Genomic DNA, 56,687 nt, shown 5'->3' with positions numbered 1-56,687 from the left:
GAAGGCCATCACCGTCAAGACGGAGCCCTCCGTCCCGGTCGAGCCGCACTGGTTCGGCAACGACCGCATCGACTTCCGCCCCGAGAAGTACTGGGCCCCGGGCACCAAGGTGACCGTGAAGCTCAACCTCGACGGCGTCGAGGGCCGGCCCGGCGTCTACGGCAAGCAGGTCCGCACGGTGAACTTCACCATCGGCCGCAGCCAGATCTCCACGGTCGACGCGAAGACGCACATGATGACCGTCAAGCGTGACGGCAAGACCATCAAGAAGATCCCGGTCACGACCGGCAAGCCGGGCTACGAGACCTGGAACGGCCAGATGGTCATGACCGAGAAGCTCGCGGTGACCCGGATGAACGGCGAGACGGTCGGCTACGGCGGCGAGTACGACATCAAGGACGTCCCGCACGCCGTCCGCCTGACCACCTCCGGCACCTTCATCCACGGCAACTACTGGGGCGGCGACGCTTTCGGCAACTACAACGCCAGCCACGGCTGCATCGGCCTGCGGGACGTGCGCGGCGGCTACGACAGCAACGTCTCGGCCGCCTGGTTCTTCAACCGGTCGATGATCGGCGACGTGGTCGTGGTGAAGAACACCGGCGACAAGACGGTCGCCCCGGACAACGGGCTCAACGGCTGGAACATGAGCTGGGCGGAGTGGAAGAAGTAGGGGGCACGGCGCCCCTGCGGTGAACGGCCGCTAACCTGCGGCCATGACCGTACACCTGGAAATCGCCGACGGGGTGGGCACCATCCGCCTCGACCGACCGCCGATGAACGCCCTGGACGTCGCCGTCCAGGACCGCATCAAGGAACTGGCAGAAGAGGCGACGGCCCGTACCGAGGTACGGGCCGTCGTCGTCCGCGGCAGCGAGAAGGTCTTCGCGGCCGGTGCGGACATCAAGGAGATGCAGGCCATGGACCACGCGGCCATGGTCGGCCGGGCGCGGGGGCTCCAGGACGCGTTCAGCGCGGTGGCCCGGATCCCCAAGCCCGTCGTCGCCGCCGTCACGGGGTACGCGCTCGGCGGCGGTTGTGAGCTGGCGCTGTGCGCCGACTTCCGCATCGCCGCCGACAACGCCAAGCTCGGCCAGCCCGAGATCCTGCTCGGCCTGATCCCGGGCGCGGGCGGCACCCAGCGCCTGGCCCGCCTGATCGGGCCGTCCAAGGCGAAGGACCTCATCTTCACGGGGCGTCAGGTGAAGGCCGACGAGGCGCTCGCGCTCGGCCTGGTGGACCGGGTCGTCCCGGCCGACGAGGTCTTCTCCGCCGCGCACGACTGGGCGGCGAAGCTCGCCAAGGGCCCGGCGATCGCGCTGCGCGCGGCGAAGGAGTCCATCGACGCGGGTCTGGAGACGGACCTGGAGACCGGGCTCGCCATCGAACGCACCTGGTTCGCAGGTCTGTTCGCCACCGAGGACCGGGCGACGGGGATGCGGAGCTTCGTCGAGGAGGGTCCGGGCAAGGCGAAGTTCGCCTGAGTCAACTCCCGGACGGGTGCGAGGGGTTCGTCCCGTCCCCCGTTGGAGCGCATTATCCACACCTTAAGAGAACCTTAAGCGCACCTCACGCGTGACGATCGAGGACTGCCCGCGCACAAGGAGTCACCGCAGGTCGGAGGGTGTTTCGTACCCCATTAAGTGACTCTGGCATATGCCAGAACGGCCCCCCGGAATGAGGCATTCCGGGGGGCTTATTCAGCCGGAACGGCCCCAAGGCCCCGACTCTGCGGCCATCATGGAGGGCATGGCGGGGCTTGAGGGTGTCGAACATCCGCGGAGGCACGGGGGTGCGACCGCGGCGCGCTGGTCTCCCGCGGTCGAGGACGAACACGCGCTGCGCGCACTGGAGTTGTTCGGCAACCCGACCGAGGCGGAGGTGCCCCTTCCCTCGCGTCCCGAATCGGCGGCGACCGCCCGCCGCCTCGCCCAGGTCGTCGTCCTGCGCCAGTGGGGCCTGTCCCCGAAGATGACCGAGGACGCCGTCCTGCTCGTCTCCGAACTCGTCGGCAACGCCGTGCGCCACACCGGCGCCCGCGTCTTCGGCCTGCGCATGCTGCGCCGCCGCGGCTGGCTCCGCGTGGAGGTCCGCGACCCGTCCCGCGGCCTGCCGTGCCTGATGCCCGTGCAGCCGCTCGACGTCTCCGGGCGCGGCCTCTTCCTCGTCGACAAGCTCTCCGACCGCTGGGGCGTCGACCTGCTGCCGCGCGGCAAGACCACCTGGTTCGAGATGCGGGTCGCCGACCGCTGAGCCGACGGGCCCCGAACGCACGAAAGCCCCCGTTCTCGCCGTTGTACGGCGCCGCGGGGGCTTTCGGTGGTGCGCCGCGAACAGTGGGGGGTGTAGTCCACGGCGTCTGGTGACGACCTGGCCCGGGTCAATGGGGGTCGTGCCACCGATCATGACAGACCGGCCGCCGAGGGCCAAATGAATCGATGGTGATGTGAGCCACCGGCCTCGCAAATGAAGAACAAGTACAGCGGGCATCCAGTAATCGTTAAGGCTGTCGGGTCGGTAAGAGGAATTTGTCCGCTATTCCCCTTAAATGGGCGGGGTGACTCACGGAGAACCGAAGGCGCGGCCACCCGCACGCCGCTCGGCCCTGCGCGGCGGCGCCGGACTCGCGGCCGCCCTGACCACCGGCTGCGCCGCCGAACGGCAGCCGCCCGCGCCCGCCCCGGCCCCCCGCTCCGCAACCCCGCACACCGCGCCCCCGCGCACCACGGCGTCGCGGCCCGCGCGCGCCGCCCCCGCGCCCGCCCCGCGCCGGCTGCCGGGGCTGCCCGCCCAGATCGACCACGGCCCCCGCACCGGTGGCCGCGTCGCCCTCACCTTCCACGGCCAGGGAGACCCGGCCATCGCCCGCGCCGTCCTCGCCGAGGCCGAACGGGCCCGCGCCCGCGTCACCGTCCTCGCCGTCGGCACCTGGCTCGACGAACAGCCCGCCCTCGCCCGGCGCGTCCTCGACGGCGGCCACGACCTCGGCAACCACACCCTCCACCACCGCACCGTCAACGAGATGTCCGAGGCCGACGCCTACGCCGAGATCACCGGGTGCGCCGACCGCCTGCGCCGCCTCACCGGCTCCATCGGCACCTGGTTCCGGCCGTCGCGCGCCCAGCGGGCGACCCCGCTCGTCGTCCGCCTCGCCCAGCGCGCCGGATACCCGCACGTCCTGTCGTACGACGTCGACTCCCTCGACCACACCTCACCCGGCCCCGCCGCCGTCGTCTCCACCGTCTCCTCCGCCGCGCGCGCCGGATCGGTCGTCAGCCTCCACCTCGGCTACCGGGACACCGTCGCCGCCCTGCCGCCCCTCCTCGACCACCTCCACCGTCGCGGCCTGACCGCGGTGACCTGCACGGAGCTGCTCACGTGAACCTCACCCCGACCCCCACCCCGAAGACCGGGCGGCGCACCGGCACGCTCCTCGCCGCCGCGACCGTCGCCCTCGCCGCGCTCGCCGGATGCGGCGGCCAGGACGGCGCGGAGCACACCACGCGCGGGCAGGGCGCCGTCAAGCCCGCCGAACCCCCGGCCCGCCCGGCGAAGCCGACGGCGCCGACGCGGCAGGCCGAGCGCGGGCTGCCCGGGATGCCGCCCGTCCTCGACCCCGACGACGTGTACGCGGCCGACCGGGCAGGCAACCTCTCGCCCGTGGTGAAGGACTTCCCGTCCCGCGTCTACGTGCCGAACACCGAGTCCAACACGGTCACCGTCATCGACCCGAAGACGTACAAGGTCATGCGGACCATCCCGGTCGGGAACCAGCCGCAGCACGTCGTCCCCTCCTGGGATTTGAAGACGCTGTGGGTCAACAACAACCGGGGCCACACGCTCACCCCGATCGACCCGAGGACCGGGAAGGCGGGCAAGCCGGTCGACGTGCACGACCCGTACAACCTGTACTTCACGCCCGACGGCAAGTACGCCGTCGTCATGGCCTCACTCGACCGCCAGCTCGTCTTCCGCGACCCGCACACCATGCGGGTCAAGCACACCGAGCCGGTGAGCTGCTACGGCGTCAACCACGCCGACTTCTCCACCGACGGCCGCTACTTCATCGTGAGCTGCGAGTTCAGCGGCGAACTGCTGAAGGTCGACACGGCCAGGATGAAGGTCGTCGCCCAGCGCAAGCTGCCGTTCAAGGGCGCGATGCCGCAGGACGTCAAGATCTCGCCCGACGGGAAGAAGTTCTACGTCGCCGACATGATGGCCGACGGCGTGTGGATCCTGGACGGGAAGACCTTCCCCGAGCCGAAGCTGCTGAAGACCGGCAAGGGCACGCACGGCCTCTACGTCAGCCGCGACTCCAAGGAGATGTACATCTCCAACCGCGGCGAGGGCACGATCTCCGTCTTCGACTTCGCCCAGGGCCGGGTCACGAAGAAGTGGAGGCTCCCGCAGGGCGGCAGCCCCGACATGGGCGGCGTCTCGGCGGACGGCAACACGCTGTGGCTGTCGGGGCGCTACAACGCCGAGGTCTACGCGATCGACACGCGCACCGGCGCCCAGCTCGCCCGGATCCCGGTCGGCCGGGGCCCGCACGGCCTCGCCGTCTACCCGCAGCCGGGCCGCTACTCCCTCGGCCACACGGGCATCTTCCGCTGAGCCGCGGCCCTACGGCAGCAGCATGAGCGCCTCGGACCCCACCGGGCGGTAGCCCGCCGCCTGGAAGACCCGCACGCTGCGCGCGTTGCCCGGCGACTGCTGCGACCAGACGAACTCGTCGGTGGTCAGATGCCGGGCGGCGACCGCGAGGCGCCGCCCGAGGCCCCGGTGGCGCACGTCCTCCTCGACCTCGATCGCGGCCTCCGTACGGCCGCCGATGCCGCGCCCGAGCACCAGGACCCCGGCGCCGTCCGCCGTCTCCCACACCCGCACCTCGTCGCGGTGCGTGAGGGCGCGCACCACGCGGGGATGCGCGCGGTCGCGGATCTCGCGCAGCTCGCACGGGGGCGGGCCCGGCAGCGCCGACGCCGCCGTCAGCAGGTCGATCGTGTCGTGGGCGCGGCCCGTGCGGTCCATGAACGCGGCGAGGAACCGGGCGTTCATCGGCGCCGCCAGCGGATCGCAGCCCGTCGCGGCCAGCGCCTCGCGCACCCACGCCCCGGGCTCGTCGGTGAAGACGACGGTGTGCGCCGTGAACGCCAGCACCCCCGCGTCCCGCGCGCACATCTGCGGCACGACCGTCACCGAGCCGTCCGGCACGGGGAAGACCCCCTTCGCCGCACCGTCCAGAATCTCCCGCAGCCTCATACGCGCTCTCCCCGCTTGGGTCTCCACCCACTGGAAGGCCCAGACTCCCCGACATGACCGACGACGGCCCGCCGCACCGGCCTCACGGTGCGCACCATCCGCTTCTGGTCCGACGAGGGTGTCCCGCACCCCGCGGCCCGCAGCGACGGCGGCTACCGACTGTACGACGCGGAGTCGCTGTGGTTCATGAGCCGCCTGGTGCAGCTCGCGGCGGAGGCGCTGGAGCGCGGGCTCGAACCGACGCGCAGGCCCGACGTGGAGTTCGCTTGGGTGGTCGCCGCACTGCGGGCGCACCCCGCCGGATAATCTGACCCCCGTCAATACGGCAGTACGCGACAGCGGTACGTGAACGAGGGGTGGTCCGGTGGCGGACATCGAGGAAGCACGCAGGGCGTTCGATCGGTTCGACGCGGACGGTGACGGGTTCATCACCGCGGCCGAGTACAAGAGCGCCATGGCGCAGATGGGGGACTTCCACGTCACCGAGGCGGTGGCCGAGGCCCTCATCGCCCGCCAGGACACCAACGGGGACAAGGTCCTCTCCTTCGACGAGTTCTGGGCCAACCTGAACAAGGCCTGAGCACCGAGGGGCGCGTTTGTGTCACCCCTTCGCGGGAACCCGCCGGGCCGCTGGAATAGGCCCGGCGACGGTGAAGTTGGCACCGTATGTATGCGCATGCATGGAACTCTCGAAGGGTGTGACATGAAGATCGGCATCATCGGCGCGGGCAACATCGGCTCCAACCTGACCCGGCGCCTCACCTCCGTCGGCCACGAGGTCCGCGTGGCCAACTCGCGCGGCCCGCACACGCTGACCGCGCTCGCCGAGGAGACCGGGGCGACGCCCGCGACCATCGAGGACGCGGTGCGCGACGCGGAGGTCGTGGTCGTCACGGTCCCCCTCAAGGCCGTACCGGACCTGCCCGACGGCTTCCTGAAGGGCGCCGCCGACGGCGTCACCGTCATCGACACCGGCAACTACTACCCGCAGCAGCGCGACGGGCGGATCGCCGAGATCGAGGAGGGCCTGACCGAGAGCCGGTGGACGGAGCGGCAGATCGGCCACACGGTCGTCAAGGCGTTCAACGGCACCTACGCGCAGGACATCCTCGACAAGCCGCGCCCGTCCGGCGACCCCCAGCGCGTCGCCCTGCCGATCGCGAGCGACGACAAGGTGGCCAAGCAGGTCGTCACCGCGCTGCTCGACGAGATCGGCTTCGACACCGTGGACGCCGGCGGTCAGGACGAGTCCTGGCGCCAGCAGCCCGGCACCCCGGTCTACGGCCTCGCCGCGGGCGCGATCGCCGTCCGCGAGGCGCTGGCCGCGGCCTCCCCGGAGCGCACCGCGGAGTGGCGCGCCTGAGGCGGCGCGAGGAGCGCGGCCCCCGTCAGAGCGTGGCCCACTCGCGCAGCGCCGTCCTGCTCGCGAAGTCGGCCACGTTCTTGTCGAGGGGGCTGTCGTCGTACTGGTGGAAGCGCCACTTCGCCTGGATGCGCGGCTTCCCCGCCGACACGTAGTCGGCTATCCAGAGGCCGTCGCCCGCGTACGACGTCGTGTCGATGTTCAGCCAGAAGTTCCTGTTGCAGTACAGGACGACCCGGTTGTGCGGGCGCAGCCGCTTCACCTCGCGGATGAACGTGTCCTTCTCCGCGTTGCTCGCGTGTGTGCCGTTGCCGGTCGTCTCCCAGTCGACGGCGAGGATGTCGCCCGCCTTCTCCGGCGCCTTGCTCACGAAGTACGCGGCCTGCGCCGCAAGGTTCCCCGGCCACAGGAAGTGGTAGAAGCCGACGACACAGCCCGCGTCACGGGCCCGCTTCGTGTGCGCCGCGAGGCGCGGGTTGACGTAACTGCGCCCCTCCGTCGCCTTGATGAAGACGAACGAGACGCCGTCCGTGCTGAACGAGGACTGGTGCGAGCTGACGTCGATGCCACGGATCATGGCGAGCCTCCTGCTCGGTGGGGGACGCGGGGTGGGGGCGGCACAGTTGGCATACCCGCCGTTCCCGGGCGGGCACCGTCGCGCCGCCGCCCGTCTCGTCCGGGGCCGTTTGCCGGCTCCCAGTCTTGGAACACGCTTTACACGGGGACGTGCAACTGACAGCGCCGCCTCCGCTGTCTGACAGGGAGGCGAGAAGACAGGGGGCCGGCTCCTCCAGCGGAGAAGACCGGCGACCGAGGAAGTGGGGCAGGTTCGTGGGACGGCGCAAGGGCGGCGGGATAGGCATCGCGCTCATGACGGTGGCGGCACTCGCGGGCGTGAGCGCCTGCGGCGGCAGCGGTGACGAGGCGGGGGGCGGGAACGCGAAGGCGTCGGACAAGCCGAGCGCGAGCGCGAAGCCCTCGCCGACGAAGCCCAAGGGCCCGCCGATGCTCCTGGAGACGATCACACCGCAGACCGGCGCGACGGTCGGCGTGGCCATGCCGGTCTCGGTGGTGTTCACCAACCCGGTGGCCGAGAAGGCGCGCGCCTCCGTCGAGAAGCACATGAAGGTCAGCGCCTCGAAGCCGGTCGAGGGCGCCTGGCACTGGTTCGGCGACAAGCGCGCCGACTGGCGGCCCAAGGAGTACTGGCCCTCGGGGACGACCGTGAAGGTCGAGGCCGACATGAAGGACGTGAGCAACGGCAACGGCCGCTACGGCGTCCGCGCCTACACCCACACCTTCAAGGTCGGCGACGACGTCCGCGCCGACGTCTCCGTGACCGGCCACACCCTCAAGGTCACGAAGAACGGCCAGGCGGTGCGCACCCTGTCGATCAACGCGGGCAGCGCCGAGTACCCGACCTGGAACGGCACGATGGCCGTCATCGACAAGCAGGAGAAGGTCCACATGACCTCCTGCTCCGTCGGCATCAGCTGCAACAAGGGCGACGCCAACTACTACGACCTGACGCTGCCCTGGGACGTCCACCTCACCCAGTCCGGCACCTACGTCCACTACTCCACCGGCGACCCCAACCCGGGCAGCGGCAGCGCCCGCGGCTCGCACGGCTGCGTCCACCTGTCGATGTCCGACGCCAAGTGGTTCTACCAGCAGGTCAAGCAGGGCGACCCGGTCACCATCACCGGCTCCCCGCGCGCCAAGGCCCCGGCCGACAACGGCTACGCGTCGTTCAACCTGAGCTGGGACCAGTGGCTCGCGGGCAGCGGTTCCGGCGCGTCCACCACCGCGAGCCTGTAGCAATCCTGGGAAGCGGCGGGTTCAGCACTCGATGATGTTCACCGCGAGCCCGCCGCGCGCCGTCTCCTTGTACTTGACGCTCATGTCCGCGCCGGTCTCCTTCATGGTCTTGATGACCTTGTCGAGGGAGACCTTGTGCGAGCCGTCGCCGCGCATCGCCATCTTGGCGGCGGTGACGGCCTTCACGGCGGCCATGCCGTTCCGCTCGATGCAGGGGATCTGGACGAGGCCGCCGACCGGGTCGCAGGTCAGGCCCAGGTTGTGCTCCATGCCGATCTCCGCCGCGTTCTCCACCTGCTCCGGGGAGCCGCCGAGGACCTCGGCGAGCGCGCCCGCCGCCATCGAGCAGGCCGAGCCGACCTCGCCCTGGCAGCCGACCTCGGCGCCGGAGATCGAGGCGTTCTCCTTGAACAGCATGCCGATCGCGCCGGCCGACAGCAGGAAGCGGATCACGCCCTCCTCGTCGGCGCCGGGCACGAAGTTCACGTAGTAGTGCAGGACCGCCGGGATGATGCCCGCCGCGCCGTTCGTGGGGGCCGTGACGACCCGGCCGCCGGCCGCGTTCTCCTCGTTCACCGCCATCGCGTACAGGGTGATCCACTCCATGGCGTGGGCCAGCGGCTCGCCCTCGGCGCGCAGCTTGCGGGCCGAGCCCGCCGCCCGGCGCCGGACCTTCAGGCCACCCGGCAGGATGCCCTCGCGGGACATGCCGCGCGCCACGCACGCCTGCATCACCCGCCACAGTTCGAGCAGGCCCGCGCGGATCTCGTCCTCGGTGCGCCACGCCTTCTCGTTCTCCAGCATCAGCGCCGGGATGGACAGGCCCGTCTCGCGGGTGAGGCGCAACAGCTCGTCGCCGGTGCGGAAGGGGTACTTCAGGACGGTGTCGTCCGGCACGACCGGGTTCTCGCCCGCGACTGCGTCCTCGTCGACGACGAAGCCGCCCCCGACCGAGTAGTACGTCTTGGTGAGCAGCTCGGCGCCGTCCGCGGCCGCGTCGTCGTAGGCCCACAGCCGCATGCCGTTGGCGTGGTAGGGCAGGGCCTCGCGGCGGTGCAGGACCAGGTCGTCGTCGAAGGAGAAGGCGATGTCGTGCACGCCGAGCAGATTGATCCGCCCGGAGGTCTTGATCTCCTCCACGCGCTCGTCGGCGTGCTCGACGTCGACCGTGCGGGGCGACTCGCCCTCCAGGCCGAGCAGCACCGCCTTGGGCGTGCCGTGCCCGTGTCCGGTGGCGCCGAGGGAGCCGTACAGCTCCGCGCGTATCGAGGTGGTGTGGGCCAGCAGGCCCTCGTTCTTCAGGCGGCGGGCGAACATCCGCGCCGCGCGCATGGGGCCGACCGTGTGGGAGCTGGACGGGCCGATGCCGATCGAGAACAGGTCGAAGACCGAGATGGCCACGGGGGAACTCCAAAGATGGTTGGTAGACGCCGTTGTCTGCCGGGGGCACGGGCCGGGGCACCGTGCCCACTGAACCTGGTGGGTCCAGTGTGCGCGATGCCCCGTAAGGACGTATGTACGAAAGGGTACGTAAGAGGTTACGTATTCCCGGCGGAACCGTTACAGGCCGGGGTAGAGCGGGTGCTTGTCGGCCAGAGCGGTCACGCGGGCCTTGAGCGCGGCCGCGTCGTAGGAGGGCTTGAGCGCCTCGGCGATCACGTCGGCGACCTCGCGGAAGTCCTCGGCGGTGAAGCCGCGGGTGGCGAGCGCCGGGGTGCCGATGCGCAGGCCCGAGGTGACCATCGGGGGCCGCGGGTCGTTCGGGACCGCGTTGCGGTTGACCGTGATGCCGACCTCGTGGAGGCGGTCCTCGGCCTGCTGCCCGTCCAGCTCGGAGTCGCGCAGGTCGACTAGGACGAGGTGCACGTCCGTGCCGCCGGAGAGCACGTTCACGCCGTGGGCGCGGGCGTCCTCCGAGGTCAGGCGCTCGGCGAGGATCTGGGCGCCCTCGATCGTGCGCTCCTGTCGCTCCTTGAAGTCCTCGCTCGCCGCGACCTTGAAGGACACCGCCTTGGCCGCGATCACGTGCTCCAGGGGGCCGCCCTGGAAGCCCGGGAAGACGGACGAGTTCAGCTTCTTCGCGAAGTCCTGCTTGGCGAGGATGATGCCGCCGCGCGGGCCGCCGAGCGTCTTGTGCGTCGTGGAGGTGACCACGTCGGCGTGCGGCACCGGGTTGGGGTGCAGGCCGGCCGCGACGAGGCCCGCGAAGTGCGCCATGTCGACCCAGAGGTACGCCTCGACCTCGTCGGCGATACGGCGGAACTCGGCGAAGTCCAGCCGGCGCGGGTACGCCGACCAGCCCGCGATGATCACCTTCGGGCGGTGCTCCTTGGCGAGCCGCTCGACCTCGGCCATGTCGACCAGGCCGTTGTCGTCCACGTGGTACGGGACCACGTTGAACTGCTTGCCGGAGAAGTTCAGGCGCATGCCGTGCGTGAGGTGGCCGCCGTGCGCCAGGTCCAGGCCGAGGATCGTGTCGCCGGGCTTGGCGAGCGCGAAGAGGGCCGCCTGGTTCGCGGAGGCGCCCGAGTGCGGCTGCACGTTGGCGTACTCGGCGCCGAACAGCTCCTTGACCCGGTCGATCGCGATCTGCTCGGTGACGTCGACGTGCTCGCAGCCGCCGTAGTAGCGGCGGCCGGGGTAGCCCTCCGCGTACTTGTTGGTGAGGACCGAGCCCTGGGCCTCCATGACGGCGACCGGGGCGAAGTTCTCGGACGCGATCATCTCCAGCGTCGACTGCTGGCGGCGCAGCTCGGCGTCGACGGCCTGCGCGACCTCGGGGTCGAGCGCGTGCAGGGACTCATTGAGTACGGACTTGTCGGTCATAACGGGTCAGCTCCCGGAGAAGTCGGTGTACTCGTCGGCGGTGAGCAGGTCCTTGGGCTCCTCGGAGACGCGGACCTTGAACAGCCAGCCGCCCTCGAAGGGGGCCGAGTTCACCAGGGAGGGGTCGTCGACGACGTCCGGGTTGGTCTCGGTGACCTCGCCGGAGACGGGGGAGTACAGGTCGGAGACCGACTTGGTGGACTCCAGCTCACCGCAGGTCTCGCCCGCGGTGATGGTGTCGCCGACGTCGGGGAGCTGGACGAACACGATGTCACCGAGCGCGTTGGCCGCGTGCTCGGTGATGCCGACCGTGGCGACGCCGTCCTCGGCGGCCGACAGCCACTCGTGCTCCTTGCTGTAACGAAGCTGCTGGGGGTTGCTCATGATGCGAATTCTCCTGTACGCGGGAGGGTGCGGGTGACGGTGGGGAGGGCGGCGCGGCACGAGTGTGGTGCCCGCCACTACACGGGCTCTACTTCCGGCGCCGCCGGCTCACTTCTGGCGCTTGTAGAACGGCAGCGCCACGACCTCGTACGGCTCGTGCGTACCACGGATGTCCACGCCCACGCCCGGCGTGCCCGGCCCGGCGTGCGCGGCGTCCACGTACGCCATGGCGATCGGCTTGCCCAGGGTCGGGGACGGGGCGCCGGAGGTGACCTCGCCGATCACCTGGCCGTCGCGCACGACCTGCATGCCCGCGCGCGGGACGCGGCGGCCCTCGGCGACCAGGCCGACGAGCTTGCGGGGCGGGGCCGTCTCGGCGCGCTCCGCGGCGGCGGCGAGCGCCTCGCGGCCCACGAAGTCGCCCTCCTTCTCGAACTTCACGACCCGGCCGAGCCCCGCGTCGAACGGCGTCAGCCCGGTGGTCAGCTCGTGTCCGTACAGCGGCATGCCCGCCTCCAGGCGCAGCGTGTCGCGGCAGGAGAGGCCGCACGGGATCAGGCCGTACGCGGCGCCCGCCTCGGTCAGCGCCTGCCACAGCTTCTCCGCGTCGGCGGGGGCGACGAACAGCTCGAAGCCGTCCTCGCCGGTGTAGCCGGTGCGGGCGATCAGCGCCTCGACACCGGCGACGGTGCCGGGCAGGCCCGCGTAGTACTTGAGCCCGTCGAGGTCGGCGTCCGTGACGGACTTCACGATGGCGGGGGAGTGCGGGCCCTGCACGGCGAGCAGCGCGTAGGCGTCGCGGTCGTCGCGCACCTCGGCGTCGAACCCCTCGGCGCGCTCGGTGAGGGCGTCGAGGACGATCTGCGCGTTGCCCGCGTTGGCAACGACCATGTACTCGGTCTCGGCGAGGCGGTAGACGATCAGGTCGTCGAGGATGCCGCCGTCGGCCTGGCAGATCATGGTGTAGCGGGCGCGGCCGACGCCGACCGTGGCGATGTTGCCGACGAGCGCGTAGGCGAGCAGCTCGGCCGCCTGCGGGCCTGTCACGGTGATCTCGCCCATGTGGGAGAGGTCGAAGAGCCCGGCCTTCGTGCGCACCGCGTTGTGCTCGTCGCGCTCGCTGCCGTAGCGCAGCGGCATGTCCCAGCCGGCGAAGTCGGTCATGGTGGCGCCCAGCGAACGGTGCAGGGCGTCGAGCGCGGTCGTACGGGGCGTCTGCGGGGTATCGGTCATGGCGTGCTCCCGGGCGTGAACGGCGGTGGCGAGGGGTCCCCCGTGGCGGAGGGTCCTCCCCATCTGTCATCGGAACCTGAGAGGTTCGCCCCGACCCCGCGTACCGGTGGTCATGGCTTGCACCTTGGGTGGGGCCGCCGTACGTCGACGGCGGCCCGCTTTTCAGATGTGCCTCGCCCGCGCGGTACGGGGCCTGAGAGATTCAAGGGAGGAACTTGCTCCTTCGGCGTCCGGGTACCTGTTCTTGACGATGGCCTTCACGGCCTGGTGGTCCCGGAACTCTCCCGCGCGGATTCAAGCGGCCGGTATGCGGTTGTGTGGGTCTGGCGCGCACATCATCGCACGACCCCGGGGCGGGGAAACCCGGCGGCGGGCATTACCTTCTCTTTACACTTGCCGGGCAGGTACGGCGTGACGGGAACGGGGAGGACGATCACGGTGCGGATCCCGCGGCAGCGCACGGTCCGGGACTTACGCGGACGCGGCGGCCGGACACCGCGGCGCATCCGCTACGCCGCCGGTGACCTCGTCGTGCTCTCGGGCCTCCCGGGCAGCGGCAAGTCCACCCTCATGCGCCGGGCCGTCCGGGTCGTGCGCGTCGACTCCCAGGACACCCGGGAGCGCTGGGCCGCCCGCCTGCCGCGCTTCGTCCCCTACGCCCTCTACCGCCCGCTGGTCCGCGTCGCCCACTACCTGGGCCTGCGGCGCGCGATGCGCTCGGGGGCGAGCGTCGTCGTGCACGACTGCGGCACGCAGGCATGGGTGCGGCGCTGGGTCGTCCGGACGGCCAGGCGCCGCGGGGCCGCCGTCCACCTGGTCCTCCTCGACGTCCCGCCCGCCCTCGCGCTCGAAGGCCAGTCGGCGCGCGGCCGAGGCGTCTCCCGCTACGCCTTCGCCCGCCACCGCCGGGCCGTCGGCGCCCTGGTGACCTCCACGGAGCGCGGCGAACTGCCGGCCGGCATCGAGTCGGCGGTCCTGCTCGACCGGGCCGCGACCGACGCCCTCGGCGGGATCACGTTCCGGGGGTAATCCGTACGGGCGCAGGCGTTATCGTCGGCGGCTATGGAACACCCGGCATTTCACGAGGACGCGCGCTTCCACGAGGAGGCGCACCCCCACCCCCAGCCCACCCGGAGCTGGCCGGCGAACGAGCTGGAGGAGGTCCTCGCCGCCGCGCTCGGCGTCGAAGGGGCGGGCGCCCGCATCGTCGAGGTCCTCGGCCGCAGCCCCATCTGGATACCCCTGCCGCAGGGCGGCTCGCGCGAGAGCCGCGACCTCGACCTGCCCACCCTGGAGCTGGGCGGCCAGGCGTACGTGCCGGTCTTCAGCTCCGAGGAACAGTTCATGCAGGTCACCGGCGGGCGCATGAGCTGCACCGTCGCCCCGGCCGTCGAGTTCGCGCGCGGGCTCCCCGCCCAGGTCGGCATCGCCCTGAACCCGGACGGCGCCGTCGGCATCCCCCTGCCGCCGCCCGCCGTCGCCGAACTGGCCCGCAGCGGGCGCACCCCGCTCGACGGCCCCGCCACCGGCGGCCGCGTCGTCCTCTCCGAGCCCGACTGGAAGGACGACCCGGTCGACTTCCTCGCCGCCGTGCGCGAGGAGTTCGACACCGCGGGCGCCGTGCTCAGCGCCCACCGCTGCCTCGCCGTCGTCGAGGACACCCCGCCCTCCCTGTTCATCGGCGTCCAGCTCACCCAGTGGGAGGGCGCCGCCCGCGACCTCCCGCTCGACGCCCTGGGCCGCGCGCTCGGCCGCGCCCCCGCGCCCTGGCCCGTCAACCTCGTCTTCCTGGACGTCACCCAGGACCCGGTCGCCGACTTCCTGCGCACACGCGTACGCCCGTTCTACGAGCGGCACCCGTGACACCGTCCGTCAAGTCGGTGTCAGCTCCGCCGCTTAAGCTGGTTTCATGACCTGACCGGGCGGCGCTGTGCCTTCCGGTCACGGGCGGGACACGGACGTTCACGAAGGGGCGGTTACGGGTGAGTGCGTCGGGCACGGCCGCGGCCGGACAGGTCGAGCACATGCTGCGCCAGGTGACCCCCGGGCGCTACGACGCGTACGAGGCGCTCCTCGCGGCGCTCGCCGCCGGCCAGGTCTGGATGCTGCTCTGGCACGGCCAGGCCGGCTCCCCCGACGCCCAGTACGGGAACATGGACGTGGACGGCTTCAGTTACGCGCCCTGCGTCACCTCCGCCCAGGAACTCTCCGCCTCCGGCTGGTCCCGCGCCTACGAGGTGGTCAGTGGCGTCGACGCGGCCCGCACGCTCTACCCCGACCACTACGGCCTCTGGCTCAACCCGCACGCCCCCGGCGGCGGCGTCGGCGTGCCCTGGCTCGACCTGCGCCGCATCGCGAACGGCCTCGACCGCCAGCCCGCCGGACCCCTGCGCCTGTCCGAGCCCACCCTCGAACTGCCGCAGTTCTACGCGCTGCTCGCGCAGAACGCCCACCGCACCACCGCCGTCCGCTCCCTGCGCCGCGCCTGGGTGCAGCCCGCCATCGGCGCCCCCTACCTGGCGATCGGCCTCGACGTGTACGACACGTCGCCCGCGTCGGTGGACGCGGTGCGCGCGATGATGCAGCAGTCCGTCGCGGCGGTCCCGGACGGCCTGCCGGTCTCCACGGTCGCGATGTCCGACGCCTACGACCCGGTCGCGATGTGGCTGCGGGCGAACGCCCGGCCGTTCTACGACCGCGAGGCGCATGTCGCCCCTGCCGGCCAGGCGGGTGCGGGATACGGGTATCCACCCCCTTATGGGGCGACGTACTGACAGGCGCACGCCTATGGCCAGTTGTGGGCCCAATGTCCGACCTGGCGCCACTTAGACCTCAACTGACCGCTGTTCGCACGCCGTTCACAGGCGTCCGGATAACGGAACACCCCTGACCGCATCACGGTTAGGCATCCTTTCCCCGTCAAGTCTGGCAACAGATCGCACACAGGTTGAAGACTCCCGCAGCAGAGGGTTTCGCCTCTGTGTACGACGGACTGAACCACGCCGCTACAGCGGCAAGTGCGGGCCGGTCACCGCCGGTTGAGAAGGGGTCCTTGCCACGATGACGGCACCATTGCACGACACGACCGCGGAAGCGGAACCGACCGCCCCGGTCGACGCTGCCGCGAGCGCCCCCGGCCGGAAGGTCGAGGGACGGTCGCTGAAGCAGATCGCCTGGAACCGCCTCAAGCGGGACAAGGTCGCCCTCGCCGGTGGCATCGTTGTCGTCTTCCTGATCCTGGTGGCGATCTTCGCCCCGCTCATCGTGAGCCTGCTCGGCCACCCGCCGAACCAGTTCCACCAGGACAAGCTCGACCCGCTGACCAACCTGCCCCAGGGCTCCCTCGGCGGCGTCAGCAGCGACTTCCTCTTCGGCGTCGAGCCGAACAAGGGCCGCGACGTCTTCAGCCGCATCGTCTACGGCGCCCGCATCTCGCTCCTCGTCGCGTTCCTCGCGGCGATCGTCGCGGTGGCGCTCGGCACCCTCTTCGGCATCATCGCGGGCTACTTCGGCGGCTGGGTCGACGCGATCATCAGCCGCGTCATGGACGTGCTGCTCTCCTTCCCGCAGCTGCTCTTCATCATCTCCCTGGTCTCGGTGCTCCCGGACGACCTGCTCGGCCTGACCGGCAGCGGCGTGCGCATCGCCGTCCTCGTCATGGTCATCGGCTTCTTCGGCTGGCCCTACGTCGGCCGCATCGTCCGCGGCCAGACGCTCTCCCTGCGCGAGCGCGAGTACGTGGAGGCGGCCCGCTCGCTCGGCGGCGGCTCGCGCCACATCCTCTTCCGCGAACTGCTGCCCAACCTGGCCGCGCCGATCGTCGTCTACATGACCCTGATGATCCCCACCAACATCCTCACGGAGGCGGCGCTCAGCTTCCTCGGTGCCGGTGTCCGGCCCCCCACCGCGTCCTGGGGCGGCATGCTCCGCGACGCGCTCGAGACGTACGAGCACGACCCGATGTTCATGGTCTTCCCGGGCGTCACGATCTTCATCACCGTCCTCGCGTTCAACCTCTTCGGCGACGGGCTGCGCGACGCGCTCGACCCGAAGGGGACCCGGTAAGACCACAGGCCCGCAGCGGTCTGCAACGAACTGCCCCTGCCGCATCGTCAGGTGGCTCGACTCCCTGGTTCTCCGGCCCCGGCCCGGAACCGCGATCTCGGAGGTTACGAGAAAATGTCCACAAGTTCCTCGAAACGACGGCTCGCCGCCGGCGCCGCCCTCGTCGTCGCGGCGCTCGTGTCGACCACGGCGTGCGGTGGCGGTGACGGCGACTCCAAGGACTCGTCGAAGGGCGCCGGCTACGACGCCGCGTACAACAAGGTCGCCAACGCCTCCACGAAGAAGGGAGGCACGCTGCGCATGGTCGGCAAGCAGGACCTGGACTCCGCGGACCCGCAGCGCGCCTACTACGGCATGTCGTGGGACTTCATGCGGTTCTACACGCGCCAGCTCGTGACCTTCGCGCCGAAGCCGGGCGCCGCCTCCACCGAACTGGTGGGCGACCTCGCGACCTCCACCGCCAAGGTCTCCGACGGCGGCAAGACCTACACGTACACCCTGCGTGACGGCGTGACGTGGGAGGACGGCTCGCCCGTCACCGCGCAGGACGTCAAGTACGGCATCGAGCGCATCTGGGCGACGGACACCATCACCGGCGGTCCGCAGTACCTGAAGCAGACCCTGGACCCCAAGGGCGAGTACAAGGGCCCCTACAAGGACAAGTCCAAGGACAAGCTGGGCCTGAAGTCCATCGAGACGCCGGACGCGAAGACCATCGTCTTCAAGCTCCCGAAGCCCAACGGTGACTTCGAGCAGTTCCTCGCCATGCCCTCCGGCTCCCCGGTGAAGCAGGACAAGGACACCGCGACCAAGTACACCCAGCACCCCTTCTCCAGCGGCCCGTACAAGTTCCAGTCGTACAAGGCCAACAAGAAGATCGTCCTGGTCCGCAACACCAACTGGAAGAAGGCATCGGACCCGGTCCGCGCCGCCCTTCCGGACAAGATCGACGTGACGATCTCCGCCAACCTGGAGGAGAACGACAAGCGCCTGATGGAAGGCGACTACGACGTCGACCTGAACGGCACCGGCATGACCCAGTCGGGCCGCGTCACCGCCGTCCAGGACCACCGCGACAGCGTCGACAACATGCGGACCTCCTTCGTCCGCTACGTCGCCCTGATCCACACCGCCAAGCCGTTCGACAACGTCCACTGCCGCAAGGCCGTGTTCTACGCGACCGACTTCGCGGGCCTCCAGCAGACCCGTGGCGGCGAGCTGGCCGGTGGCGAGATCGCCAACTCCACCCTGCCGGTCTCCATCAAGGGCCACTCGAAGTACGACCCGTACGGTGTCCTCGCCCGCAAGGGCAAGCCGGACGCCGCCAAGGCCAAGGCCGAGCTGAAGGAGTGCGGCAAGCCCGCCGGCTTCTCCACCAAGATCACCGCCCGTAACAACAACCCGGGCGAGGTCGACACCGCCGAGGCGCTCCAGGAGCAGCTCGCCAAGGTCGGCATCAAGGTCGAGGTCGACGCCCTGGACGGCGCCGAGACCTCCGCGATCACCGGTTCGCCGAAGGTCGTCAAGGAGCGCGGCTACGGCATGACGATGAGCGGCTGGGGCCCGGACTTCCCGTCCGGCCAGGGCTTCGGCCAGCCGCTGTGGGACAGCCGGTTCCTGTCGGACACCGGTAACTACAACGAGTCCCAGATCAAGGACCCGAAGGTCGACGCCCTCTTCGACAAGGCGATCGCCGAGACCGACCCGGAGAAGGCCGGCAAGATCTACGAGGAGCTGGACCACCGGATCCTCGACCAGGCCGACTGGATGCCCTTCATCTACGAGAAGAACATCACCTGGCGTGGCCCGCGTCTGACCAACGTCTACATGTCCGACGCCTACAACGGTCGCTACGACTACGTCTCCCTCGGCGTCGTCAAGTAACACCCCTCTGCCGGGCAGCGGAGTCCGTCTCCGCTGCCCGGGCCTCGACCTCCGCCGCCGAAACCCGCCAGTCCGAAGGGCAGGTGATGGCCCCGGGCGCCGAACGGGAACCCCCACAAGGGGTTCCCGGCAGGTGCCGGGCCGCGCACAGTGCTTGCTTATCTCATCCGGCGCCTGTTCGCCGTTGTCATCATGGTGCTCGTCGTGCTGCTCGCGACGTTCACCATCTTCTTCATGCTGCCCAAATGGGCGGGTCAGGACGTGGCCGTCCTCTTCGCCGGCAAGGCAACCGGAGCCGAGCAGCTCGCCGGCATCCGGATCAAGCTGGGCCTGAACGAACCCGTGCTCGTCCAGTTCTGGGACTTCGTCAAGGGCATTCCGATGGGCCGTGACTACGTCAACGGCGCCGACGTGACCCACTGCTCCGCCCCCTGCTTCGGCTACTCCTTCCGTACGGAGGAACCGGTCTGGGACACCCTCAAGGACGCGCTCCCGGTCACCCTGGCGCTCGCCGCCGGCGCCTGCGTCCTGTGGCTGATCGCCGGTGTCGCCACCGGTGTGCTCTCCGCCCTCAAGCGGGGCACAATCTGGGACCGCGCCGCCATGACCGTCGCCCTCGGCGGCGTCTCCCTGCCGGTCTTCTTCACCGGCATGGTCGCGATGGGCATCTTCGTGCACAGCCTCGGCTGGGTGCACATCGCCGACAGCCTCTCCACCGACGACTCCATCGGGGTCTGGTTCGAGACGCTGATCCTGCCGTGGATCGTGCTCGCCTTCCTCAACGCGGCGATGTACGCGCGCCTCACCCGGGCCACCATGCTGGAGATCCTGGGCGAGGACTACATCCGCACCGCCCGCTCCAAGGGCCTCGGCGAGTCCACCGTCATCACCCGGCACGCCCTGCGCTCCGCGATGACCCCGATCCTCACCGTCTTCGGCCTCGACCTCGGCGTCCTCCTCGGCGGCGCCGTGCTCACCGAGTCCACCTTCAACCTGCCGGGCCTCGGTCTCGCGGCGGTCCAGGCCATCAGCAACAAGGACCTGCCCGTGATCCTCGGCGTGACGCTGTTCGCGGCCCTCGCGATCGCCGTCGCCAACCTCGTCGTGGACCTTCTGTACGCCGTCATCGACCCGCGAGTGAGGCTGGGATGACCGACCTGAACAAGACCGGGGCGGCGGTCGGCGAACCCACCGTCGCCTCGGCCGCTCCCAAGGCCTTCCTCGAGGTCCGCGACCTCAAGGTGCACTTCCCGACCGACGACGGCCTGGTCAAGTCCGTCGACGGCCTCTCCTTCACCCTGGAGAAGGGCCGCACGCTCGGCATCGTCGGCGAGTCGGGCTCCGGCAAGTCCGTCACCTCGCTCGGCATCCTCGGTCTGCACACCGCCGGCCAGTACGGCCGCCGCAAGGCGCAGATCAGCGGCGAGATCTGGCTCGACGGCACCGAGCTGCTCTCCGCGGACCCCGACAAGGTCCGCAAGCTGCGCGGCCGCGACATGGCGATGATCTTCCAGGACCCGCTCTCCGCGCTGCACCCGTACTACACGATCGGCAAGCAGATCGTGGAGGCGTATCGGGTCCATCACGACGTCGACAAGAAGGTCGCCCGCAAGCGCGCCATCGAGATGCTCGACCGCGTCGGCATCCCGCAGCCCGACAAGCGCGTGGACGCCTACCCGCACGAGTTCTCCGGCGGCATGCGCCAGCGCGCGATGATCGCCATGGCGCTCGTCAACAACCCCGAACTCCTCATCGCCGACGAGCCGACCACGGCACTCGACGTGACCGTGCAGGCCCAGATCCTCGACCTGATCCGGGACCTGCAGAAGGAGTTCGGCTCCGCCGTCATCATGATCACGCACGACCTCGGCGTCGTCGCGGAGATGGCCGACGAACTCCTCGTCATGTACGGCGGCCGGTGCGTCGAGCGGGGCTCCGCGACCCAGGTCTTCTCCACGCCCCAGCACCCGTACACCTGGGGCCTGCTCGGCTCGATGCCGCGCATCGACCGCGCGCAGACCGACCGGCTCACCCCGGTCAAGGGCTCCCCGCCCAGCCTCATCAACCTGCCGACCGGCTGCGCCTTCAACCCGCGCTGCCCGTACGCGGACATTCCCAAGGACAACATCACCCGTCGCGAGCGCCCCGAACTCCAGCAGATCGACTCCGGTCACTACTCGGCCTGCCACATGTCGGCCGAGCAGCGGGAGCGGATCTGGACCGAAGAGATTGCGCCGAGCCTGTGACGGACGCCAAAGGACCCGAGATGACGATCCCTCAGCAGACGACCGACGCGCCGGCCACCTCGCCGGATCCCGCCAAGGGCGAGCCGCTGCTCAAGGTCGAGGGCCTGGTCAAGCACTTCCCCATCAAGAAGGGCCTGCTCAAGCGGCAGGTCGCGGCCGTGCAGGCGGTCGACGGACTGACCTTCGACGTACGCGCGGGGGAGACCCTCGGCGTCGTCGGCGAGTCCGGCTGCGGCAAGTCGACGATGGGCCGCCTCATCACGCGCCTTCTCGAACCCACCGCCGGACGCGTGGAGTTCGAAGGGAAAGACATCACGCACCTCGGCGTCAGCGGCATGCGCCCGCTCCGCCGCGACGTGCAGATGATCTTCCAGGACCCGTACTCGTCGCTGAACCCGCGCCACAACATCGGCACGATCGTGGGGGCGCCCTTCCGCCTCCAGGGCGTCAAGCCGGAGGGCGGCGTCCGCCAGGCAGTGCAGGATTTGTTGGAGCGCGTCGGTCTCAACCCCGAGCACTACAACCGCTACCCGCACGAGTTCTCCGGCGGTCAGCGCCAGCGCATCGGCATCGCGCGCGCACTGGCGTTGCGCCCGAAACTGGTCGTCGCCGACGAGCCGGTCTCGGCGCTTGACGTCTCGATCCAGGCGCAGGTGGTCAACCTCCTGGACGACCTCCAGGAGGAGCTGGGCCTCACCTACGTGATCATCGCCCACGACCTCTCGGTCATCCGGCACGTCTCGGACCGCATCGCGGTGATGTACCTGGGCAAGATCGTGGAACTCGCAGACCGCGACGACCTGTACTCGACCCCCATGCACCCGTACACCAAGGCGCTGCTCTCCGCGGTGCCGGTGCCGGACCCCAAGCGCCGGGGCGCCAAGAGCGAACGCATCCTGCTGCGCGGCGACGTCCCGTCCCCCATCGACCCGCCCGCCGGCTGCCGCTTCCACACGCGCTGCTGGAAGGCGACGGAGATCTGCGCCACGAAGGAGCCCCCGCTCCTCCAACTCGGCACCGGCCACCAGGTCGCCTGCCACCACCCGGAGAACGCCCCCGACCAGGCCCCGCAGGACACGAAGCTCCTCTCGGCGGCGAAGGAGGCGATCGAGGTGGTGACGGTACCGGCCCCGGCGGATTCCGCTTCCGCGGCGGAGCAGGAGACGACGCACCCGGCGCCGCCGAAGCCTGCCGAAGACACTCTGAAGGCTGCGCCTTCGAAGACCCCGGACACTTCGAAGGCCACGGAGCCCTCGAAGGCCCAGGGAGAGTCAAAGGCCGCGGAGACCGCGAAGGCCCCGGGAACGTCGAAGGCTGCGGAGACCTCGAAGGAGCCGACGACTCCGGAGGCCGGGGTGTCGGATGCCCCGGTGTCGGAGACTCCGGAGGCACCGGTGTCGGACGCCCCGGAGACGCCGGAGGCACCGGCTGCGGAAACCTCGGGGACGCCGAAGGCTGCGGAGGCACTGGCTTCGGGAGACTCGGAGACGCCGACGACTCCGAAGGCTGGGGCCTCGGACGCCCCGGCGTCGGAGACTCCGGAGGCACCGGTGTCAGATGGCCCGGAGACGCCGGAGGCACCGGCTGCGGAAACCTCGGGGACGCCGAAGGCTGCGGAGGCCGTGGAGACGCCGGACAAGAAGTAACGGCCTGGGGGCGCGGCAAACACCCCGCCCCCAGACAACCCGTCGCCTATCCCGCCCCGGGCGCCAGCCACCCCGCCTCGGGCACCCACCGCCCCGCTCGCCCCCACCCACCCCGGGCCCCAGCCGCCCCGCCTTGGGCAGTCTGCCGCCTGGGGCGGCACGGGTGGGCAAGGCGGCAGCCCAGCGCCGGGTAACGGTTGGAGCGGGCCCCCGCTGTCGGCACCCCGCGCCGGACGCCACAAGCGCGCGGCCCCGAACCGGAACCCCCTCAAATGGCCCAGCGGGGTCATGTACACCCCAACCCCCCGAACGGCAATGTGCCCGTTGTCAACAGACACCGGCACACGTTCGAAGGGAACGCCCATGGCCCTCTCCCGTTCGGCACGCCTGGCCGCCCTCACCATCGCAGCCACCTCCTTCACCCTGATCGCCGCGGCCCCCGCCCCCACCCCGGGCTCCCCGGGCATCGGCGACACCTACTTCCCGTACCTCGGCAACGGCGGCTACGACGCCCGCCACTACACCTTGGACGTCGCCTACAACCCGGACACGGACCGCCTGGACGGCCGTACGACACTGACCGCCCGCGCCACCCAGAACCTCTCCTCCTTCGACCTGGACCTGCAAAAACTGACGGTCACCAGAGTCGAGGTGGACGGCAGACGCGCCGACTTCACCCGTACCGGCGACGAGATAGTCGTCACCCCGCGCACCGCGATACGCAAGAACAGGACCTTCGACGTCACCGTCGCCTACAACGGCATCCCTGAACCCCTCAACGGCCCGATCGTCTTCGGCTCGGACTACGGCTGGATGAAGACCCCCGACGGAGTCTTCGTCGCCTGCGAACCGAACGCCGCCTCCACCTGGTTCCCGTCGAGCGACCACCCCGCGGACAAGGCGACGTACGACATCCGCATCAAGGCCCCCAAGGGCCTCACGGGCGTCTCGAACGGCCGCCTGGTCGCCACGTACGACACGAAGGACAACCAGACGGTCCACCACTGGCGCGAGTCGAAGCCCATGGCGACGTACCTGGCGACGGCGAGCATCGGCAAGTTCGACGTGCGGACGGGCCGCACCCCGGCGGGCACCCCCATCTACGTGGCGATCGACCCCGTCCTGGCGAACGACAACACCGTCGACGTGTACGCCGTCACCGCCGAGGCCACCGACTACTGGTCGCGGGTCTTCGGCCCGTACCCCTTCGAGGAGACGGGCGCGGTCGTCGACGACATGCCGCAGGCCGGATTCTCCCTGGAGACCCAGACGAAACCCAGCTACTCGGCGGTCCGCTCGGAGTCGACGATCGTGCACGAGCTGGCCCACCAGTGGTTCGGCGACTCCGTCTCGGTCGAGCGCTGGAAGCACATCTGGCTGAACGAGGGCTTCGCGACGTACGCGCAATGGCTGTGGTCGGAGCACAAGGGCATCCGCTCGGCCCACGACTCGTTCCGGGCCGCCTATGACGCGCGCCCCGCCGGTTCCACGTTCTGGGACATCGTCGTCGCGGACCCGCAGCGCGACACGATGTTCGCCTCGGCCGTCTACCAGCGCGGCGCGATGACCTTGCAGCAGCTCCGCGAGTACATCGGCGACAAGGCGTTCTTCAGGCTGCTTCCGGCCTGGGTCAAGCAGAACCGGTACGGCAACGCGACGACCGCCGACTTCAAGAAGCTCGCGGAGCGCATCGGCGGCAAGGACCTGGACGCCCTCTTCGACACCTGGCTGTACCGGCCGGGCAAGCCGGCGCTGTAGAACCGTGCGGTAAGCCCGCGCCGTAACGATCCGCCAGAATCATCGGGTGCTCCAGAACCTGTTCACCCCCTCCGTCCAGCACTGGCTCGACCTCATCGGCATCTTCGTGTTCGCCATCTCGGGCGCCCTGATGGCCGTACGCAAGAACTGGGACGTCTTCGGCATCGCCGTCCTGGCCGAGGTCACCGCGCTGGGCGGAGGGCTGCTCCGCGACCTGATCATCGGGGCCGTGCCCCCGGCCGCCTTCACCGATCTCGGCTACTTCTCGACGCCCCTGATCGCCGCGGCGCTGGTCTTCTTCCTGCACCCGGAGGTCGAGCGGACGCAGACCGCGGTGAACGTCTTCGACGCGGCGGGCCTCGGCCTGTTCGCGGTCACGGGCACGACGAAGGCGTACGACTTCGGGCTCGGCCTCACCGCGTCCGCCGCACTCGGCGTCGCGACGGCGGTCGGCGGGGGAGTGCTGCGCGACATCATCGCCAACGAGGTCCCGTCCCTGGTCCGCTGGGACCGCGACCTCTACGCGGTCCCGGCGATGGTCGGCGCGGTGATCGTCGTGGTCTGCATCAACTACGACGCCCTGAACGCGTACACCAGCTCCCTCGCGGTCCTCACCGCGTTCGTCCTGCGCCTGCTGGCGATGCGCTTCCACTGGCGCGCGCCGAGAGCGTGGAACCGAAGGTCGGCGGCGGTGGACGTGACGGAGGAGACGCCGTAGCGCGAAAGATGTGACACGTACTTAACAGAGGTGAATCCCGAGAAGCTACCGCTTAGTAGCTTCCTGTTGTACGTTCAACGCATGGCAGAAGCAGCATCCTCGGCCTCCACGAAGGCCCGCATCGGCGACAGCGAGTTCGACCGCGACACCGCCGTCACCCGCCGCGCGCCCGGCGTCTACGACATCGACCTCTCCGCCGGCTGGACGATCATCAACGCCGTCAACGGCGGCTACCTGCTCGCCGTCCTCGGCCGCGCCCTCGCCGACGCCCTGCCGCACAGCGACCCGTTCACGATCTCGGCGCACTACCTGACGGCGTCGGCACCGGGCCCCGCCGTCATCCGCACCGACGTCGTCCGCACCGGCCGCACCCTCTCCACCGGCCAGGCCAGTCTCTTCCAGTACGCCGAGGACGGCACCGAGGTCGAGCGCATCCGTGTCCTCGCCTCCTACGGCGACCTGGACGCGCTCCCCGACGACGTGCGCACCACCGCGGAGATCCCGGCGATCCCGCCCATCGACCAGTGCTTCGGCACGAACGACGCCCCCGAGGGCGCCCCGCCGGTCCCCGGCAGCTCCGCGATCACCGAGCGTCTCGACCTCAAGCTCGACCCGGCGACGCTCGGCTGGGCGCTCGGCGCCCCGTCGGGCAAGGGCGAGATGCGGGCCTGGTTCGCCCTGGCCGACGGCCGCGACGCGGACCCGTTCTCCCTGCTCCTCGCGGTGGACGCGCTCCCGCCGACCGCCTTCGAAATGGGCCTGAAGGGCTGGGTCCCGACGGTGGAGCTCACGGTCCACGTCCGCACCCGCCCGGCCCCCGGCCCCCTCCGCGTCTCGATCACGACCCGCAACCTGGCAGGCGGCTTCCTGGAGGAGGACGCGGAGGTCTGGGACAGCAGGGACCGCCTGGTGGCCCAGTCCCGCCAGCTGGCAAGGGTGCGCCTGAGCTAGAACCGCTGCCGTCCCTGGGGCACACGAAGTGTGCCTGCCAGGGGCGCGGGGAACTGCGCGACCAGCCACGACGAGACCCGCCCCCGGCAGGCAGCCGAACCAGGCAGACGCTTCCCGCAGGCGGACGTCAGACTGACCCGGTGAAATCCGACCGCCTGCTCTCCATCCTGCTCCTGTTGCAGACCCGAGGCCGCGTCCCCGCCCACGAGTTGGCAACCCGCCTGGAAGTCTCGGTCCGCACGATCTACAGGGACGTAGAAGCGCTGAGCACCGCGGGCGTCCCGGTCTACGCGGAACGCGGCCGAGCGGGCGGCATCACCCTGCTCCCCGGCTACCGCACGGACGTGACAGGACTGACGGCCGACGAGTCCCGCGCCCTGTTCATCGCGGCAGCGCGCGGCACCCACGAGGCCCTGGGCCTGGACGCGGCGATCGGCTCGGCCCTGCGCAAGATCATGGCCGCGCTCCCGGAACCGCACCGCCCGGCGGCCGAACTGACCTCACGCCGCATCCTGGTCGAGTCGTCCCGCTGGATGGGCCCGCCGCCGCGCGAGGTGGACGTCAGCGCCCTGAAGGACGCGGTCTTCGCCGACCGGCGCCTGCGCATCCGCTACCGGCACAGCGGCGCCGACGCGCCCCGCACGTACACCGTCGACCCGTACGGCCTGGTCTGCAAGGCGGGCGTCTGGTACCTGGTCGCCGACCGCAAATCCGTGCCGCGCCTCTTCCGCGCGGACCGGACACACGCGGCGACGGTGACGGACGCGCCGGTCCGCAGGCGCGAGGGCGTCGAACTGGCGGACGTATGGGCGCTCCTCAAACGCCAGGTCGAGGAGCGCCCCGGCCGCATCGCGGTGACGGCCCGGGTCCGCCGCTCCCGCTTCGACCTGTTCCTGCGGATGTGCGGCAACTCCCTGACCGAGCACCCCGAGGACGACGGGGCCGACGGGGCCGACGGCTCCGGCGAGTGGATCGAGGTCCGGCTCGGTTACGAGGTCCTGGGCGCGGTCCGCTCCCTGGCGCCGTTCGCCGCGGACGTGGAGGTCCTCGAACCGCCCGAGGCCCGCGCCGAACTGGCCCGTTGCGCCGCAGCGATCACCGCTCTGTACGCAGGAAACGAGCAAGCGCGGCCGTGAGCTCGGCGGGCGCGTCCTCCTGGACGAGGTGCCCGGCGCCCTCGACGATCCGCAGCTCGGCGCCGGGGATCGCCTCGGCCAGCTCGTGCCCGCGCGCGGCGGGGACCCAGGTGTCCTCGGCGCCCCAGCAGACGAGGACAGGCGGTTCCACTTCCCCGTACCGGCCCTGGATGTCGTCGGTGAACCGCTGGTCGTTCTGCTCGATCTGCCGGTAGAAGGCGTCCTTGCCGGCCTTGGTCAGCCAGGGCACGACGAGCCGCGCGTGCGTGTCCGGGTGCAGGCCGCGGTGGCTCGCGGAGCTGACGTAGCGGTGCACGAGCGCCTCGTGCAGTTCGTCCGGCAACCGCCGGAAGACGTCGGCGTGCTCCGCGATCAGGCGGTACGTGTCGGTGCCCCACGGCGCGAGCGCCACCGGGTCGACCAGCGCGAGCCGGGAGTACGCGACGCCGTGCAGCAGATGGGCGCGCAGGGCGACGCACCCGCCGAAGTCGTGCGCGACGACAGCGGGCCGGTCCAGCCCCCAGTGGCCGACCAGCGCGGCCAGGGTGCGGGCCTGGGCCTCCAGCGTGACGTCCTGCCCGTCCCGCATCTCGGAGGTGCCGTACCCCGCGAGGTCCCACACGTACACGCGGTGCTCGGCGGCGAGGGCGCGGGCCGGTCCGCGCCACACGTACGAGGAGAACGGCGTGCCGTGGACGAGCACGACGGGCGGCGCGCCCTCCGGCCCGAGCACGTCCCAGCGGATCTCGCCGGAGGGGCCGGGGAAGGCGCGGTCGAGGGTCCAGCCGTCGTTCCCCTCGGCTGCGGTCATGGACGTCATGACCGTAAGGCTAGTGACGCATGACTCATCCGGCCAGTGCCTGACGCGTGTCCCATCCGGTCCGTGCCTGACGCGTGCCCCGTCCGGCCCATGGCTGACTCATGCCCCGTCCAGCCAGTGTCTGCGGCCCAGGCTGACGAGGCGCAACTGGCGCTCCGCGACCCCCGCCACCCGCGCGAAGTCCTCCGGCGGCGTGGTGAGGAAGGCGGACGCGGTCGCCACCATGTGGTCGACGTAGAGCCCCGCGAGCATGAGCAGGTCGTCGTGGCTCCACCCCGCCGACTCCGGGTCGAGGCTGAGCGCCGCGCACACCTCCTCGGCGAACTGCCCGAGCTGCGCCCCTATCGCGTCGCTGACCCGCCGCACCCCGCCGTGCCGCTCGCGCGCGATGAACCGTACGTGGGCCGGATGGGCGCGCACGTGCGCGGCGATCAACTCGACGGTGCGGACGATGCGTTCCTCGCTGTCCCAGGTCGCCGTGAGCAGTTCGGAGACGACCGCGTGCAGACTGCCGAGCGCCTGCTCGACCAGCGCGACACCGAGGTCGGCCGTGCTGTCGAAGTGCCGGTAGAACGCGGTCGGCGCCACCCCCACGGCGCGGGTGACCTCCCGCAGGCCCAGGCTGCTGAGGCTCTGCTGCTCCAGCAGTTCGAGCGCGGCGTCGAGGAGGGCCTGCCGGGTCTTCTGCTTCTGGGCCTGGCGGATGCCGAGGGTGTGACTCATGTCATCCAGTTAACAACTGTTCTCCGTGATTGGGAACCGCGAGGCGGGTTACTCTAGAAATCAGTGAACAGTTGTAAGCCAGAACGTCAGAAGCACTTACACGCTCACGTCTGAGAGGTTTCCCGTGCTGTTCCTCGTAGCGGCCCTGTTGCTGCTGGGCTTCGCGCTCGGCACCGTGGCCCACGCCCCGCTCTCCTTCACGCTGGTCGCCGCCGCCGTGATCGGCGTATGGCTGGCCGTCTTCGCGGTCCGCGAGCGGCACGGCCGTCGCCACCAGAGCTGACCACCGAGAAGGGGGTACCACCATGCAGCTCACCGCACCTGACCGAACGCAGGAGACGCAGGAGACGCAGAAGACCGTCGGGACGGCTGAGGCGAAGGGCGCCGACGTGAAAAGCGCCGACGTGAAGGGCGCCCGGCCCACCGGCCGCCGCGACACCGACGGCATGGCCGTCGCCTCGTTCGTCCTCGGCCTCGTCGGTCTGCTCGTCCTGAACATCTTCCTCGGCCCGATCGCGATCATCCTCGCGGGCCTCGCCCTGTGGCGCGGCACCGCCCGCCGCGGCCGCGCCCTGCTCGGCCTGGGACTCGGCGTCGCCGACCTCGTCGTGCTCTTCGCCTTCGTCGCCGCCGACAACACGCTCTCCTGGAGCATCACGGGCTGACGGCGCGGGCCCCGGCCCGGGGTGCCCGCCGAGGCTCGTAGAATCGAGCCCACCATGGCCTACCTCGACCACGCCGCGACCACTCCGATGCTCCCGGAGGCGGTCGAGGTGATGACCGCCCAGCTCGGCGTCACCGGCAACGCCTCGTCCCTGCACGCCGCGGGCCGCCGCGCCCGGCGTACCGTCGAGGAGTCCCGCGAGACGCTCGCCGCCTCCCTCGGCGCCCGCCCCAGCGAGGTCGTCCTGACCGCGGGCGGCACCGAGGCCGACAACCTCGCCGTCAAGGGCCTGTACTGGGCCCGGCGCGCCGCCGACCCGGCCCGCACCCGCGTCCTCGCCAGCCCCGTCGAGCACCACGCGGTCCTCGACGCCGTGCACTGGCTCGCCGAGCACGAGGGCGCGACGGTCGAGTACCTGCCGGTCGACGCGTACGGCCGTGTGCACCCGGAGGCGCTGCGCGAGGCGATCGCCCGCCACCCCGCCGACGTGGCCCTCGCCACGGTCATGTGGGCCAACAACGAGATCGGCACGATCCAGCCGGTCCACGAACTGGCCGAGGTGGCGCGGGAGTTCGACGTCCCGCTGCACGCCGACGCGGTACAGGCGTACGGCCAGGTCCCGGTCGACTTCGCCGCGTCCGGCCTCGCCGCGATGACGGTGTCCGGCCACAAGATCGGCGGCCCGTACGGCATCGGGGCGCTCCTCCTCGGCCGTGAGTACACGCCCGTCCCCGTCCTGCACGGCGGGGGACAGGAGCGCCACGTCCGCTCCGGGACGCTCGACGTACCGGCGATCGCCGCCTTCGCGACGGCGGGCCGGATCGCCACCGAGCAGCGCGCGTGGTTCGCCCGCGAGATCGGCGCCCTGCGCGACGAACTCGTCGACGCGGTCCGCGCGGCCGTCCCCGAGGCGATCCTCGGCGGCGACCCGGCCCCCGGCGGCCGGCTCCCCGCCAACGCGCACTTCACCTTCCCCGGCTGCGAGGGCGACTCCCTCCTGCTGCTCCTCGACGCCCAGGGCATCGAGTGCTCGACCGGCTCGGCCTGCACGGCGGGCATCGCCCAGCCCAGCCACGTCCTCCTCGCCACCGGCACCGACCCGGACCTGGCCCGCGGCACCCTGCGCTTCTCGCTCGGCCACACGTCGACGAAGGCGGACGTGAAGGCCGTGGCGGCGGCGATCGGCCCGGCGGTGGAACGGGCGAGGTCGGCGGGTCTGACCTGAGCGGTGAGGTACGCCGTGGCGGGGCTATGCCTTCGCGGTACCGGCGCGCGCGTGGGCGGCTCTGACGAGCCGCATGTACTTGTCCCAGTCCCAGTGGCGCCCGGGATCGGTGTGATCGGTGCCCGGCACCTCGACATGCCCGATGACATGCTCACGGTCGGCCGGGAACCCGTACCGTCTGCATATCGCGGCGGTCAGCCTGGCGGACGCCGCGTACATGGCGTCGGTGAAGTCCTGCGGCCGGTCGACGAACCCCTCGTGCTCGATCCCGACACTGCGCTCGTTGTACTCGCGGTTGCCCGCGTGGAAGGCGACGTCCAGCTCGCGGATCATCTGGGCTATGTGCCCGTCCTGACGCACGACGTAGTGAGCGGCGGCACCGTGCCAGGGATCCTTGAACACCTTCAAGGTCCCCTGATAGCTACCTTGCGTGACGTGCACAATCACACGATCGATGGTGTAGTCGGCGGGCCGGTCCGCCCGCCGCCAGTTCGCGGCCGCCGCGGCGACCCACTCCGCGCCCTTGAAGTCGACGGCCCCGGCCTCACGCGGCTTGTCGACGCCCGGCACCTGCCACCACATGTGCGCGAGATCGCTCCGGGCGAGCAGTCCGACACCGACCGCGGACGCCACCCCGCCGACGATCAGCGTCCGCCGGCTGATGGCCCGCCCGCCGTCACCACCACCTGACTCCCCCATGCGCGCCCCCGCTCTCCGTCCTCCCCACCTTCCCCGTACGAGATCCACAACGCGTATCCGGCGGATTCGGTTCCCGCGGCGCCGTACCCTAAGGAGTGCTATGACTTCGCAGACCTCGATGCCGACCCCGTCGCTCCCCGCCGACCGTCCCCTCCGCGTGCTCGCCGCCATGTCGGGCGGCGTGGACTCAGCAGTGGCGGCGGCCCGCGCCGCGGAAGCCGGCCACGACGTGACCGGCGTCCACCTGGCCCTCTCGGCGAACCCCCAATCGTTCCGCACGGGCGCGCGCGGCTGCTGCACGATCGAGGACTCCCGGGACGCGCGCCGCGCGGCGGACGTCATCGGCATCCCGTTCTACGTGTGGGACCTGGCCGACCGCTTCCGCGAGGACGTGGTGGACGACTTCATCGCGGAGTACGAGGCCGGGCGCACCCCGAACCCGTGCCTGCGCTGCAACGAGAAGATCAAGTTCGCGGCGCTCCTGGACAAGGCCCTCGCCCTCGGCTTCGACGCGGTCTGCACGGGCCACTACGCCAAGGTGATCGTGAACGCGTTCGGTGCCCGTGAACTCCACCGCGCCTCCGACATGGCGAAGGACCAGTCCTACGTCCTCGGCGTCCTGGACGACCGCCAGCTCGCCCACGCGATGTTCCCGCTGGGCGACACGGTGACGACGAAGGAGGAGATCCGGGCGGAGGCGGAGCGCCGCGGCCTCGCGGTGGCGAAGAAGCCCGACTCGCACGACATCTGCTTCATCGCGGACGGCGACACCCAGGGCTTCCTGGCCTCCCGCATCGGCAAGGCGGAGGGCGACATCGTCGACGAGTCGGGGCAGAAGCTCGGCACCCACGAGGGCGCCTACGGCTTCACCATCGGCCAGCGCAAGGGCCTCCGCATCGGCACCCCCGCCCCCGACGGCAAGCCCCGCTACGTCCTGGACATCTCCCCGGTGAACAACACGGTGACGGTGGGCCCGGCGGAGGCCCTGGACGTCACCTCGCTGACGGCCATCAAGCCCCGCTGGTGCGGCGCGCCCCCGACGGGCCCGGGCACCTACACGGCCCAGCTCCGCGCCCACGGCGGCGAAACGGAGGTCACGGCGGAACTGGTCGCCGACGAACTCCGCGTCTCCTTCACAGAACCGGCACGCGGGGTGGCCCCGGGCCAGGCGATCGTCCTCTACGACGGGACGCGGGTGGTGGGCTCGGCGACGATCGCCACTACGGGGCGGGCCGCGGCGGTGGCATAACCGGCGCACCGACCACGCCGATCCGGGAGGCCCCCGCCTTCACCCCGTGGATGAGCGAGAGCAGCGCGCCCCGGCAACGCCTTCGGGGGCGTCGCTCTCACGCGGGGCGACGCCATTGCCGATCACGGCGACTTCGAGGCAGTTGTTGCTGGGTTCCTAGGCGGCGGGAGGTCAGTGTGCCGGGGGAGCGCAGGTCCCCGCCTTCACGCCCTGAATGAGCGAGAGCAGTGCCGCACGGCCCGTCACTAGTACGTCCTCCGGGGCGTCGCTTTCCCGGAGGGCGACGCCGTTTCCGGTGGTGGCCACCTCGACGCAATTGTTGCCGCCGTCTCCGGAGAACGACGACTTGAGCCAGGCCAGCTCGGGCACCACGTGCTCCTCTTACGTTTCCTTGGCGACTGTTCGAATGAAGTCCGCCGACGCCTCGGCAGTCAACGCCACTTGTTCGACCAAGTCCAGTCGCGCTCGGAAGTTCTCCAACTGCGTGGGCAGGTCGAAGAACAGGGGGCCTGCGGGCGAGTCCATATGGACCGTGTCGAAGTGCCGGTCGGCGGCTACGGCGTACAGGATCGAGTCCCCGGCCATGGGGAAGCCGCCGTTGGCGAACGGGATCACTCGCAGGGTCACGTTGTCGCGTTCGCCCTCCTCCAGAAGATGACGGAGCTGATCCCGGGCGACGGCCGGACCGCCGAACTGCATCCGCAGGGCCGCCTCGTGAATGATGCCGGTGTACCGGACCGGGGACTCCCCGGTGATCACCGACTGCCGAGCGAGCCGATGGGCGACACGCAGTTCGACATCCAGGCGCGGCAGCTTGGGAACGATGAGGTCGAACATGGCCCGGGCGTAGTCCTCGGTCTGGAACAGGCCCGGCAGATACGTGGTCTGGAGCGTGCGCAGATGCACCGCGTAGTGCTCGATCTCCGAGATGTCGAGAAGCCCGTGTGGGATCTTGCCGCGGTACTCGTCCCACCAGCCTCCTCTGCGCCCGCCCCCGGTCATCGCGGCCAGCGTGTCGACCAACTGGGGGTCGTTGCACTCGTAGATCGCGGCCAACCGGCGAACGCGCTCCTCGCTGATGCCGTACCGGCCCGCCTCGATGTTGGAGATGTTGGTCCGGTCCGTCCCCAGCGCGGTGGCTGCGGCGGACGCGGACATGCCGGCCGCCTCGCGTAGTCGCCGGAGTTCCAGGCCGAATCGGCGGAGCCGGATCGCGGGGATGGTGCTGGGCGCCATGGGGCCTCCTTGCTCGCGCCACAGTGTGCCGACCGCCCGCCGGGCCAGTCCACTCGATGACGTCCTTTAACTCGTTCGTGAGAACTGATGACACGGGTTAAGTCGGCGCCCCTATGGTGTTGCCGCGCCAACAGTTCACGTCTTCGCGTTCAGCGGCACGACCGCGCGCCCAGGAGGTGCCACGTGAGTACCGACACGACCGACCACGACAGCGACCCCTACCTCTTGCACGCCCTGGACCCCCTCACCGGCACCCCCGATCCCGCCCCGCTTCCCTTCTCCGCCCCTTGGCAGTACGAGGTGCACTTCCCTTGCGACCCGCGCGGCCCGGGCGTCGCGCGCCTCGCGCTCCGGGCCGTGCTGGATGCCCACGGTCTGGTTCAACTCAGTGACAGAGCCGAACTGCTGATGTGTGAGCTGGCCACCAACTCCGTACGGCACACGAAGGGCCCCGCGTTCGTACGGTTCCAGTGGCTGCACCCCGTACTGCGTGTCAGCGCGTGGGACATGAGCCCCGACCTGCCACCACTCCCGGGTTCGAAGCCCGCGCCGGTCGCCGAGGAGGCCGTGGGCGGACGCGGCCTGCTGATCCTCGACGCCGTCGCCGAACGGTGGGGCGGCTGCGCCATGGGGGAGGGGCCGTACGGGCCGGGCGGCAAGACGCTCTGGTTCGAGTTGAGCGTTCCACTGTCACCCCGGACGTCAGCACCGACACCGTAGGGCGATGGGCGTGAGCACTTGCTATCTGAGGAAATGTGCGGCTAGGAAGAGTGCGGGGATCGCCAGCATGGCGGCACAGGAGAGACGCGTCTCCTTTTGCTGCCATCCTTGGAACCCGAGATGCACGCCATAGACCAGAACGGCATTCACGCCGATCATCGGCCAGGCGAAGGAGCCGTCCAGCGCTCTTGTCACGGTTCCGAACGCGGTCAATACGGCGAAAGCTGTGAGGGTGAAGGCGGTGAACCTTCGATCCCGGTTCTCTCGCGCCTCGTTAATGGCTCGTTGTGTGAGATCCATGAAGCCCCTCCCTACACCAAGGCGTTGTTGTAGCCACTGCCGACCTCGGGGAATTGCCTCATGTCTCCGAGTACGGCGCACAAGCCGCCGAGGCCCGCGAAGGTCGCGTTGACGGCGGTCATGAGCCGGTCATACTGCTTTGTCAGTTCCCGGTAGCGCTCGACCATGGCGGTCACCCGCTCAGCCGCGTATGCAGCGCCGACAAATGTGCCCGCGATACCGACACCGGAGACAGCGATTGCGGCGGATGCCGCGGCGGATACAGCGACTTGGATCCCCCAGTCGCAGAGTTCAGCGATTCCTCCCTTCACTGTTTCAGCAAAGGAGAAAACAAGCTTGGCAACGTTCAGGTAGCGGTCCCGGAGATCGTGGAAGGCACCTTGAGCCGCCTCCAGCTTCTTGGCCGACTTGTCGAAGTACCTCCAGGCGGCATCGGCGGCGTTCCCGTGCCACGTGAGGTCGAGCACAGAATTTCCGTGCCCGACGTTCGCTGCCATGTCGGCGCATGCGTTGCCCAGGCAATGCCAGACGTCGGCGCAATCGGCGTAGCTCTGCCAGTCACCCGCCAGCCAGTTGGCAACGTATCCGAGGATGTCCTGGCCGAATGCCAACTTGATCCCTTCATTCGCCAACGCGGAGACGCTGCCGAAGTCGAGAAGAGTTCCAGCGACCTTGTTGGCGGGAGCGAAGTCAAGCTCGGCCAGGTGCCCCCGCAGCCAACCGTCTCCACTGCCTGGCGGTTTGAGGCGGTCGGTGACATCACGGACGTCCCGGAACGTCGCAGCGCCGCTCGGCCGGGGCCTGGGGATCGGGGAGGGCTGCGCGGCTGGATAGGCCGCGTCCAGCCTTCGCGCCTGATCCAGGTCGATCGCGTCGTACCAGGCGGCCGTCTTCTTCAGCTCTCCCGCTGACGCGTGAAGGATGGTGTCGAAGCCGTGCAGAACGTCTCGAGCGTCGCGCACGCGCTTCATATGATCGCCAAGAGCCGAGTTCCAGAGTTCGCCGATGAAGGATGAGTCGATGGTGCTGTTGCGATCGAGATAGGCGCGGGCGCTTCCGCAGTCCCCACCCGCTCGGTGCACCTGGCCGGCGTATGCCACCAGGTCCTGCGTTTTCACGGCCAGAGTCATGCTGGCCTCCGCCCGGCCCGCTCCTCCTGGAGAAGGTCCCGTTCGGCGGCCAACTGTTGTTGACCGCTCCGGGCCAAGTCTTCGCGTTCCCGGTCCGAGATCGTGTTCCAGTGCCTGCGGAAGTCCTGCCCCCGCTCGATCACCGCCTCCGCGTACGCCGGGATGCGGGTCGCCTCGCGCAAGGTCACTCGGCCCGCGAGGACCTCCTGGGCCATCTCCTTCAGGACGGGGCCCGCGTCGCCGCGGCGGAATTGCTCCAGCGCCTTGCGGAGCAGGCGTTGTTGTACGGGGTCGTCGGTCAGGTTCATGTCGGCGGTCACTACGGCTTCGTCTCCCTCGGTGCGGTAGCGCAGGGAGCGGCACAGTAGTGATGCCGGTTGTAGGAGAAGCGGGGTCAGGGCGGTGGCCCGTGTGGGGCTCGATCAGTGGGGCCTTGGGGGAAAGCTTTCCTTGTGCCTCATCCGAATGGGGTAGGCGGCAAGTGGCCAGGCCCCGCACGCCCATTGGGCGAGCGCAGGGCTCAGCCCCGCGCCCCGAGGTAGTGGTGCAGCACCCCCGAAAGGTCCGTGCACCAGCGCGGCACCAGTGACCTCTTCCGCGCCCGGACCCGGCACTCGTACACCGGCCCCTCCACCGTCACCGCCGTCACCGACAGCCCGTCGCCGAGAGGGTGGAACCGGACCGTGTGCAGCCGGGCCCAGGGGAGTTCGATGCTGTGCGGGCCCTGTTCGAAGTGGATTCCCACGGCGTCCACGACGATGCCGTTGAAGTCGTCCGCCGCCACGAACTCAGGGCCGGTCGCCGGGACCGGCGGTGCGTACATCGGCGGGGGCGGACCGAAGCCGTGTGCCGGAAGCGGACCGCCCGTCTGATGGTCGAAATCCTGCGTCACGCCCGCCCCGCCCCTATGACTTCCCTATGACTTCTCGAATGGCCTCAGCCCTTATCCCACCACCTCCACCTCGTAGAAGCACAGGTGCCCCTTGATCGCCGCGACGTCCGCCTTCGGCTCGGGGTAGGACCACACCGCGTCCGCCGCGTCCGGCAGCGACCAGTAGGACGCCGTGCCCTTGAAGGGGCAGTACGTCGTCGTGTCGGAGGGGGTCAGGAGGTTCATCGCCACGTCCTCCGCCGGGAGGTAGTAACGGACGGGGCAGCCCGTCTCGCGCAGCACCAGCGCGCGCGTGCTGTCCGCGACGACCTGCCCGTCGTGCACCACCCGCACCCGTTCCGCACCCTGCTCGACCGTGATCTTGTGTCCGGGGATTCCGGAAGCTCCAGGAGTCATGGAGGGTTCAGCGCCGCCGAGGCCGCCCTTCTTCCCGGTACGGGGCCCCGTACCGTGGTCGCATGAACATCTGCGTCTTCCTCTCCGCCGCCGACCTCGACGAGCGCTACACCCGCCCCGCCCGCGAATTCGCCGAGCTCCTCGGCAAGGCCGGGCACACCCTCGTGTGGGGCGGCTCGGAGAGCGGGCTGATGAAGGTCGTCGCCGACGGGGTGCAGGAGGCCGGGGGGCGGCTCCTGGGGGTGTCCGTGGAGTTCCTCGCCGCCAAGGCGCGCGCTGTCACCGCCCCCGACGAGATGGTCGTCGCCAAGGATCTCGCCGAGCGCAAGGCGCTGCTCCTCGGGAAGGCCGACGCCGTCGTGATCATGGTCGGGGGGACCGGGACGCTCGACGAAGCCACCGAGATCCTGGAGCTGAAGAAGCACGGGAAGACCACCATGCCGGTCGTGCTGCTCAACTCCGCAGGGTTCTATGACGGGCTCAAGGAGCAGTTCCGGCGGATGGAGGACGAGGGGTTCCTGCCCGTCCCGCTCACCGACCTCGTCTTCTTCGCCGAGGAGCCGGTGGGCGCCCTGGCCTACCTGGAGGAGTCCCAGGGCATCGAGTAGGGCCCACAGTGCGAGCATGGCCCGTATGACAGGCACAGCCAGCCCAGCCACCCATGTGATCACCGGCGCCGGTTCCGGCATCGGCGCCGCCGTCGCCCGCCGCCTCCACGCGCGCGGGGACGAACTTTATCTCCACGCGCGCGACGCGGGCCGCGCCAAGGAGCTCGCCGCCGAGTTCCCCGGCGCCAGGACGCTCGTCGGCGACCTCGCCGACCCGGACAAGCTGTCCTGGGCGTTCTCGCACCAGTCGCTGCCGGACCGCGTCGACTCGCTCCTGCACATCGCGGGGGTCGTCGATCTCGGGCCCGTCGGGGAGCTGACCCCGAAGTCCTGGCGGCACCAGCTCAACGTCAACCTCATCGCCCCCGCCGAGCTGACCCGGCACTTCCTGCCCCAGCTCCGGCTCGCCCAGGGCCACGTCCTCTTCGTGAACTCCGGCTCCGGCATCCACGCGGGGCCGGAGTGGTCCGCGTACGCCGCCTCCAAGCACGGTCTGCGTGCCCTCGCCGACTCGCTGCGCAAGGAGGAGCACGACAACGGGGTGCGGGTCACCTCCGTCTACCCCGGCCGCACCGCCAGCGCCATGCAGGAGAAGGTGCACCAGCAGGAGGGCAAGGAGTACGACCCGTCGCGCTGGATCGACCCCGAGTCCGTCGCCACGACGATCCTCATGGCGCTCGATTTGCCGCGCGATGCCGAGGTCAACGACCTGACCGTGCGCCCGGGACGCTGACCTGGACAGCAAGCGCGCCGTCGGCGTTACGTACCCTGCCTGAGTGAGCGAAAAGAGCGACTTCAGGTGGGGGCCGGCCACAGGCGTCGGCTCGATGCCCGGCGGCGATGCCCGAGAGGCCGCCAAGACCGTCACCGGCTCCTTCGAGGGGCCGGAGGCGGGGATGCCGTTCCTCGCGGAGCTGCCCGCGCGCGGGCCCGGCGCCGACATGATCGGCCGGACCGCCGGGCTCCTCGTGGACCTCTACGCGCGCGTGGAGCCCAGCGGCTGGCGGATCGGCGACCGGCCGGGACGCGACACCAAGCGCGCCCGCTCCTGGCTGGGTGAGGATCTCGACGCCCTCGAGGAGTTCACCCAGGGCTACGAGGGGCCGCTGAAGGTGCAGGCCGTCGGGCCGTGGACCCTCGCCGCCGCCCTGGAGCTGAAGAACGGGGAGGCCGCGCTCTCCGACCTCGGCGCCTGCCGGGACCTCGCCGGATCGCTAGCCGAGGGGCTCCGCGCCCATCTCGCCGACGTCCGGCGCCGGGTCCCCGGCGCCGACATCGTCCTCCAGCTCGACGAGCCCTCCCTCATCGCCGTCCTGCGCGGGCAGATCAAGACCGCCAGCGAGTACCGCACCCACCGCGCCGTCGACCGCCAGCTCGTCGAGTCCACCCTCCGGGACGTCATGGCCGCCGCCGGGGGAGGGCCCGTCGTCGTGCACTCCTGCGCGCCCGACGTGCCCTTCGCGCTGCTCCGCCGCGCCGGTGCCGACGCGGTCTCGTTCGACTTCTCGCTGCTCACGGAGCGTGACGACGAGGTGATCGGGGAGGCGGTCGAGGGAGGCACTCAGCTCTTCGCCGGTGTCGTGCCCGGTGTGGACGGCCGGTTGTCGGACCCAGCCGGTAGCGTCATGGGTGTCAGGACGCTGTGGCGCAGGCTGGGGCTGAATCCGGGTTCGCTCGCGGACGCGGTCACGGTCACGCCGTCGTGCGGGCTCGCGGGCGCTTCACCCGCGTACGCCCGTGCGGCGCTCGCCCACTGTGCCCGGGCGGCAAGATCACTCGCGGACAACCCGGAGTGACCGGGGACCGAAGGCAACGGGAGGACGAGACGGTGGCTGCCGCAGAGGGTGAACAGACCGGGAAGGCCGAACGAACCGGGAAGGCCGAACAGACCGGCAAGGCCGGTCGCGGGCAGGCCAGGGTCGACAAGGTCGCGGCGCAGAGCCCCGTGCCCCCCGAGGTGCGGGACGAGCACGGCCGGCTCGCCGACCAGATCGAGGAGCACCGCTTCCGCTACTACGTGAAGGACGCGCCGGTCGTCTCCGACGCCGAGTTCGACAAGCTGATGCGCTCCCTGGAGGCGCTGGAGGAGCGCTACCCCGAGCTGCGCACCCCGGACTCGCCGACGCAGAAGGTCTCCGGGGCGTACGAGACGGAGTTCACCTCCGTCGAGCACCGCGAGCGCATGCTCTCCCTGGACAACGCCTTCGACGACCTCGAACTGGCGGCGTGGGCCGAGCGCGTCGCCAGGGACGTCGGCAGCCCCGGCTACCACTTCCTGTGCGAGCTGAAGGTCGACGGCCTCGCGGTCAACCTGACGTATGAGAACGGGCGGCTCACGCGCGCGGCCACGCGCGGCGACGGCCGCATCGGCGAGGACATCACGCCCAACGTGCGCACGATCGCCGAGATCCCCGACCGTCTCAAGGGCGACCGTGTCCCCGCCCTCGTCGAGATCCGCGGCGAGGTCTTCTTCCCCATGGAGGAGTTCGAGGGGCTGAACGCCCGCTTGGTGGAGGCCGGCGACAAGCCCTTCGCCAATCCGAGGAACGCGGCGGCCGGTTCGCTGCGCCAGAAGGACCCGCGCGTCACGGCCACCCGGCCGCTGCACATGGTCGTCCACGGCATCGGCGCGCGTGAGGGCTTCGAGATCGAGCGGCTCTCGGAGGCGTACGAGCTGCTGCACGAGTGGGGGCTGCCCACCGCCAAGCACAACAGGGTCGTCGACGACCTCGACGGCGTGCGCGAGTTCATCGCCCACTACGGCGAGAACCGGCACTCCGTGGAGCACGAGATCGACGGCGTCGTCGTCAAGCTCGACGAGATCCGACTCCAGGGCCGCCTCGGCTCCACCGCGCGCGCCCCGCGCTGGGCCATCGCCTGGAAGTTCCCGCCCGAGGAGGTCAACACCAAGCTGGTGAACATCCTGGTGAGCGTGGGGCGCACGGGGCGGGCCACGCCGTATGCGCAGGTGGAGCCGGTGCAGGTGGCGGGCTCCGAGGTCGAGTTCGCCACGCTGCACAACCAGGAGGTCGTGAAGAAGAAGGGCGTGCTCATCGGGGACACCGTCGTCATCCGCAAGGCCGGTGACGTGATCCCCGAGATCCTCGGGCCCGTCGCCGACCTGCGCGACGGCAGCGAGCGGGAGTTCGTGATGCCCGCCGAGTGCCCCGAGTGCGGCACGGAGCTGCGGGCCATGAAGGAGGGCGACAAGGACCTGCGATGCCCCAACGCCCGTGGCTGCCCCGCCCAGTTGCGCGGGCGCCTGTTCTACCTCGGCGGCCGCGAGTGCCTGGACATCGAGAACTTCGGGCAGGTCGCCGCCGCCGCGCTCACCGCCCCGCTCGAACCCTCCGAGCCGCCCGTCGTCGACGAGGGCGACCTGTTCAGCCTCTCCATGGAGCAGTTGCTGCCCATCAGGGCATACGTCCTCGACCCGGACAGCGGGCTGCCCAAGCGCGACCCGAAGACCGGCGAGGAGAAGGTCGCCCGCGTCTTCGCCAACCAGAAGGGCGAGCCGAAGAAGAACGCGGTCGCGATGCTGGAGAACATCGCGGCGGCCAAGGACCGCCCGCTCGCCCGCTTCCTCAACGGTCTGTCGATCCGGCACGTCGGCCCGGTCGCCGCCCAGGCGCTGGCCCGCGAGTTCCGCTCCATCGACCGCATCGACCAGGCCAGCGAGGAGGAGCTCGCCGCCACCGAGGGCGTCGGCGGGATCATCGCCGCGTCCGTGAAGCAGTGGTTCGCCGAGGACTGGCACCGCGAGATCCTGCGCAAGTGGCGCGAGGCCGGGGTGCGCCTGGAGGACGAGGGGGCGGGCGAGGACGAGGGGCCCAGGCCGCTCGAAGGGCTCACCGTCGTCGTCACGGGCACGCTGCAGAACTACACGCGGGACGGCGCCAAGGAGGCCCTGCAGAGCAGAGGCGCCAAGGTGACCGGTTCCGTTTCCAAGAAGACGTCGTTCGTGGTCGTCGGGGAGAACCCCGGGTCCAAGTACGACAAGGCCGTGCAGGCGAAGGTTCCGGTTCTCGACGAGGACGGATTCGGCGTTCTGCTCGACCAGGGGCCCGAAGCCGCCGCCGAAGTGGCGCTTCCCGCGGAAGAACCGACCCAGGAGTAGCGGTTGAAGGCCACCCGATCGGCGCATACCAGATGCATACGGGTGGCCAGGCCGCAATCGGGCAACAGCGGTCGGGCACGGCCGTCTGGTGCCCGTGGAAGCGTTCCGCGGCCTAATGTTGAGTGTGTGCGTCTGCCATGTCCTGCTGCGGATGGGGCACATCTCCCGGTTCACGGAAAGGCCGGGGGAGCGGGCAGTGGATGTGGGCACCGCCGGCTGTGAGAGGGACGGGAATGGAACCGACCGAGAGCGCCGCCCCGGACTCACACCTGCGTCCGCGCCGCCGCCGGCGGCGCGCGGAGGCACACGAGAGCGGGGGCGACGGCAGCGAGAGCGGTCGCGGGGAGAACGAGCGCGGTGATGTGGTGAACTGGCGCAATTGGTGGCGCGACGCGGGACGCGTCCTGCTGCGCGCGGGCAGCGGCCGCCCCGGAGCGGCGCCCGGCCTGGCGCGCGGAGCCGGCAACCGGGCGGCCGGGGGCGGACCCGGCGCGCTGTTCGGCAAGGCGCGCGGGGCCGAGGACCCGTCGGCCGCGCGCGGCGGTGCCGGTCACCCGGGCGGGCCAACCGGCACCCGCCGGTCCAGGACGAAACCGCCCGGCGCGTCTTCCGCCGCCACGAACACCCCGGTCCCGTTCACCCCGGTCGCCACCGGCACCGGCGCCGCCGGACCGTCCGCCCCCGGCACCGTCGGCGTCGCGACCCCGGCCGGGAACCAGCTCGCCGGACAGGCCGACACCGGCTCCCGGGCCGCGGCGCCGCCGCTGCTGCCCGGCGCGATCGTCACCCTCGCCGCGGTCGTCCTCGGCGCCGGGTTCTACCGGGCCTTCGCGGGCCACCACGCGCTCTTCCCGTCCGGCACCGTCGGCTGGTCCCTCGCCGTCCTGACCGGCATCATCGTCGGCCACCTCGTCGCCCTCGGCCGCGACCGCTGGTGGGGCGGGACGGGCTCGGGCGCCGCCCTCACCCTCGCCGTCCTGCTCCTGTACGGCTGGGTGCCGGCCGGCATGGTCAGCCTCACCGTCGTCGTCCTCGTCGGCGCCGCACGCCGCCACCGCTGGCGCCAGGGCGCGCTGCACGGCTCCATCGACATCCTCGGCATCGGCGCGGGCGCCCTCGTCCTCGCCGCGTTCGGCCGCGTCCCGTCCGTCGAGTCCCCCTGGTCGCCGCAGACGTGGAGCTTCTCCGCGGTGCCCGAGATCGTCCTCGTGGCGGCCGCGTACCTGCTCGTCACGCGCGCGTTGCTCTGGTACGTGCACACGCCGCGCCCGGCCGGGCTGCCGACCCTGGCGCGGCCCGCGCTGCTCCGCCAGGGTCTCGTCGGGGTCGCGCTGCTCGGCATCGCGCCGCTGGTCTGCGTCGTCGCGATCGCCCTGCCGGTGCTGCTCCCGCTGTTCGCGATCCCGCTGGTCGCGCTGGACTCCACGCTGTGGATCGCGCGGGCCCGCGCCGAGGAGCAGTTGCGCGACCCGCTCACCGGGCTGCCCAACCGCCAGTGGCTCCTTGAGCGCACGTGGTCGGCGCTGACCGACGCCGAGCGGATCGGGGCGCGCAGCGCGCTCATGCTGATCGACCTCGACCGGTTCCGTTCGGTCAATGACACGCTCGGCCATCTCGCCGGTGACCGGCTCCTGCTGCAGATCGCCGACCGGCTGAGAGCGGCCCTGCCGCGCGGCGCGGAGGCGGCACGCATCGGCGGCGACGAGTTCGCCGTCCTGCTGCCCGTCGCCGACTCCACGACCTCCGCCTCGCGCGTCGCCCGCAACCTCGTCGCCGCGCTCGGCTCACCCCTCGACCTCGACGGGCTCACGCTCGTCCTGGAGGCCAGCGCCGGGCTCGCCGTCTTCCCCGACCACGCGCTCGAAGCCGAAGGGCTCCTGCGCCGCGCCGACGTCGCGATGTACCAGGCCAAGCGGGACCGTACGGGCGTGGAGGTGTACGAGTCCAAGCGGGACTCCAACACCCCCGACCGGCTCGGCCTCCTCGGCGATCTGCGACTCGCCCTGGACGCCGGGGACGTCGAGCTGCACTACCAGCCGAAGGTCCGCTTCGACGGCCAGGTCGCCGGGCTCGAAGCGCTCGTACGGTGGGTGCACCCCGAGCGCGGGAAGGTTCCGCCGGACGAGTTCATCGCCATCGCCGAGTCCTCCGGACTCATGCCGCACCTGACCGAGTACGTCCTGGACACCGCGCTCGCCCAGGTCGCCCGCTGGCGCGCCCAGGGCCTGCACGTGCCCGTCGCGGTCAACGTCTCGCCCAGGGACGTGCACACCCCCGGCTTCGCGGGCGCCGTCGCCGCGCGCCTCGCCCGCCACGGCGTCCCGGCCGGGTCGCTGCAACTGGAGATAACGGAGCACGTGCTCCTGGAGGACCCGCAGCGCGCCGCCGACACCCTCGCCGGGCTCACCGGGCACGGCGTGAAGATGTCCCTGGACGACTTCGGCACCGGTTACTCCTCCCTCGTCCACCTGCGGCGCCTGCCGGTGAGCGAGCTGAAGATCGACCGCTCGTTCGTGGCCCGGCTCGCCGTGGACACCGAGGACGCGGAGATCGTCCGCTGCACCGTCGACCTCGCCCACTCCCTCGGGCTGCTCGTCGTCGCCGAGGGCGTCGAGGACGACGAGACGTGGGAGCGCTTGCGCGACCTCGGGTGCGACGCGGTGCAGGGCTGGCTCGTCGCCGCCGCGATGCCGCCGGACGAGACGACGGCCTGGCTGCGGGCGCGCGGATCGCGCGGCTGGCAGCGCACACCGGCGGCGCTCCCGGCGGTCCCGGGGGACGATCCGCACCCCCTCGGCTGAGGGCGGGTACGGGCACGGGGTCGGGCCCCATAGGATTGGGGCCAAACCACACACTCCCACCCTGAGGATCGCTGCATGCCTGGCATCACGCGCGAGGAGGTCGCCCACCTCGCCCGGCTGGCGCGTCTGGAGCTGAAGCCCGAAGAGCTCGACCACTTCGCCGGCCAGCTCGACGACATCATCGGCGCGGTCGCCCGCGTCAGCGAGGTCGCCGACCAAGACGTACCGCCGACCTCCCACCCGCTGCCGCTGACCAACGTCATGCGCGCGGACGAGGTCCGTCCGTCGCTCACCCCCGAGCAGGCGCTCTCCGGCGCCCCGGCCCAGGAGCAGCAGCGTTTCAAGGTGCCGCAGATCCTGGGGGAGGACTAATCACCATGACGGACATCATCAAGCTCACCGCCGCCCAGACCGCCGAGAAGATCGCTTCCGGCGAGCTGACGGCCGTCGAGGTCACCGAGGCCCACCTGGCCCGGATCGAGGCCGTCGACGAGAAGGTCCACGCCTTCCTGCACGTCGACCGCGAGGGTGCCCTCGCGCAGGCCCGCGCCGTCGACGACAAGCGCGCCAAGGGCGAGAAGCTCGGCCCGCTGGCCGGCGTCCCGCTCGCGCTGAAGGACATCTTCACCACCGAGGGCGTCCCGACCACGGTCGGCTCCAAGATGCTCGAGGGCTGGATCCCGCCGTACGACGCGACGGTCACCAAGAAGCTGAAGGCGGCCGACGTCGTCATCCTCGGCAAGACCAACATGGACGAGTTCGCCATGGGGTCCTCCACCGAGAACAGCGCCTACGGCCCGACCGGCAACCCCTGGGACCTCACCCGCATCCCCGGTGGCTCCGGCGGCGGTTCCTCCGCCGCGCTCGCCGCCTTCGAGGCCCCGCTCGCCATCGGCACGGACACGGGCGGATCGATCCGTCAGCCCGCCGCCGTCACCGGCACCGTCGGCGTCAAGCCCACGTACGGCGGCGTCTCGCGGTACGGCATGGTCGCGTTCTCGTCCTCCCTGGACCAGGGCGGGCCCTGTGCCCGTACGGTCCTGGACGCCGCGCTGCTCCACGAGGTCATCGCCGGGCACGACCCGCTCGACTCGACCTCCATCGACGCGCCGGTCCCGCCGGTCGTCGAGGCCGCGCGCAACGGCTCGGTGCAGGGCATGCGCGTCGGCGTCGTCAAGCAGTTCCGCGGCGAGGGCTACCAGGCCGGTGTCGTGCAGCGCTTCGACGAGTCGGTCGAGCTGCTGAAGTCGCTCGGCGCCGAGATCGTCGAGCTGGACTGCCCGACGTTCGACCTGGCGCTGTCCGCGTACTACCTGATCGCGCCGTCCGAGTGCTCCTCGAACCTCGCCCGGTTCGACGCCATGCGCTACGGCCTGCGCGTCGGCGACGACGGCACGCACTCCGCCGAGGAGGTCACCGCCCTCACCCGCGAGGCCGGCTTCGGCGACGAGGTCAAGCGCCGCATCATCCTGGGCACGTACGCGCTCAGCTCCGGCTACTACGACGCGTACTACGGCAGCGCCCAGAAGGTCCGCACGCTCATCACCCGCGAGTTCGAGGCCGCGTTCGAGACCGTGGACGTCATCGTCTCGCCGACGACGCCGACCACCGCCTTCCCGATCGGCGAGCGCGCCGACGACCCGATGGCGATGTACCTCGCGGACCTGTGCACCATCCCGACCAACCTGGCCGGCAACGCCGCCATGTCGCTGCCCTGCGGCCTGGCGCCCGAGGACGGCCTGCCGGTCGGCCTGCAGATCATCGCTCCCGCCATGAAGGACGACCGCCTGTACAAGGTGGGTGCCGCCGTCGAGGCCGCCTTCGTGGAAAAGTGGGGGCACCCGCTGCTCGAGGAGGCTCCGTCGCTGTGAGTGCACTTGGTAAGGCCAAGGGATTCAAGAAGTCCAAGTCCGGCACGTACCTGTCGATCGGGACGACCGCGTTCGGCGCGATCAGCGTCCTGAAGCAGGCCAAGAAGGCGCGCACGGAGAACGACACGCTCCGGCTCGTCGACGCCGTCGTCTCCGCCGCCGCCATCGCCACCGGCCTCGCCCTGCTGCTGCGCGAGCTCAAGCGCATCGGCGACGACGACGTCCTGCTGGGCTGAGAGGGAAGTACCAACACCGTGACTGCCACGACCACCCCCGAGCTGCTTCCCTACGAGGAGGCGCTCGCGTCGTACGACCCGGTCATGGGCCTCGAGGTCCATGTCGAGCTCGGTACGAAGACGAAGATGTTCTGCGGCTGCTCCACCGAGCTGAAGCAGGGCCCCAACAGCCAGACCTGTCCCACCTGTCTCGGCCTGCCCGGCGCCCTGCCCGTGGTCAACGAGATCGGCGTCGAGTCCGCCATCAAGATCGGCCTCGCGCTGAACTGCGAGATCGCCGAATGGTGCCGCTTCGCCCGGAAGAACTACTTCTATCCGGACATGCCGAAGAACTTCCAGACCTCCCAGTACGACGAGCCGATCGCCTACAACGGCTACCTCGACGTGCAGCTGGAGGACGGCGAGGTCTTCCGCGTGGAGATCGAGCGCGCCCACATGGAGGAGGACACCGGCAAGTCGACGCACGTCGGCGGTGCCACGGGCCGCATCCACGGCGCCTCGCACTCGCTCCTCGACTACAACCGCGCCGGCATCCCGCTCATCGAGATCGTCACCAAGCCGATCGAGGGCGCGGGCGAGCGCGCCCCCGAGGTCGCGAAGGCGTACGTCGCCGAGCTGCGCGAGGTCATCAGGGCGCTCGGCGTCTCCGAGGCCCGCATGGACAAGGGCCAGATGCGCTGCGACGTCAACCTCTCCCTGCGGCCCCACGGCCGCGAGGAGTTTGGCACGCGCTCCGAGACGAAGAACGTCAACTCGCTGCGTTCCGTCGAGCGTGCCGCGCGCTACGAGATCCAGCGCCACGCCGCCGTCCTGCGCTCGGGCGGCACCATCGTGCAGGAGACCCGTCACTTCCACGAGGACGACGGCTCCACCACGTCGGGCCGCATCAAGGACAACGCCGAGGACTACCGGTACTTCCCGGAGCCCGACCTCGTCCCCGTCGCCCCGTCCCGCGAGTGGGTCGAGGCGCTGCGCGCCGAACTCCCCGAGCTGCCGCTCGCCCAGCGCAACCGGCTGATCGAGGAGTGGGGCATCTCCGCCCACGACATGCAGTCGATCCGCAACGCGGGTGCCATCGGCCCGATCGTCGCCACGATCAACGCCGGTGCGGACGCCGCGTCCGCGCGCAAGTGGTGGATGGGCGAGCTGGCCCGCAACGCCAACGAGCAGGGCGTCGAGCTGGGCGAACTGCCCATCACGCCCGAGCACGTGGCGCGCGTCTCCGAGCTCGTCGCCAAGGGCGACCTCAACGACAAGCTCGCCCGTCAGGTCATCGACGGCGTCCTCAAGGGCGAGGGCACGCCCGACGAGGTCGTCGACAAGCGCGGCCTGAAGGTCGTGTCGGACGAGGGCGCGCTGTCCACCGCTGTGGACGAGGCGATCGCCGCCAACGCGGGGATCGTCGCGAAGATCCAGTCCGGCAAGGTCGCCGCTGCGGGGGCCCTGGTGGGGGCCGTGATGAAGGCGACCCGGGGTCAGGCCGACGCGGCGCGCGTCAAGGAGCTGATCCTGGAGAAGTTGGGCGTCAGCGAGGGCTGAGCCTCGTGGTTCCGGAGGGGCTGGACATGTCCGGCCCCTCCGGCGTTCGAGGGCCCGTGGAACGGAGCGGTGCACTGAGTACGACCTCGGCCGAGATCCTGGCCATCGGCCTCCTCCTGGCCACGCTGGCCTTCGCGGTGCTGCGGCCCCGTGGCTGGCCGGAGGCCGTCGCCGCCGTGCCCGCCGCCGGGATCGCCATCGGCATCGGCGCCGTCAGCCCCGACCACGCCTGGTCCGAGACCAAGGAACTCCTCCCCGTCGTCGGCTTCCTCGCCGCGATCCTGCTGCTCGCGCAACTCTGCGCCGACGACGGCCTGTTCAAGGCCGCCGGTGACGCGGTCGCACGGGCCTGTCACGGCAGTCCGACGCGGATGCTCGGCGGGGTCTTCGCGGTGGCCGCCGCCGTCACCGCCGTCCTCAGCCTGGACGCCACCGTCGTCCTGCTCACCCCGGTCGTCTTCGCGACGGCCGCGCGGATCGGGGCGAGCCCGCGCCCGCACGTCTACGCCAGCGCCCACCTCGCCAACTCGGCGTCGCTGCTGCTGCCCGTCTCCAACCTCACGAACCTGCTGGCGTTCACGGCGAGCGGGCTGACGTTCAGCCGGTTCGCGGCGCTCATGGCGCTGCCGTGGCTGCTCGCGATCGGCATCGAGTACGTCGTGTTCCGCCGGTACTTCGCCGACGATCTCGGGGCGCCGGCGCACGATCCCGACCCCGAGGACCCCACCCCCGTACCGGTGTTCACGCTGGTGGTCCTCGCGCTGACGCTCGTCGGGTTCGTCGTCACGTCGTTCGCGGGGATCGAACCGCTGTACGCCGCGTGCGCGGGCGCGCTCGTGCTCGGCGTCCGGTCCCTCGCCCGCCGCCGCTCCACCCCGGGCGAGCTGTTCAAGGCGCTCAACCTGCCGTTCTGCCTCTTCGTCCTCGCCCTCGGCGTCGTGGTCAGGGCCGTCGTGGACAACGGGCTCGGCGACGGCATCGCCCACGTCCTGCCCGACGGAACGTCCCTGCTTACGCTGCTCGCGGTCGCCGGGGTCGCCGCCGTGGTCGCCAACCTCATCAACAACCTGCCCGCGATCCTGGCGCTGCTCCCCGCCGTCGCCCCGGCCGGTCCCGGACCGGTGCTCGCCGCGCTGATCGGCGTCAACCTCGGCCCGAACCTCACCTACGTCGGCTCGCTCGCGACCCTGCTGTGGCGACGCATCGTGCACGCCCACGGCACCGAACCCGACCTCGGCGGCTTCACCCGGCTCGGGCTGCTCACGGTGCCCGCGACGCTGCTCGCCTCGACGGTGGCGCTCTGGGCGGGGCTGCTCGTCCTGGCCTAGCGGTTCCCCGGCCCGGCGGTTGGACCTTTGTCCCGAACGCTTGGACGTTTACGTTTCGGCTGGTTCTCGTACTTCCCCGGGACATCTGGCGTGGCTACCGTCCCCGCCGAACCAGCCAATGGGCCGATTGCGGACCATTACGTACGGAGGTCGTCGCGTGTCCCCGGAGTCCCCTGAGTTGTCCCGCCGACGCCTCATGGCCGTCGGCGGGGGCGCGCTCGGCGCCGCCGCCGTCGGGTCCTTCCTGCCGCCCTCGCTCCAGCAGGCCGTCGCCGCCCAGGCGAAGCACGGCGCGCCGCCGAAGGGCGGGCTCGACGCCATCGAGCACGTCGTCATCCTGATGCAGGAGAACCGGTCGTTCGACCACTACTTCGGAACCCTGCGCGGCGTCCGCGGCTTCGGCGACCGCAACGCGATCCGGCTGCCCGGCGGCACCAGCGTGTTCGAGCAGCCAGGAGCGCTCCGCACCGTCCTGCCCTTCCCCGTACGGGAAGCGGCGGCGGCGCAGAAGAAGGACCTCCAGTACATAGGCGCCCTCGACCACTCCTGGTTCGGCGGCGCCAAGGCCGCGCACGGCGGCTGGCACGACGGGTGGATCACCGCGAAGACCGCCGCCACGATGGCGTACTACACGCGCGAGGACATCCCGCTGCACTACGAACTCGCCGACACCTTCACCGTCTGCGACGCCTACCACTCCTCCATCCACTCCTCGACCTCCCCCAACCGCAACCACCTGTGGAGCGGCAAGACCGGGAACGAGCCGCTGACCGGGGCCCGTGCCGTCGGCAACGACGCCTACGACGAGGGCACGCACCCCGGCTACGACTGGGGCACGTACGCCGAGCGCCTGGAGAAGGCGGGCGTGAGCTGGCAGACGTACACCGAGTGGGAGAACTTCACCGACAACCAGATCGAGTTCTTCGCCACCTTCAAGGCGATCGCGAGGAAGGCGCTGGTCAAGACCGGTCTCACCTATATGGAGGCGTTCTACGCGAAGGTGCGCGACGCCGCCGACGCGAGCGCCAGGGACACGCTGTTCGCCCTCCTGGAGGAGGGCGTGGCGACGCTGGACCGGCGGGAGCGGTCGCTGTTCGAGCGCGGGCTGCGGCGCGTGCCGACCGGTCAGCTGGCCGCGACCTTCGCGCGTGACGTCGCGCGCGGAAAGCTGCCGCGCGTCTCCTACCTCGTACCGTCCGCGGTCGACTCGGAGCACCCCTCCGTCTCCTCACCCATCCACAGCGCGACCATCGTCTACAAGGTGCTCGACGCGCTCGCCTCGCACCCCGAGGTGTGGCGCAAGACCGCCGTCTTCATCAACTACGACGAGAACGACGGCTTCTTCGACCACGTACCGCCGCCCGTGCCCGGCCCGGACGTCGCCGACGAGCACTGGCAGGGGGTGCCGACCGGGCTCGGCATCCGGGTGCCGATGCTCGTCGTCTCGCCGTGGACCGTGGGCGGATACGTGTGTTCGGAGGTCTTCGACCACACCTCCGTGATCCGCTTCCTGGAGCAGTGGACCGGCGTGCGCGAGCCCAACATCAGCGCGTGGCGCCGCCAGGTCGCCGGTGACCTCACCGGCGCCTTCGACTTCCGCCACGGCCACCGGCAGCCCGAGGTCGAGCAGCCGGGGCCGATCCCCGCGTTCACCGGCCGCTGGGCGCCGCAGCCGCCCGCGAAGCAGTCGATGCCGGTGCAGGAGCCCGGCACCCGGCCGGCCCGCGCGCTGCCCTACCAGCCGGACGCCCACGCGCGCGTGCACGAGCGGGAACTGGTGCTCACCCTCACCAACACCGGGCGCTCCAGCGCGCACTTCGCGCTCTACCCGTACGCGGGCGAGTACGCGGCGCCGCAGCACTACGACGTCCGCCGCGAGGCGACCGTGACGGTGCCGGTGCGTGACGGCGCGTACGACTTCGTGGTGACGGGGCCCAACGGGTTCCGGCGCGAGTTCCGAGGGCGTACGGACTCCGGCGTCGACGTCACCACGAGCGTGGACGCACGCGCGCGTGCCGTGCGCATCCGTGTGCGCGGCACGGGGGAGAGGGCGCGGACGGTCGTCGTAGGGAAGCGGACCGTCACGGTCCGGCCCGGCAGGACCGTCACCGTCGTCCACGGGACGGGGAAGGCGCACGGCTGGTACGACGTCGAGGTCACGGCCGGTGAAGCGTTCCGGCGGCGGCTGGCCGGGCATATCGAGGACGGGCGACCGAGTGTGTCGGGCTGACCGGTGTGCGGCGCGGTGCAGCACGGATCAGACGCCGGAGTACGTATGTGAGTAAGGACACGAAAGCGACAAAGGATCACTTCTGCCTGCAAGAGTGACTGGCTCTTGCTCACGTGTTTCTTTGCGGGCTCGTTCGATCGATATCAGCCGATCACCGACTGCTCCCGGTAAAGATCCCCCAGACCCCAGGGAGCACTCCGTGGCCGCACTCGCACGGTGGTGTGTCAGGCACCGGCTCGTCGTCGTCCTGCTGTGGCTGCTCGCGCTCGGTGGCACGAGCGCGGCGGCCGCCGTCGCCGGATCCGCCTACTCGAACGACTACGAGGCGCCCGGCACCGAGTCGGGCCGGGCCACCCACCTCCTCGACGAGGGGTTCTCCGGGCTCGGCGGCGACAGCGACACCGTCGTCTGGCACATGGAGAACTCCACGGTCCGGGCCGCCGACGTCGAGACCGCCATGAGCAACACGCTCACCCAGATAGGCGAACTTCCCGGCGTCTCCTCCGTCGTCTCCCCGTACGAGGACCGCGGCGCCGGCCAGATCAGCGCCGACGGGCACACCGCCTACGCCACGATCACCTTCGCCGCGCAGGCCGACGACATCCCGCGCGGCCAGGCACAGGCCGTCGTCGACACCGCCCGCGACGCCGAGACGCACGGGCCCGACGGGCTCCAGGTCGAGCTGGGCGGCAGCGCCGTCGCCCTCACCGAGCCGACCTCCGCGCACCTGTCCGAGATCATCGGGATCGCCGTCGCCGCCGTCGTGCTCTTCCTGGCCTTCGGCTCGCTCGCCGCCGCCGCGCTGCCCATCGCCACCGCCCTGATCGGCGTCGGCACCGCCTACGCGGGCATCGGCCTGCTCGGCCACGCCATGACCGTCGCCGACTTCGCGCCGATGCTCGGCATGCTCGTCGGGCTCGGCGTCGGCATCGACTACGCGCTGTTCATCGTGACCCGGCACCGGCGCGGACTGAAGCGCGGCCTGCCGGTCGCCGTCGCCGCCGAACGGGCCGTCGCCACCACCGGCCGCGCCGTCGTCTTCGCGGGCGCCACCGTCTGCATCGCGCTGCTCGGCATGCTCATCCTGCGCCTGAGCTTCCTCAACGGGGTCGCGATCGCCGCGTCCGTGACCGTACTGCTCACCGTCGCCGCCTCCGTGACCCTGCTGCCGGGGCTGCTCTCCTTCATCGGCATGCGGGCCCTGTCGCGGCGCGAGCGGCGCAGGCTCACCGAGCACGGGCCCGAACCGGAGCTGCCGACCGGGCTCGCCGCCCGCTGGGCCGCCTTCGTCGAACGCCACCCGAAGCTGCTCGGCGGCATCGCCCTCGCCGTCGTCACCGTCCTCGCACTGCCCACCCTCTCCCTCCACCTCGGCACCTCCGACCAGGGCAACAACGCGAAGTCCAGCACCACCCGGCAGGCGTACGACCTGCTCGCGAGCAGCTTCGGACCCGGCGTCAACGGGCCGCTGACGCTGGTCAGCGAGGTGGACGGGGCCAAGGACAAGGCCGCACTCGGACGGCTGGCGAACGATCTCCGCGACACCGAGGGCGTCGCCGCCGTCTCCCCGGTCACGTACAACGACGACGACACCACCGCCTACCTCACCGTCGTGCCGTCCTCCGCCCCGCAGTCCGACCGGACCAGCGGCCTCGTTGACCGGCTGCGCGCCGACGTCGTGCCCGACGCCGAACGCGGCACCTCCCTCGACGTGCAGGTCGGCGGCGTCACCGCCAGCTACGACGACTTCGCCGGGGTCGTCGTCGGCAAGCTGCCGCTCTTCGTGGGCGTCGTCATCGGGCTCGGCTGCCTCCTGCTGCTGCTCGCCTTCCGCTCGCTCGGCATCCCGCTCAAGGCCGCCGCGATGAACGTCGCCGCCGTCGCCTCCGCCTTCGGTGTCGTCGTCGCCGTCTTCCAGTGGGGCTGGGGCAGCGACCTCCTCGGCCTCGGCCGCTCCGGGCCCATCGAACCGTTCCTGCCCGTCATCATGGTCTCGGTCCTCTTCGGCCTCTCCATGGACTACCAGGTCTTCCTCGTCAGCCGGATGTACGAGGAATGGCTGGAGACCGGCGACAACCGGCGCGCCGTCCGCATCGGACTCGCCGAGACCAGCCGGGTGATCAACTCGGCGGCCGTCATCATGATCTCCGTCTTCCTCGCCTTCGTGCTCAGCGGCGACCGGGTCATCGCCATGTTCGGCATCGCGCTGGCCGCCGCCGTCGCCGTCGACGCGTTCATCCTCCGTACGCTCCTCGTCCCCGCCCTCATGCACCTGCTCGGCGGCGCCAACTGGTGGCTGCCCCAGTGGCTCGACCGGCGGCTGCCTCGGCTCAGCATCGAACCGCCGGAGTGCCGCGCGGCGGCGAATGCGAAGATCCCCGGGCAGCGCGGCGCACGGGGCGACGCGCTGGACGACGTAGCCATGTGAGCTTTCCGAGCTCGCTCTTGAGCTTTGTGAGGTGCCTGATGTACGCGATACCGCTGGGGGACGGCAGTGCTGAGCTGCGGCCGCTGGAGACCTGGCATGCGGAGGAGTTCCTGCGCCACCTCGATCGCGGCCGCGACCACATCGGGCAGTTCATCCCGTTCGGCAAGGACGCCGTCGACGTCGAGTCCTCCCGCGCGCTCCTGCGGCGCTGGGCCGAGAAGCGGGTCGCCGACAACGGGGGCCTGCACGGGATCTGGCTGGACGGCGTCCTCGTCGGCGGCGTCCTGTTCCGGATCTTCGACGCGGCCCAGGGGAACTGCGAGGTCGGCTGCTGGCTGGAGCCCGCGGCCACCGGGCGCGGGCTCATCACCCGCGCCGCCCGCCTCCTCATCGACTGGGCGGTCGAGGAGCGCGGCATCCACCGCGTCGAGTGGCAGGCGGCGGCGGGCAACACGGCAAGCATCGCCGTCGCGCGCCGCCTCGGCATGAAGCGGGACGGGGTTCTGCGCGAGGCCAACCTCTACGGCGGCGTCCGTCACGACGAGGAGATCTGGTCGGTGCTCGCGCCGGAGTGGCGCGCGGCGCGGGGTGCGGCAGGCGGCTCGCACGAGGAGCGTTAAGCGGAGGAGGAGCGTTAATACACCTCTCAGACTCCGTCCGTACGGTGCGCAGCATGGATACGAAGACTGATGCGCAGCCCGACGCCACCGAGCGGAAGGAGAACGAGGAGGCCGTCGAGGCGACGGAGACCCCCGCGGCCGTGGAGGCCGCTGAGGCCGCCGAGGCGGAGGGCGACGCCCCGGCCGCGCCCCGCGCGACCGGTGTCGGGCAGGGCGCCGGCGCCATCGTCTCCGTAGGACTCGGCATCGTCGCGCTCAGCGGCAACTGGCTCGGCACCGTCGCCTCGGCCCGCGAGTCCCTCATCGGCCAGCTCAACACCGCCCAGACCGCGAGCGTCGCCAAGCAGGTCTCCGAGGTCTACGGCGACGCCTGGCACGCCGCCGCCCTCGTCGGCGGGGCCTTCGCACTGATCGCGCTGATCGTCGGCGCGTTCGTCCTGGCGCGGCCCGCGTTCGGGGCGCCCGGCAAGGCGCAGGCCGCCTGGATCAAGTCGACCGCCTGGGCCGGTGTCTCCCTCGGCGTCCTCGGACTGCTGCTCGCCGTGGCGAAGTACACGGACCTGCTGCTCGGCCTGCCGAAGACGAGCTGAGCCCGGCCCTAGGCGCCCACGCGGGGTGCCTTAGGCGGTCGGACCCGTCCGGCGCCGGGCGTCTAAGGCACCCCCGACCTCGCATAAGGCACCCCGGACCTCGAACATGCGGCACTCTCCCGATGTGGCGCACCCCCCTGGGAGACGAGAGTTGAGGCATCGCGGAGAACGCACCGCGAGAACCACAACGGATCCGCGACCTCCGCGGACGATCGTCACCAGGGAGACGAGATGTTCGAGTACGAACTGCACCAGGCCCACTCCGCCGAACTCATCGAGCGCGCCCGGTCCTACCGTCTGGCCCGCGCCGCCCGTGCCGCCGCCAAGGCCCGCCGAGCCGAGCACCGATCGGCGGACCAGGAGGCCGAGGGGCGGGTGATCACCCACCGGTCGCGCCGACAGCGTGCCCCGCGCACCGCGTGAACGCGACGCCCCGGCCGGGGGGAACCGGGAACCCGGGGACCAGGAACGGGGGGACCGGAAACGGGGGGATCAGGAACGGGGGACGCAGATCGGGGGAGTCGAACGGGGAGGGCGCACTGCCTGGCGCCCTCCCTCTCGGCGCCCTGGCTCCGCGCGCCGAGGGGGCTGCTGTCCTGCCGCGTGGGGTTCTTGCCCTGGGCTTTGAGAGCCCCGCTGTCCCCCCGCCCGGCGCTCTAGTTCCGCGCCCCGAAAAGGCCGTCGGTGACTCGTATTCGTGTGCGATGCTCGGCGGTGTGGAGACCAGGTCCGTCAGTCCGGTGTTTGTCGGGCGCGCCGATGAGCTGGGCGTACTGAACACCGCCCTTGCCCGTGCCGTCGAGGGCGCGCCCCAGGCGCTGCTGCTCGGGGGTGAGGCCGGGGTCGGCAAGACCCGGCTCGTCGAGGAGTTCGCCGCCGGGGCCTGCCGGGACGGCGCCGTCGTCGTCACCGGCGGCTGCGTCGAGATCGGCGCCGACGGGCTGCCCTTCGCCCCCTTCTCGGCCGCGCTGCGCG

At 70.9% G+C, this 56,687-nt stretch carries 57 protein-coding genes, 1 pseudogene and 1 riboswitch (2 of these 59 cut by a window edge); of the genes and pseudogenes, 42 read left to right on the top strand and 16 right to left on the bottom strand.

Annotation, left to right across the window (positions count from 1 at the left end; translation table 11 throughout):
- The 5 genes from ABZ877_RS06800 to ABZ877_RS06780 all read left to right on the top strand — a co-directional run.
- Positions 1-673 carry the 3' portion of an Ig-like domain-containing protein gene (locus ABZ877_RS06800; RefSeq protein ID WP_361065476.1) on the top strand. The gene continues 518 nt to the left of window position 1, outside the view, so the window shows 673 of its 1,191 coding nt (coding positions 519-1,191); its start codon lies beyond the left edge, outside the window; it ends in the stop codon at positions 671-673.
- Between the two features lie 43 nt (positions 674-716).
- Positions 717-1,484 (top strand): enoyl-CoA hydratase-related protein, encoded by a 768-nt coding sequence (locus ABZ877_RS06795; protein WP_361065473.1) that lies wholly within the window; start codon positions 717-719, stop codon positions 1,482-1,484.
- A gap of 265 nt (positions 1,485-1,749) precedes the next feature.
- On the top strand, positions 1,750-2,253 hold the full coding sequence (locus ABZ877_RS06790) for an ATP-binding protein (RefSeq protein ID WP_361065470.1): 504 nt from the start codon (positions 1,750-1,752) through the stop codon (positions 2,251-2,253).
- 304 nt (positions 2,254-2,557) lie between these two features.
- Positions 2,558-3,382, top strand: a complete 825-nt coding sequence (locus ABZ877_RS06785) for a polysaccharide deacetylase family protein (RefSeq protein ID WP_361065467.1) — start codon at positions 2,558-2,560, stop codon at positions 3,380-3,382.
- Entirely contained in the window at positions 3,379-4,614 is a 1,236-nt protein-coding gene (locus tag ABZ877_RS06780; RefSeq protein ID WP_361065464.1) for a hypothetical protein, read from the top strand. The genes ABZ877_RS06785 and ABZ877_RS06780 overlap by 4 nt, the downstream gene beginning before the upstream one ends.
- A gap of 9 nt (positions 4,615-4,623) precedes the next feature.
- On the opposite strand, the gene ABZ877_RS06775 is transcribed toward ABZ877_RS06780, so the two are convergent.
- Positions 4,624-5,262 (bottom strand): GNAT family N-acetyltransferase, encoded by a 639-nt coding sequence (locus ABZ877_RS06775; RefSeq protein WP_361065461.1) that lies wholly within the window; start codon positions 5,260-5,262, stop codon positions 4,624-4,626.
- Between the two features lie 66 nt (positions 5,263-5,328).
- Between ABZ877_RS06775 and ABZ877_RS06770 the strand changes: the two are divergent.
- The 3 genes and pseudogenes from ABZ877_RS06770 to ABZ877_RS06760 form a co-directional block, all read left to right on the top strand.
- A pseudogene (locus ABZ877_RS06770) lies at positions 5,329-5,442 on the top strand (MerR family DNA-binding transcriptional regulator); the annotation flags it as partial.
- A gap of 184 nt (positions 5,443-5,626) precedes the next feature.
- A complete protein-coding gene (locus ABZ877_RS06765) occupies positions 5,627-5,842 on the top strand; it encodes an EF-hand domain-containing protein (protein WP_361065458.1) in 216 nt (71 codons plus the stop codon).
- A 123-nt stretch (positions 5,843-5,965) separates the two neighbouring features.
- A complete protein-coding gene (locus ABZ877_RS06760) occupies positions 5,966-6,625 on the top strand; it encodes an NAD(P)-binding domain-containing protein (RefSeq protein WP_361065455.1) in 660 nt (219 codons plus the stop codon).
- Between the two features lie 25 nt (positions 6,626-6,650).
- On the opposite strand, the gene ABZ877_RS06755 is transcribed toward ABZ877_RS06760, so the two are convergent.
- Positions 6,651-7,202: a glycoside hydrolase family 25 protein gene (locus ABZ877_RS06755; RefSeq protein WP_361065452.1), complete on the bottom strand. Its 552-nt coding sequence runs from the start codon at positions 7,200-7,202 to the stop codon at positions 6,651-6,653.
- Between the two features lie 254 nt (positions 7,203-7,456).
- On the opposite strand from ABZ877_RS06755, the gene ABZ877_RS06750 reads away from it, so the two are divergent.
- Positions 7,457-8,443 (top strand): L,D-transpeptidase, encoded by a 987-nt coding sequence (locus ABZ877_RS06750; protein WP_361065449.1) that lies wholly within the window; start codon positions 7,457-7,459, stop codon positions 8,441-8,443.
- 21 nt (positions 8,444-8,464) lie between these two features.
- Here ABZ877_RS06750 and ABZ877_RS06745 read toward each other — a convergent pair whose 3' ends face one another.
- The 4 genes from ABZ877_RS06745 to gcvT form a co-directional block, all read right to left on the bottom strand.
- The gene (locus ABZ877_RS06745) at positions 8,465-9,844 is read right to left on the bottom strand and encodes an L-serine ammonia-lyase (protein ID WP_361065446.1); all 1,380 of its coding nucleotides are present in this window, start codon (positions 9,842-9,844) and stop codon (positions 8,465-8,467) included.
- 159 nt (positions 9,845-10,003) lie between these two features.
- A complete protein-coding gene (gene glyA / locus ABZ877_RS06740; RefSeq protein ID WP_361065442.1) occupies positions 10,004-11,269 on the bottom strand; it encodes a serine hydroxymethyltransferase in 1,266 nt (421 codons plus the stop codon).
- 6 nt (positions 11,270-11,275) lie between these two features.
- Positions 11,276-11,653, bottom strand: coding sequence for a glycine cleavage system protein GcvH (gene gcvH / locus ABZ877_RS06735; RefSeq protein ID WP_361065439.1), 378 nt, complete (start codon positions 11,651-11,653; stop codon positions 11,276-11,278).
- Between the two features lie 108 nt (positions 11,654-11,761).
- Entirely contained in the window at positions 11,762-12,886 is a 1,125-nt protein-coding gene (gene gcvT, locus ABZ877_RS06730) for a glycine cleavage system aminomethyltransferase GcvT (protein WP_361065436.1), read from the bottom strand.
- A 172-nt stretch (positions 12,887-13,058) separates the two neighbouring features.
- Positions 13,059-13,183, bottom strand: a riboswitch (glycine riboswitch).
- Between the two features lie 141 nt (positions 13,184-13,324).
- Between gcvT and ABZ877_RS06725 the strand changes: the two genes are divergently transcribed.
- From ABZ877_RS06725 to ABZ877_RS06670, 12 genes are all read left to right on the top strand, one after another.
- Positions 13,325-13,915 carry an AAA family ATPase gene (locus ABZ877_RS06725; RefSeq protein WP_361065433.1) on the top strand — a complete coding sequence of 197 codons (591 nt, stop codon included), beginning with the start codon at positions 13,325-13,327 and terminating at the stop codon, positions 13,913-13,915.
- A gap of 33 nt (positions 13,916-13,948) precedes the next feature.
- Positions 13,949-14,749, top strand: a complete 801-nt coding sequence (locus ABZ877_RS06720; protein WP_361065430.1) for an enhanced serine sensitivity protein SseB — start codon at positions 13,949-13,951, stop codon at positions 14,747-14,749.
- A gap of 119 nt (positions 14,750-14,868) precedes the next feature.
- The gene (locus ABZ877_RS06715; protein WP_361065427.1) at positions 14,869-15,660 is read left to right on the top strand and encodes an enhanced serine sensitivity protein SseB C-terminal domain-containing protein; all 792 of its coding nucleotides are present in this window, start codon (positions 14,869-14,871) and stop codon (positions 15,658-15,660) included.
- A gap of 286 nt (positions 15,661-15,946) precedes the next feature.
- Positions 15,947-16,951 (top strand): ABC transporter permease, encoded by a 1,005-nt coding sequence (locus ABZ877_RS06710; protein ID WP_361065425.1) that lies wholly within the window; start codon positions 15,947-15,949, stop codon positions 16,949-16,951.
- 114 nt (positions 16,952-17,065) lie between these two features.
- Entirely contained in the window at positions 17,066-18,835 is a 1,770-nt protein-coding gene (locus tag ABZ877_RS06705) for an ABC transporter substrate-binding protein (RefSeq protein WP_361065422.1), read from the top strand.
- A gap of 150 nt (positions 18,836-18,985) precedes the next feature.
- On the top strand, positions 18,986-19,987 hold the full coding sequence (locus tag ABZ877_RS06700) for an ABC transporter permease (protein WP_361065419.1): 1,002 nt from the start codon (positions 18,986-18,988) through the stop codon (positions 19,985-19,987).
- Positions 19,984-21,081 (top strand): ABC transporter ATP-binding protein, encoded by a 1,098-nt coding sequence (locus ABZ877_RS06695; protein ID WP_361065416.1) that lies wholly within the window; start codon positions 19,984-19,986, stop codon positions 21,079-21,081. The genes ABZ877_RS06700 and ABZ877_RS06695 overlap by 4 nt, the downstream gene beginning before the upstream one ends.
- Before the next feature lie 20 nt (positions 21,082-21,101).
- Entirely contained in the window at positions 21,102-22,727 is a 1,626-nt protein-coding gene (locus tag ABZ877_RS06690; protein WP_361065413.1) for a dipeptide ABC transporter ATP-binding protein, read from the top strand.
- A 363-nt stretch (positions 22,728-23,090) separates the two neighbouring features.
- A complete protein-coding gene (locus tag ABZ877_RS06685) occupies positions 23,091-24,485 on the top strand; it encodes a M1 family metallopeptidase (RefSeq protein WP_361065410.1) in 1,395 nt (464 codons plus the stop codon).
- A gap of 46 nt (positions 24,486-24,531) precedes the next feature.
- Positions 24,532-25,203 (top strand): trimeric intracellular cation channel family protein, encoded by a 672-nt coding sequence (locus ABZ877_RS06680; protein ID WP_361065407.1) that lies wholly within the window; start codon positions 24,532-24,534, stop codon positions 25,201-25,203.
- A gap of 81 nt (positions 25,204-25,284) precedes the next feature.
- A complete protein-coding gene (locus ABZ877_RS06675) occupies positions 25,285-26,154 on the top strand; it encodes a thioesterase family protein (RefSeq protein ID WP_361065404.1) in 870 nt (289 codons plus the stop codon).
- Positions 26,155-26,294: 140 nt separating this feature from the next.
- Entirely contained in the window at positions 26,295-27,290 is a 996-nt protein-coding gene (locus tag ABZ877_RS06670) for a YafY family protein (RefSeq protein ID WP_361065401.1), read from the top strand.
- Here ABZ877_RS06670 and ABZ877_RS06665 read toward each other — a convergent pair.
- Together ABZ877_RS06665 and ABZ877_RS06660 are read right to left on the bottom strand one after the other, a co-directional pair.
- Complete coding sequence (locus ABZ877_RS06665) at positions 27,250-28,101, bottom strand: alpha/beta hydrolase (protein WP_361065568.1); 852 nt, start codon at positions 28,099-28,101, stop codon at positions 27,250-27,252. The genes ABZ877_RS06670 and ABZ877_RS06665 overlap by 41 nt on opposite strands.
- Positions 28,102-28,209: 108 nt before the next feature.
- Positions 28,210-28,833: a TetR/AcrR family transcriptional regulator gene (locus tag ABZ877_RS06660; protein ID WP_361065398.1), complete on the bottom strand. Its 624-nt coding sequence runs from the start codon at positions 28,831-28,833 to the stop codon at positions 28,210-28,212.
- Positions 28,834-28,957: 124 nt separating this feature from the next.
- On the opposite strand from ABZ877_RS06660, the gene ABZ877_RS06655 reads away from it, so the two are divergent.
- From ABZ877_RS06655 to ABZ877_RS06645, 3 genes are all read left to right on the top strand, one after another.
- The gene (locus ABZ877_RS06655) at positions 28,958-29,116 is read left to right on the top strand and encodes a hypothetical protein (protein ID WP_361065395.1); all 159 of its coding nucleotides are present in this window, start codon (positions 28,958-28,960) and stop codon (positions 29,114-29,116) included.
- A gap of 163 nt (positions 29,117-29,279) precedes the next feature.
- Positions 29,280-29,498, top strand: a complete 219-nt coding sequence (locus ABZ877_RS06650; protein ID WP_361065565.1) for a DUF4190 domain-containing protein — start codon at positions 29,280-29,282, stop codon at positions 29,496-29,498.
- A gap of 54 nt (positions 29,499-29,552) precedes the next feature.
- Positions 29,553-30,722 carry a cysteine desulfurase family protein gene (locus ABZ877_RS06645; protein WP_361065392.1) on the top strand — a complete coding sequence of 390 codons (1,170 nt, stop codon included), beginning with the start codon at positions 29,553-29,555 and terminating at the stop codon, positions 30,720-30,722.
- Positions 30,723-30,746: 24 nt separating this feature from the next.
- On the opposite strand, the gene ABZ877_RS06640 is transcribed toward ABZ877_RS06645, so the two are convergent.
- On the bottom strand, positions 30,747-31,421 hold the full coding sequence (locus ABZ877_RS06640) for an N-acetylmuramoyl-L-alanine amidase (protein ID WP_361065389.1): 675 nt from the start codon (positions 31,419-31,421) through the stop codon (positions 30,747-30,749).
- Between the two features lie 100 nt (positions 31,422-31,521).
- Here ABZ877_RS06640 and mnmA point away from each other — a divergent pair, with 100 nt between their 5' ends.
- Positions 31,522-32,670: a tRNA 2-thiouridine(34) synthase MnmA gene (gene mnmA, locus ABZ877_RS06635; RefSeq protein WP_361065386.1), complete on the top strand. Its 1,149-nt coding sequence runs from the start codon at positions 31,522-31,524 to the stop codon at positions 32,668-32,670.
- Between the two features lie 171 nt (positions 32,671-32,841).
- Here mnmA and ABZ877_RS06630 read toward each other — a convergent pair whose 3' ends face one another.
- Both ABZ877_RS06630 and ABZ877_RS06625 read right to left on the bottom strand, forming a co-directional pair.
- Positions 32,842-33,039 (bottom strand): DUF397 domain-containing protein, encoded by a 198-nt coding sequence (locus tag ABZ877_RS06630; RefSeq protein WP_361065383.1) that lies wholly within the window; start codon positions 33,037-33,039, stop codon positions 32,842-32,844.
- Positions 33,040-33,051: 12 nt separating this feature from the next.
- Positions 33,052-33,906, bottom strand: coding sequence for a DUF5753 domain-containing protein (locus ABZ877_RS06625; protein WP_361065380.1), 855 nt, complete (start codon positions 33,904-33,906; stop codon positions 33,052-33,054).
- A gap of 183 nt (positions 33,907-34,089) precedes the next feature.
- Between ABZ877_RS06625 and ABZ877_RS06620 the strand changes: the two genes are divergently transcribed.
- Complete coding sequence (locus tag ABZ877_RS06620; protein WP_361065376.1) at positions 34,090-34,626, top strand: ATP-binding protein; 537 nt, start codon at positions 34,090-34,092, stop codon at positions 34,624-34,626.
- Positions 34,627-34,647: 21 nt separating this feature from the next.
- Here the strand turns inward: ABZ877_RS06620 and ABZ877_RS06615 are convergent, their stop codons facing one another.
- The 5 genes from ABZ877_RS06615 to ABZ877_RS06595 form a co-directional block, all read right to left on the bottom strand.
- Entirely contained in the window at positions 34,648-34,926 is a 279-nt protein-coding gene (locus ABZ877_RS06615; protein ID WP_361065373.1) for a hypothetical protein, read from the bottom strand.
- Positions 34,927-34,937: 11 nt separating this feature from the next.
- Positions 34,938-36,056: a hypothetical protein gene (locus ABZ877_RS06610; protein WP_361065370.1), complete on the bottom strand. Its 1,119-nt coding sequence runs from the start codon at positions 36,054-36,056 to the stop codon at positions 34,938-34,940.
- On the bottom strand, positions 36,053-36,376 hold the full coding sequence (locus ABZ877_RS06605; RefSeq protein WP_361065367.1) for a hypothetical protein: 324 nt from the start codon (positions 36,374-36,376) through the stop codon (positions 36,053-36,055). The genes ABZ877_RS06610 and ABZ877_RS06605 overlap by 4 nt, the downstream gene beginning before the upstream one ends.
- A gap of 200 nt (positions 36,377-36,576) precedes the next feature.
- Complete coding sequence (locus tag ABZ877_RS06600; protein ID WP_361065364.1) at positions 36,577-36,948, bottom strand: hypothetical protein; 372 nt, start codon at positions 36,946-36,948, stop codon at positions 36,577-36,579.
- Between the two features lie 51 nt (positions 36,949-36,999).
- Positions 37,000-37,344, bottom strand: coding sequence for a DUF427 domain-containing protein (locus tag ABZ877_RS06595; RefSeq protein ID WP_361065362.1), 345 nt, complete (start codon positions 37,342-37,344; stop codon positions 37,000-37,002).
- Between the two features lie 62 nt (positions 37,345-37,406).
- Here ABZ877_RS06595 and ABZ877_RS06590 point away from each other — a divergent pair, with 62 nt between their 5' ends.
- From ABZ877_RS06590 to ABZ877_RS06515, 16 genes are all read left to right on the top strand, one after another.
- Positions 37,407-37,952, top strand: coding sequence for a TIGR00730 family Rossman fold protein (locus ABZ877_RS06590; protein ID WP_361065359.1), 546 nt, complete (start codon positions 37,407-37,409; stop codon positions 37,950-37,952).
- A gap of 25 nt (positions 37,953-37,977) precedes the next feature.
- Positions 37,978-38,685, top strand: a complete 708-nt coding sequence (locus tag ABZ877_RS06585) for an SDR family oxidoreductase (RefSeq protein WP_361065356.1) — start codon at positions 37,978-37,980, stop codon at positions 38,683-38,685.
- Between the two features lie 43 nt (positions 38,686-38,728).
- Complete coding sequence (locus ABZ877_RS06580; RefSeq protein WP_361065353.1) at positions 38,729-39,748, top strand: methionine synthase; 1,020 nt, start codon at positions 38,729-38,731, stop codon at positions 39,746-39,748.
- Positions 39,749-39,897: 149 nt separating this feature from the next.
- Positions 39,898-42,069, top strand: a complete 2,172-nt coding sequence (ligA, locus tag ABZ877_RS06575; protein ID WP_361065562.1) for an NAD-dependent DNA ligase LigA — start codon at positions 39,898-39,900, stop codon at positions 42,067-42,069.
- 494 nt (positions 42,070-42,563) lie between these two features.
- A complete protein-coding gene (locus tag ABZ877_RS06570; protein WP_361065558.1) occupies positions 42,564-44,870 on the top strand; it encodes a bifunctional diguanylate cyclase/phosphodiesterase in 2,307 nt (768 codons plus the stop codon).
- A 75-nt stretch (positions 44,871-44,945) separates the two neighbouring features.
- Complete coding sequence (gene gatC / locus ABZ877_RS06565; RefSeq protein ID WP_018531282.1) at positions 44,946-45,242, top strand: Asp-tRNA(Asn)/Glu-tRNA(Gln) amidotransferase subunit GatC; 297 nt, start codon at positions 44,946-44,948, stop codon at positions 45,240-45,242.
- Between the two features lie 5 nt (positions 45,243-45,247).
- Positions 45,248-46,741: an Asp-tRNA(Asn)/Glu-tRNA(Gln) amidotransferase subunit GatA gene (gene gatA / locus ABZ877_RS06560; RefSeq protein ID WP_361065349.1), complete on the top strand. Its 1,494-nt coding sequence runs from the start codon at positions 45,248-45,250 to the stop codon at positions 46,739-46,741.
- On the top strand, positions 46,738-46,977 hold the full coding sequence (locus ABZ877_RS06555; protein WP_361065345.1) for a hypothetical protein: 240 nt from the start codon (positions 46,738-46,740) through the stop codon (positions 46,975-46,977). Before gatA ends, ABZ877_RS06555 begins: the two co-directional genes overlap by 4 nt.
- A gap of 18 nt (positions 46,978-46,995) precedes the next feature.
- Positions 46,996-48,516: an Asp-tRNA(Asn)/Glu-tRNA(Gln) amidotransferase subunit GatB gene (gatB, locus tag ABZ877_RS06550; protein ID WP_361065342.1), complete on the top strand. Its 1,521-nt coding sequence runs from the start codon at positions 46,996-46,998 to the stop codon at positions 48,514-48,516.
- 26 nt (positions 48,517-48,542) lie between these two features.
- Positions 48,543-49,844, top strand: a complete 1,302-nt coding sequence (locus ABZ877_RS06545) for an SLC13 family permease (protein WP_361065340.1) — start codon at positions 48,543-48,545, stop codon at positions 49,842-49,844.
- A 157-nt stretch (positions 49,845-50,001) separates the two neighbouring features.
- Positions 50,002-52,074: a phosphocholine-specific phospholipase C gene (locus ABZ877_RS06540; RefSeq protein WP_361065337.1), complete on the top strand. Its 2,073-nt coding sequence runs from the start codon at positions 50,002-50,004 to the stop codon at positions 52,072-52,074.
- Positions 52,075-52,273: 199 nt separating this feature from the next.
- Complete coding sequence (locus ABZ877_RS06535; protein WP_361065334.1) at positions 52,274-54,502, top strand: MMPL family transporter; 2,229 nt, start codon at positions 52,274-52,276, stop codon at positions 54,500-54,502.
- 38 nt (positions 54,503-54,540) lie between these two features.
- Positions 54,541-55,122, top strand: a complete 582-nt coding sequence (locus tag ABZ877_RS06530; RefSeq protein ID WP_361065331.1) for a GNAT family protein — start codon at positions 54,541-54,543, stop codon at positions 55,120-55,122.
- A 53-nt stretch (positions 55,123-55,175) separates the two neighbouring features.
- Entirely contained in the window at positions 55,176-55,712 is a 537-nt protein-coding gene (locus ABZ877_RS06525) for a hypothetical protein (protein WP_361065328.1), read from the top strand.
- A 231-nt stretch (positions 55,713-55,943) separates the two neighbouring features.
- The gene (locus ABZ877_RS06520) at positions 55,944-56,135 is read left to right on the top strand and encodes a hypothetical protein (RefSeq protein WP_361065325.1); all 192 of its coding nucleotides are present in this window, start codon (positions 55,944-55,946) and stop codon (positions 56,133-56,135) included.
- A gap of 281 nt (positions 56,136-56,416) precedes the next feature.
- A protein-coding gene (locus ABZ877_RS06515) for an AAA family ATPase (RefSeq protein ID WP_361065322.1) crosses the window boundary here: on the top strand, positions 56,417-56,687 show its 5' end (the start). It continues 2,849 nt past the right edge of the window; 271 of the gene's 3,120 nt are visible here — the first part of the coding sequence; the start codon lies at positions 56,417-56,419; its stop codon lies beyond the right edge, outside the window.

Source organism: Streptomyces sp. NPDC046939 (assembly GCF_040644575.1).
In the GTDB taxonomy this organism is placed as follows: domain Bacteria; phylum Actinomycetota; class Actinomycetes; order Streptomycetales; family Streptomycetaceae; genus Streptomyces.
This window is presented reverse-complemented; position numbering and strand designations above follow the sequence as displayed.

Coding starts and splice junctions, on each gene's coding strand:
- ABZ877_RS06795 (WP_361065473.1), top strand. CDS start 717: ATGACCGTACACCTGGAAATCGCCGACGGGGTGGGCACCATCCGCCTC.
- ABZ877_RS06790 (WP_361065470.1), top strand. CDS start 1,750: ATGGCGGGGCTTGAGGGTGTCGAACATCCGCGGAGGCACGGGGGTGCG.
- ABZ877_RS06775 (WP_361065461.1), bottom strand. CDS start 5,262: ATGAGGCTGCGGGAGATTCTGGACGGTGCGGCGAAGGGGGTCTTCCCC.
- ABZ877_RS06760 (WP_361065455.1), top strand. CDS start 5,966: ATGAAGATCGGCATCATCGGCGCGGGCAACATCGGCTCCAACCTGACC.
- ABZ877_RS06755 (WP_361065452.1), bottom strand. CDS start 7,202: ATGATCCGTGGCATCGACGTCAGCTCGCACCAGTCCTCGTTCAGCACG.
- glyA (WP_361065442.1), bottom strand. CDS start 11,269: ATGACCGACAAGTCCGTACTCAATGAGTCCCTGCACGCGCTCGACCCC.
- gcvH (WP_361065439.1), bottom strand. CDS start 11,653: ATGAGCAACCCCCAGCAGCTTCGTTACAGCAAGGAGCACGAGTGGCTG.
- gcvT (WP_361065436.1), bottom strand. CDS start 12,886: ATGACCGATACCCCGCAGACGCCCCGTACGACCGCGCTCGACGCCCTG.
- ABZ877_RS06720 (WP_361065430.1), top strand. CDS start 13,949: ATGGAACACCCGGCATTTCACGAGGACGCGCGCTTCCACGAGGAGGCG.
- ABZ877_RS06710 (WP_361065425.1), top strand. CDS start 15,947: ATGACGGCACCATTGCACGACACGACCGCGGAAGCGGAACCGACCGCC.
- ABZ877_RS06705 (WP_361065422.1), top strand. CDS start 17,066: ATGTCCACAAGTTCCTCGAAACGACGGCTCGCCGCCGGCGCCGCCCTC.
- ABZ877_RS06695 (WP_361065416.1), top strand. CDS start 19,984: ATGACCGACCTGAACAAGACCGGGGCGGCGGTCGGCGAACCCACCGTC.
- ABZ877_RS06690 (WP_361065413.1), top strand. CDS start 21,102: ATGACGATCCCTCAGCAGACGACCGACGCGCCGGCCACCTCGCCGGAT.
- ABZ877_RS06685 (WP_361065410.1), top strand. CDS start 23,091: ATGGCCCTCTCCCGTTCGGCACGCCTGGCCGCCCTCACCATCGCAGCC.
- ABZ877_RS06675 (WP_361065404.1), top strand. CDS start 25,285: ATGGCAGAAGCAGCATCCTCGGCCTCCACGAAGGCCCGCATCGGCGAC.
- ABZ877_RS06665 (WP_361065568.1), bottom strand. CDS start 28,101: ATGACCGCAGCCGAGGGGAACGACGGCTGGACCCTCGACCGCGCCTTC.
- ABZ877_RS06660 (WP_361065398.1), bottom strand. CDS start 28,833: ATGAGTCACACCCTCGGCATCCGCCAGGCCCAGAAGCAGAAGACCCGG.
- ABZ877_RS06650 (WP_361065565.1), top strand. CDS start 29,280: ATGGCCGTCGCCTCGTTCGTCCTCGGCCTCGTCGGTCTGCTCGTCCTG.
- ABZ877_RS06645 (WP_361065392.1), top strand. CDS start 29,553: ATGGCCTACCTCGACCACGCCGCGACCACTCCGATGCTCCCGGAGGCG.
- ABZ877_RS06640 (WP_361065389.1), bottom strand. CDS start 31,421: ATGGGGGAGTCAGGTGGTGGTGACGGCGGGCGGGCCATCAGCCGGCGG.
- mnmA (WP_361065386.1), top strand. CDS start 31,522: ATGACTTCGCAGACCTCGATGCCGACCCCGTCGCTCCCCGCCGACCGT.
- ABZ877_RS06625 (WP_361065380.1), bottom strand. CDS start 33,906: ATGGCGCCCAGCACCATCCCCGCGATCCGGCTCCGCCGATTCGGCCTG.
- ABZ877_RS06615 (WP_361065373.1), bottom strand. CDS start 34,926: ATGGATCTCACACAACGAGCCATTAACGAGGCGCGAGAGAACCGGGAT.
- ABZ877_RS06610 (WP_361065370.1), bottom strand. CDS start 36,056: ATGACTCTGGCCGTGAAAACGCAGGACCTGGTGGCATACGCCGGCCAG.
- ABZ877_RS06595 (WP_361065362.1), bottom strand. CDS start 37,344: ATGACTCCTGGAGCTTCCGGAATCCCCGGACACAAGATCACGGTCGAG.
- ABZ877_RS06590 (WP_361065359.1), top strand. CDS start 37,407: ATGAACATCTGCGTCTTCCTCTCCGCCGCCGACCTCGACGAGCGCTAC.
- ABZ877_RS06585 (WP_361065356.1), top strand. CDS start 37,978: ATGACAGGCACAGCCAGCCCAGCCACCCATGTGATCACCGGCGCCGGT.
- gatC (WP_018531282.1), top strand. CDS start 44,946: ATGCCTGGCATCACGCGCGAGGAGGTCGCCCACCTCGCCCGGCTGGCG.
- gatA (WP_361065349.1), top strand. CDS start 45,248: ATGACGGACATCATCAAGCTCACCGCCGCCCAGACCGCCGAGAAGATC.
- ABZ877_RS06545 (WP_361065340.1), top strand. CDS start 48,543: ATGTCCGGCCCCTCCGGCGTTCGAGGGCCCGTGGAACGGAGCGGTGCA.
- ABZ877_RS06530 (WP_361065331.1), top strand. CDS start 54,541: ATGTACGCGATACCGCTGGGGGACGGCAGTGCTGAGCTGCGGCCGCTG.
- ABZ877_RS06525 (WP_361065328.1), top strand. CDS start 55,176: ATGGATACGAAGACTGATGCGCAGCCCGACGCCACCGAGCGGAAGGAG.
- ABZ877_RS06520 (WP_361065325.1), top strand. CDS start 55,944: ATGTTCGAGTACGAACTGCACCAGGCCCACTCCGCCGAACTCATCGAG.